The organism is Pseudomonadota bacterium (genome assembly GCA_034189865.1).
Taxonomy (GTDB): domain Bacteria; phylum Pseudomonadota; class Gammaproteobacteria; order UBA5335; family UBA5335; genus JAXHTV01.
In genome coordinates, this window is the sequence record JAXHTV010000004.1 from 115343 (window position 1) to 172781 (window position 57439).

The window sequence follows — 57439 nt, forward strand, 5'->3', positions numbered from 1 at the left end:
GCGGCATCCAAGGCATAAGCCCGACCGAAGAAATCCCCGAAGAACAGCAGCCGCTCTCCTTGCGGGCGCGCCTCCCCCAGCGTCAGAGCAGTTCGCACCTCCGCTCCAATACGCGATTTCCATCGTACGCAGCCGGCGTGGCGATTTAAGGCATACACCCACCCACGCTGACTCCCGACGTAGATGGTGTCGGCCGTTACCGCCGGTTGGGAACGGGCCTTGTTGGTCCAGAGGGGAAAACGAAATGCCCACTGCAAGACCAATTCCGGGAGATCGGCAACGGTGAGCGCCGCGCTATCGGCCCTCAAGGCGCGGGCATTGGTCAGATCCAACCCCCAGCCATTGCTCACCACCGGCGATCCGGGATCGAACCGCGCTTGCGGCCCCTCGCATGCCGGTGCAGCTTGCAGATCCCAGTAGGCCACGACGGCCACCAACAAGGGCGCGACCGTCACCGCGGCCAGCAAAATTTTGTAACGGGTTTTCATCCTCGAATATCCGTGCGGTCGCCTTGGGCGCGCCTCTCTCAGTGCCGAACCCGAAGCCCTGCCGGGACGGCAACTTTCGGCGGGAAACTTCCATTGCGTGATTTTTTAACGGATCGCCTGTACGTCATTCGCCTCTTGCCATTGGCCGCTCTCATAGGCGTTCCGGAATTGGCGAACCAGGTCGAAATCCTGCACATCCCAGGGATGAAAATCGCGTCGATAAAACTGGAGATAGTGCCGCCAGGGCATGATGAATTTGCCGTGTCGGCCATACAGAAAGGGAAGCCCGTTGCGCCAAGTGCGCCACTTGAACAGAACGCCGTCCCGAAACAGCAAGGGGCTCATACGCACGGGCACCAGAATCAGAAACATGAAAATCGACGACAACACGATCGCCAGGATCCGCCGCCAATAGCTACCGTCCACGGCTTGGTAAACGTCAAAGGCCACGGCCTTGTGCTCGATTTCTTCGGCGGCGTGCCAATCGAAAAGCGGAATGAAATCCGGGTGTGCGGGATCGCGGAACAGCTCGTGCTCGATCAGCGCTTGATGGGCCAACATGGCTGTGAAGTGCTCCAAGGCCACGGTCATGGCCAAGGCAAACTTGGGCGTGTAGCGGTTGGTGAACTTCAGAAAGGCATCAATAATCTTGTTCTCACGCTCCAAGCTTTTGTAACCCTGCCGGGTCAGGATATCAAGGTGATCCTGGTGAGCATTGGCGTGAGTACCCTCCTGCCCGGCGAAGGCGGTAATCTGCTCTAACAATGCCGGGTCTTTCACCTGATCGCGAAAATGCATCACGCTGCGGACGAAAAACTGCTCGCCCGGTGGGAATGTCGTGAAGAACGCATTGAAAAAATGCGTACGAAACGGATCGTCAGCGAACCAATGCCGCGGCGTCTCATCGGTGATGTTAAAACGCACCGGGCGAGGCTCGATACTGTGCTCCGGCGGTGGCACCGCATGTGTGGTAATCGTCGTCGAGTTCATGATGCTCCTCCTCCTGAACGCCCGATATCACGATCGGAATCATGTGTTAATTTCTATGGCGACCGCCCTCCCGTTCGTCGAGCGGAACCTTCTACTTCCATGATTCACGTAAAGATAGTGACTGTTTAGGCCAACTTCCAATGAAAATGACAGCCGTGTGACGGTCGATCAAACCCGGTCTGACCAACTCGGCAGGAGGGGGCGATGCGGGAAAGCAACAAAGAGAGGTAAGTCGACAGGACAGCAAAGGGGAGCGAAGTGTTTGCCGCAAGGACACGGCCGGATGAGGTCTTGGATGTCGGATTCTGTTGTTACCCACCGCGATGGAGCCCGCGAGTCGCGGGCTCCATCACTTATTGGCGGGCGCGGCGGAGATGGTCAGTGCCCCAGCATCCACGGTCGATTACCGGCACCGGTGGAGGCGCGCAGCTGATGACCGCCATGGTTGCATCCTGGGCCGTGGTGGTGTTTCCCATCGCCGGCCGAGGCGTTTTTTTGCACTTGTTTGGGCTCATGACGCGCCCGTTCGTTGCGCTCGTGGGCGTTCCGAATCGATGGCGATAAAGCGGCCAAACGAGGGGCGGAAAACACTCTCGGCGAGTCGGTCCCGCAATGCGGGCACGCCGATCCCTCGGACGACTGGGAGAGCCGGCGCAATGTTTCAAAACGACCACAGTGCTCGCACTCAAACTCGTAGATCGGCATATTCGCTCCGTTTGGCCATTGCGGCCCTTTTTTGCAACCCACAAAGAAAACACGGACACCGGGAAAATCGGCGCCGAGGCAACCATGAAACTTTAAGACGTGGCCGCGAGATTCACCCCGCTGACGATCGGGGTCGGTCCCGCTGCGGTGGGGTTGACATCGAATTCGAAGATCTCCGTCGGCACCCACAAGGTTGCGCAGCAATTGGGAATATCCACAATCCCGCTGATGTGGCCCTCTACCGGCGCGGTCCCCAAGATCGCATAGACCTGCTCCCCGGTGTAGCCGAACTTCTTCAAATATTCGATAGCATTCAAGCAAGCCTGGCGGTAAGAAACATGGGCATCCAGATAATGTTGTTTGCCCGACTCGTCCACCGAAATTCCTTCGAATATCAAATAGTCCGAGTACTGCGGGGAGAGGGCGCTGGGTTTAAAAATCGGGTTCTTGACGCCGTATTTGGCCATACCGCCTTTGATGAGTTGGACCCGCAGATCAATCCATCCCGCCATTTCGATGGCACCACAGAAAGTGATCTCGCCGTCACCTTGGGAAAAGTGAATGTCACCCATCGACAAGCCGGCCTCTTTGACGTAGACGGGGAAATACACTTTGGAGCCGCGGGTGAGGTTCTTGATATCGCAGTTGCCGCCGTGCTCCCGCGGCGGCACGGTACGGGCCGCTTCGCCAGCAGCCTTCCTGGCCGCATCCGGTGCCATCCGACCCATCAATGCCGTATCGGCGTAGGGCAGTGTCGCCAGCTCCGGAACCCGATCGGGGTCTGTCGCAACCAACGCGGCCTCCCGTTTGTTCCACTCGGCCAGCAACTCCGCCGATGGCAAACAACCAATGAGCCCCGGATGCATGATACCGGCGAAACTCACATCCGGTATGTGTCGCGAACGGGCGTAAATGCCGGGAAACTCCCAGCACGCCTTGCGTGCCTCGGGAAAATGCTCGGTGAGGAAACCGCCGCCGTTCTCCTTGGCGAATATGCCCGTGAAGCCCCACTCGGAACCGGGCAGTGTGCCGATATCCAGAATATCCACCACCAGCAAATCGCCCGGCTCCGCACCCTCCACGCCGATGGGGCCGCTCAGATAATGCACTTTGGTCAAGTCCACATCGCGCACATCGTTGGCCGAGTCATCATCGGCGATCTGCCCACCCGTCCAATCGACGCACTCGACGCGAAATTCATCCCCGGGCTTGACCCTCGCAATCATGGGAATATCGGGGTGCCACCGATTGTGGATTACCCCCCCCTGCTCCGCCGGCGGGAGGTTCACATCGATCTCGATGAGTTTTTTAACCATGGAATTTTCTCCTTCCGTTGATGGGCATGCGTGGTTTTAATACGCTCGGATCCCCGCCTCCCCAGCGCGGATTAAACCGATAAGTGACGACTGAGCTGTTCCGCATCGATATCGGCCCGGTTTGCTTCGTGAATCAAGTTGCCTTTCTCGATGACCGCCACCCGATCGGCGACCGCCAATGTGAAACTCAGCACTTGTTCGGAGACGACAATGGCGATATCGCGCTGGCGCTTGATTTCGTTCAGCTGCTGGGCGAGATCTTTGATAATGGAGGGTTGGATTCCCTCGGTGGGTTCATCCAGCAACAACACCGACGGGTTGCTGGCCAAGGCCCGGGCGATCGCCAACTGCTGCTGCTGACCGCCTGAGAGATTTCCGCCCCGCCTTTTGCGCATCTCGAACAGCACGGGAAAAAGCGCATACAACTCGTCGAACGTGGCGGCGGCTGAATCGCCTTTCGGTATACCGGTTCGGATGTTCTCCTCGACGCTCAGCCGCGGGAAAATCATCCGCCCCTGCGGCACATAAGCCAGACCCCGACGAACCCGTTTGTGGCTGGGCTCACTGCTCAGCTCCTGGTCGTCGAGCGTGATGGCGCCAGACCGGCTCGGCAGAATCCCAATCAAGGCCTTGAACAACGTGGTCTTGCCCATGCCGTTGCGTCCGACGATGGCCAATGTCTCTTTGACACGGGCGGCGAAACTCACGCCGCAAATCACTTCGCTCTGGCCGTAACTCACGTGAAGCTGGCTGACCTGCAGCATGATTGCGCTCCTTAATGTCCCAAGTAGGCTTCCACAACCTGGGGATCTGACTTAACCGCCGCCATGCTGCCCTCCTTCAGAATCTTGCCCTGGTGCAGCACGGTGACTTTGTGGGCGATGGCCTCGACAAAATCCATGTCGTGTTCGATGACGATCACCGAGCGGTTTTGACTGACGCGTTTCAGCAGTTCGGCGGTCTGTTGCCGTTCGCTCACACTCATACCGGCCACCGGCTCGTCCAACATCAAAAGTTCGGGGTCTTGGATCAGCAACATGCCGATCTCGAGCCACTGTTTTTGTCCGTGGCTCAGCTGACCGGCCGGCGTGTCCATCAGGTGAGCGAGCCCCAAGTCCTCCGCCGTCTCATGAATTCGCTGTTTAACGAGCGGCGTTCGCTTGAAGAACAGACTGCCGAACACCGACCGTCCTTCGGGATAGGAGACTTCCAGGTTCTGGTAAACCGTTAGATCGTCGTAGATCGACGGGGTTTGGAACTTGCGCGCCACGCCGATACGAACGATTTCATGCTCTTTCATTCGCAACAGTTCACGCCCCGCAAAGTCCACGCGCCCTTCGGATGCCTTGGTCCTGCCGCAGATGAGATCCAACAGTGTGGTTTTGCCCGCCCCGTTGGGGCCGATAATGACGCGGACCTCGCCCCGGTCGACATACAGATTCACATGATCCACGGCCCGAAAACCATCGAACGAAACCGTCAGATCCTCAATGGAAAGCAAGAAATCTTGTTGACTCATACTTCCCCCTTATGGGCCGAATCGGCTACTCCGAGATCACCCGCAAAGGACGGCCGCGCCCAGGCGCGCCAACGCGCTACCCAGTGGGTGGGCCGGGACGAGGTCACCAAGCCCGCCAAGCCTCTGGGGAAAATCAAAACCACGGCGACAAACAAAATGCCCATGAGGTAAAGCCACAAATCGGGATAGGACTCGGAGAGATAGGTCTTGCCGAAGTTCACCGCCAAAGTGCCGTAGACCGCGCCGATGAGCGAAGTTCGACCACCCACCGCAGTAAAGATGACCATCTCGATAGAGGGAACGATGCCGACGAAAGACGGTGACATGAACCCCACTTGCAGCGTGAACATGGCACCACCGATGGCGGAGAACAGTGCCGCCAGGCAGAACACGAAAATTTTGAGGTTCGCCACATCGTAGCCAGAGAACCGAACCCGATCCTCCTGGTCTCGCATGGCGACCAACAGCAGGCCCAGCTTGCTGCGCAGCACGGCGTGTCCCAGCAACAGACACGCGAGCAGCAACCCGCCATTGACGAAATACAGCACGTAGCGAGCCGCATCCGTGCGGATGTCCCATCCGTGGAGGGTTCTCAGATCCGTGATCCCGTTAATGCCGCCGGTCAATCCCTGCTGGCCGATGATCAACACGCTGAGAATCATGGCGATGGCCTGCGTGATGATGGCGAAATAAACGCCGCCGACCCGGCGCTTAAACATGGCGAACCCCAGAAAAAAGGCGAATAGGGTCGGCACCACCGCCATGGCCACCAGGGTGAAACTGAAACTGTAGAAAGGCTCCCAGAGCAACGGCAGTTCGGTGAGCTGGTTCCAGTCCATGAAATCGGGAATACCGGGTGTGGACTGAATGGCGGTGTTTTCCGGGGCCGAGGCTTCCAGTTTGAGGAACATCGCCATGCAGTAGCCGCCGAGGCCGAAAAATACCCCTTGCCCCAAGCTGAGGATCCCGCCGTACCCCCAGCACAACACCAGCCCGACGGCAACAAAGGCGAATGTCAGGTATTTGCCGATCAGGTTCAATCGAAAGATGTCGAACGTCAGTGGGAAAACCACCAGGATCAAGATCCCGACGATCACCAGACCCACCGTAAAGCGGTTTTTTTCGTCCAAAGTCGCCTTCCAGTTGAGCATGTAGAGCACCTCCTAGCGGCGAACCTTGCTGACGAAAAGCCCTTCGGGACGAATCATCAGCACACCGACCACAAATACCAGCGTAAGAACCTTGGCCATGGAGCCGGTCATAAAGAACTCCAGAATCGACTGGGCCTGCCCGATGCTAAAAGCAGACACCACCGTGCCGACGATGCTGGCCGCCCCGCCGAACACCACCACCAGGAAAGTGTCGACGATATAGAGCGAACCACTGGTGGGACCGGTCGAGGCGATCGTGGTGAACGCTGCCCCGGCAATACCGGCGAACCCACAGCCGAACGCGAAAGTCATCCGGTCCACGCCGGCGGTATCGATGCCGACGGCACCGGCAATGGCCCGATTCTGGGTCGTGGCTCGGACCTGGAGGCCCCAACGCGAACGGAACAGCAATAAACCCACGCCGGCCGTGACCGCCAACGCCAGACCCAACACGAACAGGCCGCTAATGGGTATGTCGATCATCTCCGCCGGCTGAACCGAACCCATCAGCCAGTCCGGCAAGGCCGGACTGACTTCCCGGGCGCCGAATGACTGACGGAAAATTTGCTGCAAAATCAGGCTCACACCCCACGTCGCCAGCAAAGTATCAAGTGGACGCGCGTAGAGGTGTCTGATGATGAAATACTCCAGCACCCACCCCACGGCGGCTGCCACCAAGAACGCCGCAACCAAGGCGAACAAAAAGTACTCATCCAGAAAGTCATAACGTTCAGCGATGGTCGAAAGCAGGTAGGTGGTGTAAGCACCGATAGCCATGAACTCGCCATGCGCCATGTTGATGACGCCCATCTGACCGAAGATAATCGCCAGACCCAGCGCCATGAGCAGCAACACGCTAAACAGGCTCAATCCGGCGAAACCTTGCATGATCAGGATCGCGAACATCTCCGAAGTATTGAGATCGCTCATCTTCTGACTCCCAATCGGTTGGCTGGCATCTTTGGGGGGCGGGACCGATCCGCCGGCGGAAAACCGGACCGACGGATCGGTGGCGGTGACTACTGATAACCCTCGGGGAACGGATCCGGCTCGATCAGCCCGGACTCATAGACGACATCCACTTGGCCGTCTTTACGCCAACGTCCGACCCGCAACTTGCTCCACAAGTGGTGGTTGGGATGAACCTTGACGTAACCTTCCGGTGCGGTATCCAACTCGATGTCAGGAGAAGCCGCGACAACCTTGTCCACATCAAAACTCCCGGCGCGTTCGACCGCCGCCTTCCATAACCAGGGCCCCAGATAAGCCGCCTGGGTGACATCACCAATGACGCTGTCCTCGCCATACTTATCCTTGAACGCCGCGACGAAAGCTTCGTTATTGGGGTTATCCAAAGTTTGGAAGTACTTCATTGCCGAGTAGAAGCCCTCGACGTTTTCACCGCCGATTCCCTTGACCTCGTCTTCAGTGGTGGAGATGGTGAGCAACGTCCACTTGTCGCCGGTGATGCCGGCGGCCTTGAGTTGTTTAAACCAGGACACATTGCTGCCGCCGACGACGATGCTGTAAATCACGTCTGGCTTGCGCAGCTTGATTTTGTTGATGAGCGAGCGAAAGTTGGTGTGACCCAGCGGGTAGTACTCCTCGCCAACCACCTTGCCCTTCAGGACGTTCTCGATATGTTTACGGGCGATTTTGTTGGAGGTGCGCGGCCAGATGTAATCCGACCCGATGAGAAAGAAGGTCTTGGCGTCTTTTTCTTCGGCCACCCAATCCAGACCGGCGATGATTTGCTGCGTGGCCTCCTGACCGGTGTAAATCACATTCTTGGATTGCTCCAGGCCCTCATAGAAGGTCGGGTAATAGAGCAGGCCGTTTTCTTTCTCGAACACCGGCAGGACTGCTTTGCGCGACGCCGATGTCCAACACCCGAAGACCGTCGCGACCCGATCGTTGACCAGCAGCTTGCGGGATTTTTCAGCGAAGGTCGGCCAGTCGCTGGCGCCGTCTTCTTTGATCACCTTAATCTGCCGCCCCAGTACGCCACCCATGGCGTTGATCTGTTCGATGGCCAAAAGCTCGGCCTGAATCGAGCCGATCTCGCTGATGGCCATGGTGCCGGTGGCGGAATGCAGATCACCGACCGTGACCGTGGTATCGGTGACCGCCAATCCGGTGGTGTTGACTTCACTGGTGGGATACTCGGTTGCGTGTCCGGGCGCCGCCAGCCACGTCGCCGCGAGAATCGCCAGCGCTGAACTGCGCCAGCGCCGGAAGCAAGTCAGTCGGGTCTTGGTCGTCGTCATATTCTGCTCCTCAAGATGTGGATGCGCGTCTGTGTCATCCGCCGAGGTGGATCAGCGGGACCCAATGACCACGGTCATACCGGGGCGAGAGGTCCGAGCCGGATGGGTCTGACCGATGGAAAACCATTTCCATCGCGATGCCGCATCAGGAAATCACCGCTTGAGGGAGGGAGACAATACGTCAATTGACGTATACCCAGCCGGCTGGACAGATCGCACTGGGACAATCAGCGAAGGGATTCGCTTGGCGCATCGCGGGTGCGATATCGCACCATCGGGGCGCATTCAGGCTGAGCCGGCAAACCAACATGGCCAGAAGAGCCATGAATTTCCCGCTATCAGCCGAAATGGAACATAAATTGCTAAAAACCTGACGATCACTGCGCCATGCAACCCCCATCGCACAAAGCGCGCACCCTACGGACCCGTGCCCGAACGAGGGTCGTCTCACGCAGGCCCACGCAAGGACCGCCGCATGCCGCTCCAAATCGTCAAAACCCGGCGGGACTACAACGCCTGGGTCGCCAACGAGATGCTGGAAGACTACGCACTGCGTTACGCGCCGCGGTCTTTTCGCAAATGGTCGGAGTTTCGTGTCGCCAACACCGCCCTGGGCTCGATCTCGTTTCTCGCGTTGGAAGCCATCGGCGGCACGCTCACGCTCGCTTACGGTTTTACCAACGCGTTTTGGGCCATTCTCGCCGTCAGTATCATCATCTTCCTCACCGGCCTGCCCATCAGCTACTACGCTGCCCGCTACAACATCGACGTCGATTTACTCACGCGCGGCGCCGGCTTCGGCTATATCGGCTCGACCATCACCTCGCTGATTTACGCCTCGTTCACCTTCATCTTCTTTGCGCTGGAAGCCGCCATCATGTCGCTGGCGCTGAGTTTGTACTTTGACATCCCCATCGCACTGTCTTATGTCATCAGCGCGCTCGTGGTCATCCCGCTGGTTCTGTTCGGAATCACCTGGATCAGCCGCTTTCAACTGATCACCCAGCCTATCTGGCTCATTCTTTTGTTTCTGCCGTACTTCGCGGTGATGCACCAAAATCCCGGCTTGCTCAGCGATTTGCTGACCTTCCGCGGTCAATCGGAAAATGGCACTGAGTTTGATCCGCTACTATTCGGCGCAGCCAGCGCCGTTGCCTTTGCCCTCATCGCCCAGATTGGTGAGCAGGCGGACTTTCTGCGATTCCTCCCGGATCTGACAGCGAAAAACCGCTACCGGTGGTGGAGTGCGATGCTGCTGGCCGGGCCGGGTTGGATCGTGTTGGGTTTCGCCAAACTGCTCGGCGGCGCATTTTTGGCGTTTGTGGCCATTCAGCACCAAGTGATGCCGGAAAAAGCCGTCGAGCCGACGCAAATGTATCTGGTGGTCTTTCAGTATGTGTTTCCTGACCCCGCCGACGCGTTATTGATCGCCACAATCTTCGTGCTGATCTCGCAACTGAAAATCAATGTCACCAATGCCTACGCCGGGTCGCTGGCCTGGTCCAATTTCTTCTCCCGGCTGACCCACAACCACCCCGGCCGGGTGGTGTGGCTGGTGTTGAACGTGCTCATCGCCCTGCTGCTGATGATGTTGGGCGTATTCGAAACCCTGGAGAATGTCCTCGGCCTCTACGCCAATGTCGCCATCGCCTGGGTCGGGGCGCTGGTCGCGGATTTGGTCATCAACAAACCGTTAGGACTGAGCCCCGCGCGGATCGAGTTTCGGCGGGCCTATCTGCATGACATCAACCCGGTCGGTGTCGGGGCCATGGGCATCGCCTCAATCCTATCTCTGTGCGCCTATTTGGGGTTCTTTGGAACGGTGGCGGCGGCCTTCGCCCCCTATATTGCCTTGACGGCGGCTTTTGTCTCGGCACCGGCGATCGCCTGGATCACCGGCGGGCGCTACTACATCGCGGAGCGGACCGAGCCCGATCGACCCTATGATCAAGCGGCGCAGGCTTGCACCGTATGCGGCAAGCATTACGAACACGAAGATACCGCCTTCTGTCCGGCCTATCGCGGACCGATCTGCTCCCTTTGCTGCACACTCGACGCCCGCTGCGAAGATGCGTGCAAGCAAACGCCCCGGTTCAGCGAATTGCTCGGACGGCTTTTACCCAGAGCAACTCGCGGCTATTTGTCACCCAAGACCAGCCGAAATTTCGTCGAGTATATGCTCGTTCTCGGCAGCATCAGTGCGCTGATGGCCATCACCTTTTTGTTCATTTACCTGCAAGAGGAAATCAATCTCGGCGTCATGGGCACTTTCCAGACGCAAGCACTCCGAGAGGGTTTCATCAAACTCTATTGCACGTTGGTCGTGGCCACCGCCATGGGCACGTGGTGGATCGTTTTAAGTAACGAGAGCCGTCGCACCGCACAACAGGAATCCAATGCCCAAACACACCGGCTACTTCGGGAAATCGAGGAACACCAGAAAACCGACATCAAACTGCAGCAGGCCAAGGAGCAGGCCGATGCCGCCAATTTCGCCAAGAGCCGGTTCCTCGGCAGTATGAGTCATGAGCTGCGCAATCCACTCAACAGCCTGCTCGGCTACGCTCAGCTGTTGCACCGGGCCGACGACATTCCGCTGCATCGTCGCCCGGCCCTGGGGATCATGAAAGACAGCGGCGAACACCTGCTGGCCTTGATCAATGACATTCTGGATATCGCACGGATCGAGGCGAGAAAACTCGAGCTGTCACGAGACACCATCGATTTCCCAAGTTTCGTCGCCAAACTCACCGATATGTTCCGGATCGAGGCAGCGAACAGCGGGTTACATTTCCAAGTGGACATCAAAAACGCGATTCCGCAATGGGTCCGGGGCGATGAGCGGCGCACGCGGCAAATTCTGATCAACCTCTTAAGCAACGCCATCAAGTTCACAGACCAGGGCGAGGTTATCTTCCGGGTCAGTTATGCCAACGAAATCGCGCGCTTTGATGTCATCGATACGGGTACCGGAATCGACCCGGCCGAGCTCAACCGTATCTTCGAGCCGTTCCACCGTGTCACTGGCGAGTTTCAACGCCCGCGAATCGCCAGCAGCACCGATGCCGGGTTGGGACTGACCATTACCAAAACCCTGGTGGACCTCATGGGTGGCGAATTGACCGTCACCAGTACACCCCATAAGGGGAGCACCTTTCGGGTGCGGTTATTTCTGCCGGAGCTCAGTGCCGAGCGGGCGCACCCCAACGAACAGACCATCATCGGGTACGTTGGACCCCGGCGAAAAATTCTGCTGGTCGACGATCAACCCGAACAGCGGAAAATGCTGGAAATCCTGCTGGCGCCCCTTGGTTTTGAAATTGAACATGCGACCGGTGGATACGCCTGTCTGGCAGCAGCCAAGCTATGGCAACCCGATCTCATCCTGCTGGATCTGACGATGCCGGATTTAAGTGGCAGGGAAGCCGCCCGCATGCTTCGGGAAGCACAAGGCTATACCGGAAAGATTGTGGTGGTATCGGCCAACGCGTTCGAGTCCGAACCCGCGCAAAACCAACTGGCCGGATACGACGATTACTTGATAAAACCCATTCACTTGCCACACCTGCTAGACACCTTGGAACGCCATTTATCTATCCGTTGGCGCTACCACCGGCCAGATCAAACGTTGGAACCGCGAGCTAAACGTAACGAGAAACGCCATGCCCCCTGAATCGATGCCTGAACCAAGACGGATACCCGGAGAAAGCGATCTGACGGCGCAACGAATCGCGCCAACGACCCTCGCACGCCCGATCCGTGAGTCCTGCGACCGTTCACACCGCAAAGCCCCGACACCTCACGATCCGTCCGTCGTGATGGTGGTCGACGACACCCCGGCAAGCGTGTCGTTTTTGTTCGAGGTCTTGGATCAAGCCGGTTACCAGGTGATGCTGGCAACCGGTGGCGCCGATGCACTCAATCAACTGAACGAGCGCACGCCCGATCTCATCCTGCTCGATGCGGTTATGCCGGGAATGGATGGGTTCGATGTCTGCCGCCGCCTGCACGAGGCGAAACGGACGCGGGAAATTCCCGTGATCTTCATGACGGGTCTGGGAGACAGTCAAGATGTGGTCCGCGGTTTTAGCGAAGGCGCGGTGGATTACGTCGTCAAACCGGTGAACCCTGATGAGCTGTTGATTCGTATTCAAAGTCACTTGATGCAAGCCCGAAGAATCCAACGGGTGCAGGACGTCCTCGCCGCGGACCACGAAGCGACCATCGCCGTGGATAACGAAGGTCAGGTGGTGTGGATGATGGGACAAGCCCGCCACCGACTGAAGCACTACCACGGGGAATGGAAGGACAACGAGGAGGTGCCCTCATTGCCTGCGCCCTTGCTGGCATGGGTCATCGATCGCCTTGCCGACGAGACCGGTGAAGCGTCCCCGTATGCCATTGCGCGGGAAGGCCAAACCTTGCGGGTACGACTACAAGCCAACACCCACATCGGCGGTGCCGTGCTTTACCTGAGCGAACAGCGTGATCCGCCATGCGCCGAAGGACTGGCTCGCCGGTGGGGGTTAACCGAGCGTGAATCCGAAGTTTTGTTGTGGGTGGCCCGCGGTAAGACCAACCCGGAGATCGGCCTGATTCTCGGCATTAGCCCGCGCACGGTGAACAAGCATCTGGATCACATATTCAGCAAGTTGGGGGTGGAAACCCGAACTGCGGCGGCGCTGACAGTGTTGAATCCGCACACGGAATAATCCGGTGAAGTGCCCCAAACCGACTTCCGCTCGCAATCCAATACCTGGAAGAATGTCCCGCTCTCAGGTTCCGCAGAAAGTCGTGGTGACCGCTTCGTCCGGCGCCGGGGGATCGGCGTAGTGGGCGAGGTTGGGATGATCCTCATAGGGATTGGTCAAAACCGTCATCAACTCGTCCATCGGTTTGAAATCCCGCGCCTCGGTGGCCGCATCGATCGCCTGTTGAATGCGGTGATTGCGGGGAATGTACGCGGGATTGGCGGCCCTCATGGCGGCTTGCCGCGAAGCTTCGCTCTGCCCCTCCCGGCTCAGCCTGGCACGCCACTGCTTTGCCCAGGTGTCGAACGCCGTGGGATCTTTAAATAGCGAGCGAACCGGCTCGTCTCTCGCAGACGCTTTATCTCCCAGGGCGCTGAGACGACGAAAAGTCAGCGTGAAATCAGCCCCCGAGTTTGCCATGGCTTGTAACAGTGCCTTGGCCAGATCCAGATCGCCATCTTCAGCGCTGGCCAGTCCCAATTTACGGCGCAAACCGGCCCGATAAGCCGAGTCAAACCGCTGGGCGTATCCGTCCAAGGCCGTTTGCGCCGCGGCCATGGCGTGATCTTCGCGCTCCCCCAGAAGGCGCAACAGTGCGCCGGCCAACTGGGCCAGATTCCAATGACCGATCCGTGCCTGCTGGTCATAGGCATAGCGGCCGCGGGTATCGATGGAACTGAACACCGTCCTGGGATGAAACGCATCCATAAAGGCGCATGGACCGTAGTCGATGGTCTCGCCGGCAACGGACAAATTGTCGGTATTCATCACCCCGTGAATAAAACCCACCATCATCCACGAGGCCACCAGGTCCGCAGTGCGCTCACAAACAGACGCCAGCAAAGTAAGGTAAGGGTTGTCAGCCTCGGCGGCTTCTGGGTAATTCCGGTCGATCACATAGTCGGCCAGACGCTTCACGGCATCCGGATGCCCGTTGTGATGAAAATACTCGAAGGTGCCGACCCGAACGTGACTCCGGGCCAGTCGGGTCAAAACGGCCCCGGGCTGTGGCGTTTCGCGGAAGACCTCGTCGCCCGTCAGTGCCATGGCCAAGGCCCGGGTGGTGGGAATCCCCAAGGCCGCCATGGCCTCAGCGACGATGTACTCGCGCATCACCGGGCCGAGAACGGCGCGACCGTCGCCACCGCGCGAGAACGGCGTAGGACCCGCGCCTTTGAGATGGAGGTCTCGGCGGATACCGTCGCTTCCGACCCATTCGCCCAAAAGAATCGCCCGTCCGTCGCCCAACTGCGGCACCCAATGACCAAACTGATGCCCGGCATAAGCCATGGCCAAGGGTTCGGCGCCTTCCGGGACATAGTTTCCGGCAAATGCGTCGGCCCACGGCGACGAACTCATAACATCCGCGTCCAACCCCAGTTGGGCAGCCAAAGAGCGATTGAACCGCACCAGTTCGGGCCGGGAAACCGGCGTGGGTTGCACCCGCGCGTAGAAGTGCTCCGGCAATCGCGCGTAGCTGTTATCGAAAGGGACAGGTGCTCGCATTACAATTTACCGGTGGCGAAAATAAATACCATGATAAGCCCGAAACCCGCCGGTGGCGATTCCGCATCCGGTCGCGCCGGATCACCCGCTTTCAGAATCGGCGCGAACCACTTCGGTTCCCAACGGCCAATGAAACCGAAGGACAGCGGGCGTTGGGCACCCGAACCCGGCGTGACGCTGGCCCTCTGTCGGAAGATGGGTAAGACACCGAACACCGTATCAGAACAGACCACTCAAGGGACGGTCATCGCATGCACTATCAAGGCAGTTGTCACTGCGGCGCCGTACGCTTCGAGGTCGAAGCACCGGCGGATCTAGAAGTGGAAGAATGTAACTGCTCCATTTGCACCAAAGGTGGTTTTCTGCACCTGATCGTGCCCAGAAGTCGATTCCAGCTGCTGTGTGGCCAACAGAACCTGACCACCTACACCTTTAATACCGGCGTGGCAAAACACACCTTCTGCGCCACGTGCGGCATCAAGCCGTTCTATATACCCCGCTCCAACCCCGATGGCGTGGATGTGAACGTTCGTTGTTTGGATCCGGTGCCCGAGCGTTTACGAATCAACCCTTTCGACGGTCAAAACTGGGAGCAAAATGCCCACAAACTGGCCCACAAAAGCCGCGACCCGTAACTAACCGAGCGGCGCGTCGGCCGCTAGGCAACCGCTTGAAAGCGGCGTTTTACCGTGCGTGAAAGCCCTCGCGCGGGTGAGACCCCGCGCATGAACAAGAGCAGGACAAGCGAATACGTGGGAACACCACCCGATCCCGAGCGTGGCACCTTGATCCACTCATGGGGCCGCCGAATCCGATACCCACACCTCGCAGCCCAGGGTCCGGCCGGCTGGTAGCAGGCCGATGCGCATGATCCGCGTGAACAAGTCCGGGTTGTTGTAGCGGAAATCCTGCACGGCCTCTAAGGTCAGCGCCTTGGGTCGACGCGCAAGCGGCGGGTTGGGCAATAAAATGTTGGACGCGGTCCCGACATATAAGCGTTCGCCGTCGGCCAACAGGGTTCGGATACCGTATGCGGACGGCAAACCGAAGCCATTGTCCACCACGATACGCCAATCGGTGCCATCTTCACTGGCGTAGAGCTTGGCCAGTCCGGCGGTCGACCCGCCCAGGGGATCACCACCCAACTGGAAGGTTCCGATATACATCGTGCCCCCCACCACCGCGGAAGCCCAACCGTAGGCGTTTCGGGGATCACCCAACCCATCGCTGGTGATCAATTCCCAATCGGTGGCCACATCCGGATTGGCGCTGCGCAGCAAGGAAAATCCGTTGATATAGTTCACAGTGGTCAAATAGAGCTGGCCGGAAAAGGGCTGCAATCGCATCACGCCCACATTACCGGCGGGTAAGGATTGGGTGGGCGTCACATCAGTAAAATTCAATCCATCGCCCGCATACAAGGCGTAGGTACCGCCAAAGTCCCACGTCCCGACGTATAGCTCACCCCCGAATTCGGTCAGCTCCGACACCGAACCGTCCGGAAAACGGTTCCTAAAGGACCACGGGTCGCCGCCGCCTTCAGTGTAGGTCCAAAGCTCCGCTCCGTTGCTATTCTCTGTGCCGACGTAGAGCGTTCCGTTGTAAACACTCATGGCCCGAATGGAGGTGTTGGCCGCGTCCTCCAGAGGGCCGCCGGACAGAACCGTCCAATCGAAGCCGTTCTCGCTCACGATCAATTCGGCCCCGCTTTGGTAGTTTGCCGAACCGGCGAAAATTTTGCCGTTGTGAACGATCATTTTCCGCAAACCCAGACTTCCGCTCCGGGATTTATAGACCTTGGACCAACGACCGGTCGCGGCGTCCAAGCGCCAGATTTCGCCGCCGGTGCCGCGAACAAAACCGAAAATCTGGAGAATCCCGGAGGGCGCGCCGCCACCGTACGGCGGCAACAGACGTGCGGCAAGCTGATCGACGTTTGCGGTCCCAACGAACAAGTCATCCCCCAGCTTGGCCAGAGACCAAGCGTAGCGGTTTCGCGTATCCCCGAATCCTGGCCCGACATCACCGGTCAGATTCACGAACCGACTCACCGGGGCCGCCCAGGCCTCCGCCGCCAGGCAGAGGCATATCAGCCCAACTTGCGCCGCCGTGCACATCCAATGCCCCAAACTCATAGCTCACTCCCTTAGACGAATTGCGGATTGGCCAATAGGCGACTCTCACTCAGGTCATTGGAACGAACCAAGCACACTGCGCTAGCGACGGATTTGTTGCTTATGGTCACTGACCCGTGTCTAAGGGATAGTCGAGGGCTGAGAATATCGCAACCATAAAGCGGGGCGAGTCACCACCAACGATGACGACCGGTCATAGGTCGGCGAACATGTGTCCGGAATTGCCCCGGAAACAAACCCATCCGCGGTGCCAAAAAATAACATCGCAAGAAGCGTCGCCTCGACATCCAAACGATTGTTCCCAAAGAAACGTTTTGAAGGTATTATTTCTATAGAAATACAGGAGGGCGTGATGGCCCAATCAATACCTCGGGCGTCAGCAGATAAACAGCGGGAGATTTTGACCCATGCGGTGATCGCTGCCGCCGAATCCTTGGGGTTAAACGGTGCGACCCTGGCGCAGGCTCTGGGCATCAGTCCCGCTTCTGTTTCCCGAATGCGAAATGGTCATCACCAGCTGGGGCCGGATAAGAAAGAATGGGAATTGGCCGTGTTACTGATTCGCCTGTATCGCGGGCTCGATGCCATCTGCGGGGGCGATGCGAAGGTGGTCCGTGCCTGGATGGCCAATTGGAATAACGACCTGCAGGGGATACCCAAAGAACTGATCACGCGGGTCATCGGCTTAACTCATGCGGTCGACTATGTGGACAGCTACCGAGCTCGCGTATGAGGCACGCCCCCTTGGGGGCACGCCGTGGCGCATTGTGGAGGACCAGTACCACGCCTCCACATTGAAACTGGCGAAAACGGCCGAAGACCAAGCGATCCTCGAACAAATCCTGGAAGACAGCAAACCGGCCTATCCCCTCGACACGGAGCATCTTCATTACCTGCTGAAAACCCCGTTTCGATACCGTCCGGCCTATCCCTACGGTTCGCGCTTTCGTCGAGCGGCCCAAGCCCAGGGGGTTTTCTATGCCTCCCGCGACAAACGCACGGCACTGGCCGAAACAGCGTATTACCGACTTCGCTTTTTCGCGGCATCGCATCACACACCCTGGCCGAGCTGCGAACATCGACTGACCGCCTTTTCGGTTCGTTTTCGGACCGACCGGGGATTGGATTTAACCACCGGGGCGCTGGCACGCGACCGGGCATTGTGGACACACCCCAGCGATTACACCGCCACTCAAGCCTTAGCGGATTGCGCCCGCGATGCGGGTATCGAGACGATTCGCTATCTATCCGTTCGAGACCCGAAACAGCAGCTGAACGTCGCGTTGATGACTCCCAGCGTATTCATTCTCCCGCAACCGGTCCGCCAAGAAAGTTGGCTGATGTACATCGGCTCGACGGAAGTAACCTGCTATCAACCGGGAACGCCGCCGCGACAAGGGATTCGTTTTGCGGTTGAGGATCTGGATCGATCGGACGCACAAAAAAGCCCGACCTGACGGCCGGGCTCGAGGGTTTGTTAGTCAGGTAAAGCCTTATGCGCCGAAATGGGCTTTGGCCTCCCGACGGCGGGCGTGAAGGACCGGCTCGGTATAACCGCTGGGTTGTTCCCGGCCCTTGAAGACCAAATCGCACGCCGCTTGGAAGGCGACACTTTGCTCGAAATTGAGCGCCATTTCCCGATAGTGTGGGTCTCCGGCATTTTGCCGGTCCACCACCGCTGCCATCCGCTTCATGGTTTCCATAACCTGCTCCTCGGAGCAAACGCCATGGTACAACCAGTTGGCCACATGCTGACTGGAAATCCGCAGCGTCGCCCGGTCTTCCATCAGCCCCACATCGTGGATATCCGGCACTTTGGAGCAACCCACGCCTTGGTCGACCCAGCGAACGACGTAACCCAGGATACCTTGGCAGTTGTTATCCAACTCTTGCTGGATATCTTCCGCCGTGGGCCGGGCATCGCCCAATAAGGGAATGGTCAGGATGTCATCTAAGCTGGCGCGCTCGCGTTGTGCCAACTTGGCCTGCACCTGTGCGACGTTGACTTCGTGATAGTGCATGGCGTGCAGCGTCGCGGCGGTGGGCGAAGGCACCCAGGCACAGCTGGCACCGGCCAACGGATGGGCGGCTTTAGTATCCAGCATATCTTTCATTCGATCGGGCTTGGGCCACATGCCCTTGCCGATCTGGGCTTTGCCTTTGAGGCCGCATTCAAGACCGATATCCACATTCCAGTCTTCGTAGGCCTTGATCCACGGCTGGCCCTTCATGGCCTCCTTCCGGATCATGGGACCGGCTTCCATGCTGGTATGGATTTCATCGCCCGTGCGATCCAAAAAGCCCGTATTAATGAAGATGACCCGTTCTTTGGCCTGGCGGATACATTCTTTCAAATTGACGGTGGTACGCCGTTCTTCATCCATGATGCCGATTTTAAGGGTGTTGCGAGCCAGCCCCAGGGCATCTTCGATCCGGCTGAACAACTCAACAGCGAAGGCCACTTCTTCCGGGCCGTGCATTTTCGGTTTCACGATGTACACACTGCCGGCTTGGCTGTTGCGGAAACGGCCGTCGGCTTTGAGGTCGTGAATGGCAATCAGAGACGTCACCATGCCATCCAAGATGCCTTCCGGCACTTCGTTGCCATCTTTATCGAGCACCGCGCCATTGGTCATCAGATGACCGACATTGCGGACCAACAGCAAACTGCGACCCGATAACTTCAAGCTGTCGCCGCCGGGGGCAGTGTATTCACGATCATCGTTTAAGGCGCGGGTTAGAGATTTACCGCCTTTGTCGAAGGTTTCCGTCAGGTCACCCTTCATCAGACCCAGCCAGTTGCGATAGACCAGGACTTTGTCGTCGGCATCCACGGCAGCAACCGAGTCTTCGCAATCCTGAATGGTGGTGATCGCCGATTCCAGCACCACATCCTTGACCCCGGCCGGATGATCTTTACCGATGGGATGATTCGGGTCGATTTGAATCTCGGCATGCAATCCGTTGTTACGCAGGAGAATGGTCGTGGGTTGATCGCCCGCCCCCTGGTAACCGACGAACTTTTCCGGTTCCGCCAGCGCGGTCTCACCGTCGGGTGTGAGCACCACGAGTTGACCGTCCCGCACGCGATACGCCGTGGCTTCACCGTGCTGGCCCGACGCCAGGGGTGCAGCACGATCCAGGAACTCGCCGGCAAAGGCAATGACTTTGGCGCCACGCACGGGGTTGTAGCCTTTCCCCTTCTCCGCACCATCCGATTCCGGAATCACGTCGGTACCATACAAGGCGTCGTACAAGCTACCCCAACGGGCGTTGGCGGCGTTGAGCGCGTAGCGAGCATTCATGACCGGAACAACCAACTGCGGACCCGCCAACGTGGCGATCTCCGGATCGACGTTGGCCGTGCTGATCGCGAAATCTTCGCCTTCCTCAACGAGGTAGTTGATGTCTTTTAGAAACTGTGTGTAAGCCGCGGCGTCGTGGCTCTGACCCCGGTGCTCTCGATGCCAATTGTCGATCTGCGCTTGCAACGCATCGCGTTTCTTGAGCAAAGCCTTATTGGTCGGCCCGAGATCGTTAATGATCGCCTCAAAAGCGGACCAAAACTGGTCGGGTTCGATGCCGGTTCCAGGCGCGGCCTCGTTTGCCACCAAATCATACAAAACCTTGGCAATCTGAAGACCACCGTGTTGAACGCGTTCTGTCATAGCAAATAGAATCCAATTGCTGGTGGGCAACACCCGGGGCAGCCATACGGTCAAGCTGCAAAGGGCGAGCCGCGCGGTGAATCGAAGGCGCTCAATACTACACAATTCTGCCGGGGGATTCATGTGCCGCCAGGGACCGAACCCACGCGATTCATCAAGGACTGTGCGAATACCCTCATGCTCGGACTGACCTGGACATTTACCCGAATTTTCGCAACCGGATTGTTGCTGCTCAGCCCCTTACTGGCGTGTTTGGTCGCGAGCATCATCGCCGTGGGCCTGCTGATCGCCCGCCGCGAACGTTGGCCTTGGGACGACGCACTCTATTTCGCCTTCGTCACCGCCACCACGGTGGGCTACGGCGACTTTCGTCCAACGGCGCGGTCATCAAAGTTGCTGGCTATCGTCATCGCGTTCGTCGGATTGTTGCTCACCGGCATGATCGTGGCGGTGGGTTTATACGCTGCCCAGGTGACCCTAACTGAACACTATGGGGTGGCCGGCGTTGACGCATAACCTTCTTTCTGGTCGCTGTGGCCGACATGCAAGGTGAATTCGGCCTGCCAGGCGACCCGAATCTCATGACCCGATCGACTTGGCGTTTCGACTCCTAAACGCGGCGGACGAGGTGACTCGCCTGATCATCGGCGATGCCCCCAGAATGGCCATTCAAATGACGACCGGCTAGGCGAAACCCGCCACAGGATGGTAGTTTATGCTCCCACAGTCGGCCCAAGCGAATGAGCGAATGCCGCGTTCCCGAGATGGCACCGTTTGAATAGCCAATCACCAAACGGGTATGGCGCGAGATGGTGTAACAGCCCGGGGTAGTGCGCGCCCCAACGACTCTGATTCAACGGCGATATGAATGACGACCCGCCCACAATGACGACCTGGAAGATCAACCCATGACGCCCACGGCCAAGCCGTCGAACACTCATCAATCGCCTCTGGAACTGAAAGGCAGTGTCTTCACGTTGACGGTGCTTCGACTATTCGATTTAGATTTGCCGCGCGTGGGTGAAGCGCTGGCCACCAAGCTGGCTCAAGTGCCGGGATTCTTCGATCAGGCACCCGTGGTAATCGACTTGATGTCGTTGCCGGATAGGTACAACCCGGCGCCGCTCCCTGACTTGCTCGACCTGCTCCGGCAACACAGTCTGGTGCCTGTGGCGATCCGTTCTGAAGAGCCTGACACACTGGCCGAAGCACGGAGTCTGGGGGTTGGCGTTCTTCCTCAGGGACGCAGCGCCGGCGCCACGCCTAGCTCCACCTCAGAACCGGCCAAAACAACCCGTCCGCCCGGCCCGAACCGGATCATCGATACGCCCGTTCGATCCGGCCAACAGATTTACAGTCAGGGCGACTTAACCATCATGGCCTCAGTGAGTGCCGGCGCGGAAGTGATGGCCGAAGGCAGTATCCATATTTACGGCGCCCTGCGAGGCCGTGCCCTGGCCGGCGTTCAGGGTGACGAGCGCGCCCGAATCTTCTGCCAGCAACTGGCCGCGGAGCTGGTGTCCGTCGCGGGGATTTACACCATCGCGGAAGATATACCGGCACAGTTCCATGGCCGCGCGACCCAAATTGCTCTCGAAAAAGAAAACTTGCGTATCATGGCCCTCGGCACCTAATCATCCAGGATTCATTGTTACCCGCTGTTCACAGAATTGAGAGGATCTGATTTTGGCGAGAATCATCGTAGTGACATCCGGCAAAGGTGGCGTGGGAAAGACCACGACCGCCGCGTCTTTCGGTGCAGGGCTCGCGCTAAGAGGGCATAAAACCGCATTGATCGACTTTGACGTGGGTCTGCGCAACCTGGATTTGATCATGGGCTGCGAACGCCGGGTGGTTTATGACTTCGTCAATGTCATTCATGGTGAAGCGAAGTTGGCGCAGGCGCTGATAAAGGACAAGCGCGTACCCGAGCTCTCCATCCTGGCGGCCTCCCAAACACGGGACAAAGACGCACTGACCCTGGAAGGCGTGGAGGCCGTTCTCAATGAACTGGCAGAAGACTACGAATACATCGTGTGCGACTCGCCTGCCGGCATCGAGAAAGGTGCGCTGCATGCCATGTACTTCGCCGACGACGCATTGGTGGTCACCAACCCGGAGGTTTCGTCGGTACGCGACTCTGATCGAATTCTCGGCCTGCTGTCTAGCAAAACGAAACGTGCCATAGACGGGCCCGAACCGATCAAGGAGCACTTGGTGCTCACCCGCTATTCTCCCAAGCGGGTAACCCAGGGTGAGATGCTCAGTGTTGAAGACGTTTTGGAAATACTCGCCATCCCCCTACTCGGGGTCATTCCGGAATCACGTTCGGTACTGCAATCATCCAACGCCGGCGCGCCCATCATCCTGGAAAATACCAGCCGGGCCGGACAAGCCTACGATGATGTGGTCGCCCGGTACCTGGGCGAAGAACGCCCCATGCGATTCGTGGAAGAGGAACGTGGTTTATTTCGGCGATTGTTGAGGGGCTAGTCATGGGCATTTTGAATTTCTTTCGTTCGAGCAAAAAAGCATCCGCTCACGTCGCCAAGGAACGGTTACAAATCGTCGTTGCCCACCAACGCAAGACCCGCGAGCAGGAAGCGTATTTCAAAGATCTACAACGAGATTTGCTGGAAGTGGTCAGACGCTACGTGCAAGTCGATGACGATGCCGTACAAGTTCAGGTGGATCATCAAGGGGATTGCGACATTCTTGAACTGAACATCGTCCTGCCCGAAAGCTGAGCGGCGAGCCTTCACTGGCCCGTGCGGTCAGCTGCGATTTTGTTCAGCCCGTCAGCGGAGTCCGCTCAATTCGGAGCCGACCGCGCATCCCGGTCGTCAACACCGACCTCATCATCCCACCGCCCGCACTTCTGGCGGGCGGCAGCTCCCCCCCCCACATCCCGCCTTTAGCCATCCGCGGCCAGGCCGATAGAAACGTCAAGGTGGGCTCACCGTCACTAGCCATCATGTAGCCCGCCGGTGAGACGAAGCCATGATGCGCGTGTTCTTTCGGAGAGTTGGTCTGCTAGGAGCGATTTGCCTCCAGCTTTGGATCCCGCAAGCCGTTGCGGCGCCACCCGGGCCTTGGTACGTCGTCCTCGGGCCCGTCGTACTTGACATCCAAGAGGAAAGTGATGAATTGGTGTTCGAGGCGCCGGTCACCGCCCCGGTTGTCGGAACGGTCCTTCCGGGTGGTGATTTACCGGGGTCCGGCGTTTCGCTATCCGACGAAAAAGTGCTCGCGCTGACCATCGGTTACCAGTTCACGCCCTGGTTTAGCCTGGAGACGTTTATCGGTGGCCCCGTCCCCACGTTCGAGATCGAATCGACCGGGACGTTGCGAAACGCACCCTTGGCCGAAATTTCTCTGCCGCTTTTCCGCGATATCAAAGTCGGACCGATTCCCGGAAAAATTGGCGAGGCCAAAGCGATTCCGTTCGTTGTCCAAACCCTCTTGCGACCGGTTACATTCGAACGATGGCGACCGTTCGTAAGTATCGGGTTGATGTATCTGGTGACGTTCGACGAACAAGCCACGGTGGACAGTCTCGGGATCGCGGCGGACGACCCCACCTATGGGACCCAGTTAGAAGTCTCTGACGAATGGGGACTGTTGGCCGGCGTCGGCGTAGACTACCAGCTCACACCGCATTGGTTCGTTCACGGTCATGTCAGCTATGGCCACATGGAAGTCGAAGCGCGTCTAACCAATCTCTACGCACGAATCCGCCCCATCGGAATCATGCCGGCCAGTGATGCATCGGTCGACGTTCCGACAGGCTTGGTGGCATGGAATCTGGGCATCGGTTACCGCTTCTAGTCAATCCCACGGCACAAACTGACGCGAAACAACCATTGCAATTGCTCGCGAGACGTCGCTCCGGCGACAACGGGTCGACACGTCACAGGAAGCTTCCTGTGACGTGTCGTTCTAATGCCGAATCAGCTTACCCCTGAGGCCGACGCGTCCTCGACGTGGTTTTGGCGTTGCCTGGCACGCCAAGCCAACGCGCCCAGCCCCAAGCCGAATAGAATGATTGCCGGGCCCCAGGGCAAAAACACACCCCAAAAATCGAATAGTCCCACAGCAAACGGAAACACGGAAACGTACACCTCGCCGGAGCGCACATCCCGCGCCGTCACCAAGCCGATAAACATTCCCGGACCCGAAAATTCGTGCTCCACAACAATGGTTCCGCGACGATAGACCTGCGGCTTGGTGCCATACAAAGTGGCATTCTCGATATCTCGCTGCGAGCCTAAATTTTCTTTCGTGGCGGTATAACCGAGATCGTAAACGTCCCGCAGAATGCGGAATGTGACCTCCATGTTGCGTAACTCGGGGCTCAGCAGATCAACGACGAAGGTCGCCCTGCCAACCACCGGAACGTCTTCGCAAAATTCCCTGGCCGCATGCGTCTCCGGCTGATAACCCGTGAAATGCGCTTCGTAGATCTGGCCGATTCGCATCACGCAGCGGTCATCTTCCATTGACACACCGCCGTGCGCCCAGACCGGCTCACCACTGGTCATGACCGTCACCGCCAGAAAGAGCCCGACGGCACGCCCATAGATTCGTCCCATGAAAGCGATCCTCCAACTCGGGTCACGGCCGGTTAAGCCGGCCGTGACCGCCAAGGGTTTCTAAGAGACTGTCTCGGAATCTTGTGCTTCCAGATCGGCGCGACCGCCCTCCCCACGCGAGGGTAGAAATTGCGGAATTAACGTGCCTCCTACCTCCGTGAAGTAGCGATTCCCCAGGTCATCGTAGAAGAAAAGCATGCCGGCAAACTGTAAATCCGCCTCATACACGATGGCTGACAAACGCAGCTCTTCCCAGAGGGCGTCTTCGACCACGATGGTCATTACCCGGGTTTCGCCAGGCTGAAGAGGAGGGTCGTTGGAGATAACGCCATCAGGCGCGACGGAATCATAGAAATCCACTCGTTCGACTTTCAACACGTCCGGATTGACGAATCGTGCTCCACCGGCGAGGAACTCGCCAACGCGAATGGGGCGATCCGCACCGTTGGTCACCTCGAGTTTGAGCGCCAGGCTGCGACGCGGCAGGTTGAACTCAGCCCGTTGAACAGACGCCTTGACCGCCAGGGCCTCCGGCGGTGGCGGCAGGACGGGGGCTTCGATTTTGCCGGTTTGCAGTGGAATAGTGACCGGATACTTGGAATTGGCATAGATCGTCCAACCCAAAGCGGCACCCAGCACAAACAGGACGGCGAAAATACTCACCGCCACATCAGTCAGGGTGATGAGCTTACTTTCCCCTTCATCTTCGCCTTTTTCTTCAAGGGTCACATACCGGCGCATCAGAACAGGCGGCTTGCGGAACCAATACCACAACCACAGAACCCCTACGACCATCCAAAAGATGTGCAACGTCCATTGAGTGTCGAGCCCGTAGTTCTCGACATCGATCACTTCACCAGTAAGCAAAGTCGCCTCATGGACGAAGTCGCCCTTGCTACCGGTCACCTCCACCCAATGAGCAGGACCGACGATCGGACCCGCCTCCCACACGTTAATGAGTGGATGAACATGCCAACGGCCTGGCACGCGGGCCTTGAGGGTAACCTCATATTCGTAGTACTCACCAAACTTAAAAGCCGTGCTTCGAATCTGGTGCATGCCGTTGATCACCACGTCCTCACGAATGAAGGTAGGACCGGGAACACCGATGTTCAGAAAAGCCCACCCTTCCACGGACGGCAACCAACTCGGCCAATGGTTAGACACCACGAATTTACCTTTGACCGTCACCGTCTCGTTGACCGCCACATTGCGTGGATAGATCTCGGTATCGAACCAATGCACCGATTGCATGCGAATCCCTGCCATTTGGGCAATCTCGCCGTGTGCGTAGATCGTGCCCCAAGGCAGCATCATCAAAAGCGCCAAGCAAACAGCGGCCACTCCCTGACCACCGATCCGACGCGCTCCCTGGCGTTTGCTTATCACTGATTTCGTCCTCTCAATTCTTTGTGTTCACGACACGCGGCGGAAACCGACCCGCGCCGTACGGTCTGGGTCTGGCTAAATGACTTTTTGCAACCACAAAGGTCGTGCCGCTTTGGAACCTACCCAGACAAAAACGTAATAAATGAGAATACAGACGAATCCCGCCATCGCGACCGTCACGGGTGCAACCGAATCACCAAAAGTACGCAGCGTTCCCGCCTCGATAATCCGCACGTATTCAGGCATGGCGGTACGAACATATGTGAAGCCCATGTAGTCGGCCAAGGTGATGACCATGCCATGCAATTCGATAGGGACCTGCATGGGCGCAATGCCAGGCCAGTTCAGGGTATAGAACAACACACCCCACAGAAATCCACCGACCAAACCGGTCACGGCAAAGCTCCGCGTAATCATCAGCACCGCGTCTATGGCGACGGCGGCACCGATCCATGTAGCTGGCATAACGAAGTTGAAGGGAAAGGCCGTGAACACATAAAAATTGACGTACCGGCTAAGCATCGTGGAAATAAAGAAGCCCACAGCCACCGTCGTAAACGCCACCGGAAGTTTGAAATTTTTCCAAAAGAAATAGGTGAGGACACAAGGCAACGTCATGATGAGCATGGGTGTCACTAACGGCCACCATCGGCGATCGCGCCAATCTTGCCAGTAATCCCAATCGCCTGCGGTAAGCGCAATCACGAAGACGAATACGCCACCCAGAATGATCATAAAGAAGGGATAGACAATATAGTCGATATTTTTCCAGGCCTCCCATTGCTCTCGCGCATTGGAAACAGCCGTATCTTGAATGACCGCCCCGGCAGGGGCGTCGGTGGGTCCCAAACGAATTCCCATAATCTCCTCCGTGTGATCTTGATCAACGCTCGTCGATCGACCGCCGTAAGCGGCCGGGCATCTCGTTATCTGGTCCGTTTCGACGGACATGCCCGGCAACGAGGCCGGGCATGTCCGTAACGGATCTTGCTATCAGTATTTGTTCTGGTTTGCGGCTTTACGCTCTAACCAAACGGTCCATTTCTTCGACGCTCATTTTCTGGGTGATCTCACGCATCCGCTGCAGGCACTGCACAACGAAACCGCCCAAGAACACCAGATTGAAAGCCGCAAGCACGAAGAACCAGTGAACGGGCGAAGCAAACAACTCTTCAGCATAGAAGAAGGTATGTCCCCACTCATTAAAGGCCACCACCGGCAGCGCCATCATGAACCCCAGAATAGACAGCGACAGCGGGATAGAAACCCGATTGGCAAATTGCGGAAGTCGAGTATGGACCCAAATCCAGGCCAGAATCAGCCCGGCAAACCCAGCCGGAAGTCCCAGATAGAATAGGAAAATATGGGTCGGCGTGAAGTCGGTATCCCGAATCACCACTTGGTGCCACGCAGCGTCAGCCTCAGTCAAAAGACCCAAGGTGGCCACCACGATGACACCCGCAGCCGCCAGAATGCCGAACATGGCGTAATAGCGGAAAAGCTCCTTCCGAACCGGAAGTGCCTGGACATCGCGGTCTCTAGAAAACCACAGCCAAGCCGCGCCGATCGCACCAATCAGCGGGATCAGCGTGATCTGGGCATAGAAAATTGACATCCAATAGGTCTGGAACTCAGGCGAGAATGAATCCAAGCCCACCGTCCAGCTATAAGTATGCTGGTACCACTTCACGAGTGTGAGGATGGCCATAACCACCCCAAACACAGCCGCACCCCACAACCAGGGGACCTTGGGCGCCGCTTCGACTTCTGCCGAGTCGACTTCACGGGCCGTGTCTTTGATATCTATCGTAGCGCTCATAACGTCTACCTCCCGATATTGTTTATTGAGCTTCCGGTCGCGAACACTAGAACGATTCACTTCAAGTCAAACCGGACAACTCACAGTGATGCGCTGTGAGTTGAGAACGCGAATTGACCACATGTTCAATCCCTGGCCGCAAAAATTCCGCTTTGACGCATCTCGATCTGCGGCACCGATCATTGCCAAGGCTGAGTCATCCGCTCCAGCATACTAACCGGTCGTTCAATAGTAGGCTCCAACTCACCCTCAGTGCAAGCCCACATCCACTAGTAAAGTATCGGCCAGGAAAAAGAAAAATCAATAGTTTATTGGAAAGTGTGGCGCCGGCTCGATCAACACCTCAAACCGTTTCGGTATAACAAATCCATTATTCTTGTCGGTCTCGTGTACGCTCATGCTGAGTCTCGTCGTACTTGAATTTGAACCCAACCAAGCCCAAGGCAATGAACACCACACCAATCAGGAACGCACTTCGAATTTGGGGATCCACATAGCGACTAAGGATAAACGTCATATGACGACCGCCATGGGGATAGTAAGCGGCGAAATAGGCAGCGATAACGCACAATCCCGCTCCCAGTACGACAAACTGTGACCGGTCATCCATGAGCTCCCGCTTGAGCCAGCGGAAACTTCGCAACATAACTCTCTTCATGATCGCCAACCCGAGCCAACGGATGGTTTATGAGCATTCGGCGTCGCTTACAACGGGTGATTCCAGGATAAACACCCCCCATCGAGCGCCGAAACGCCAAGGCCAGAAGCGATCTCTCCTCGATACGGAAGACACGGTTCAAGCATATTCATGCTAAACACAGTCACCTGAACGCCGCAATGACTTTGTCTTTATGCGGACACGTTGGAACGACAGGCCCAACGGGCTTGAAAATCAATATCCATCAATCCGCCTGCTATACTTCGGGCGCCGCCACGGATATTGAGAGGGCGCTTGGCCCACGGAGACTAGGCATGAACCAGCAGGCAATCCTGGACTACTACAAACACAGCCACATCGACTATTTGATGATCTGGGGCACTTTTCGTAACTTCGCCCTCCACTACGGCTACCACGACCAACAACACAAGACCCACCATGCCGCCGTATTGAACATGAACCGGGAAGTCGCACGTCGCGCCGGTGTTCAAACCGGGGACAAAGTGTTGGACGCAGGATGCGGCATCGGCGGCACCAGCATTTGGATGGCCCAGAATTGCGGTACGCAGATGACCGCCATCAACATCTCCGACTATCAGGTCGACCGGGGCGAACGACTGGTAAAGAAACTCGGCCTGGAAAATCAGGTCCGCTTTGTACGACGCAGTTTCACCGACACGGGATTACCTGACGAGAGCTTCGATGCCATCTTCGGCATGGAAAGTATCAGCTACGCGGAAGATAAACGGGATTTTCTGCGCGAAGCCTACCGTTTACTGAAACCCGGCGGACGCCTAGTAGTAACCGATGGCTTCCAGAACGACATCGACCCGACCCCCGAATACGAAACCGAGTATCAGCAATGGCTGGACGGTTGGGCCGTACCCAATCTGTGGGGACTGCAACAATTTCAGGATGACATGACCGAGATCGGCTTCCGGGACATTGAAATGGAAGACGCCTACGATAAAGTGCTGCCGTCTTCCCGGCGTATGTATCTGGCCGCCAAAGCCTGCTACGCGGGAGCAAAATTGCTGCAATGGATGCGAATACGCAACCAAGTCCAAACCGGCAACGTGAAAGCGGCCAAACTACAATACGTTTGTCTGACCCAACGTAAATGGATTTACGGCATTATTCGGGGCGTCAAATAATCAAACGAAAACGTCGCAGCCACCGCCGGATTCGAGTACACGCGTTACGGTATCGCCGGTACCCATATGGACCTCGGACGGGTTGCCGAAGCCCTTTACGACAGCCGGGGCCGAGATGCCATCACACCTTATGAAGCGGACATTGCCTTTGGATTCCGCTGGGCGTGGAATGACCTTCGCAGTACCGAAATTTTGGCGTTTGCCATCCAGGACCTGGACAGCCCTGCGCGCGTCGCCGTATTGGAATCCAGCACGCGATTGGGAGAACGATTCAAACTGGCTGTGGAAGCAACGGTCTTTTCCAATCAACCGGCAAGCGCGTCATTCATCGATCTGAGCAATGATGATTTGCTCGGCGAATTTCGCAACGACGACTATCTCCTATTGGAACTGACCTACTACTTCTGATCGGTCGACTCCGAGCATCCGATTGGTCCAAGACCCGTTTCATCTCCCGTCGCCGTTCGCCGTTCGCCGTTCGCCGCCATGAACGTATCACCGCGATCCCTTGGGCGAGGCGGTTTTTTCCGCTGCTTGTTTCCGGCACACTGACGCTTCACCGATAGCGCAACCGAGATCACCCCCGCTTTTGAAACTACTGGTCGTCAAAATGTCGTCTCTGGGAGACGCGGTCCATTGCCTGGCCGGTATCACAGACGCCTGCCGCACCCTCCCAAACCTTACGGTGGACTGGGTCATCGAAGCACCCTTTGCCGAGATACCGCTGTGGCACTCGGGTATCCGAAAGACCATCCCGATCAACCTCCGTCGGTGGCGAAAATCTCCGTGGGCCGGCCATCATCTTCGAGCGATGCGGGATTTTTGGCGGGAATTACGGCTAGAACAATATGACCAAATCCTCGATGCCCAAGGCTTGATCAAAAGCGCGGCAGTCGCCCGCGCGGCCCGCGGCCCGGTCACCGGGCTGGCCCGCGACTCGGCACGGGAACCCTTGGCCAGCCGCGCCTACCAACGGCAAATCCATGTGCCATGGGATTTGCACGCCGTTTCCCGGATACGTCAGCTATTTGCCGAGGGATTAGGCTATACGCCGCCCACCACCCCACCGGACTACGGCATCACGCTCGCACCATCGCCCCCGGCCACTCGTCAACTGTTGCTATTGCATGGCACCACTTGGCCCACCAAGCATTGGCCCGAGGCGTGTTGGGCGGGGTTGATCGAGCTCGCCCTGCAATCGGGTTTTTCGATCCGCTTGCCTTGGGGAAACGATGACGAGCGAACACGTGCACAAGCCCTGGCAGCCCGAAGCGGGGATGTCACCGTGCTGCCTCGCATGAGCTTGTCCGAGCTTCGCGCCGAGATGCTACGCTCCGCCGCAGTCGTCACCGTCGACAGTGGATTGGGGCATCTAGCCGCGGCGCTGGAGGTGCCCGTGGTGGGACTCTACGGGCCGACCAGTGCACTAAAGACCGGCCTGCTCGGGGGACAGACAACGTTTAATTTGCAATCGGAAGAAACCTGCTCGCCTTGCCTGCGAAGCGAATGCCGCCATCAGCCAGCGGAGAGCAAACGCCCCTGGTCAACGCCCTGCATGACCCGACTCACCCCGCAGCAAGTCTGGGATCGTGTGGCCAATCAACTCAACGACGCCCCGATCGCGAGCGGCGTCGACTGAACTCAAGCCGCGTCGCCACCCTCCGGACGCAGCTCTTTTAAATACTCACCGAAGGCGCGACACACATCGGTGGTCGTCAAGATACCGGCCAAGCGTCCGTGTTTCACCACCAACGCGCAGTCCGTATGGTGGTCCGCCAAGGCCAAAAGCACGTCCTCGGTAGGATAGCTCATGTCCACAACGTAAGGGTGGGATACCATAATGTCCCGAACCGTGAGCTGACCGCCGCCTGGGGCTCCGTGTAATGCCCGACTGACATCTTGTTCATCCACCACGCCCACCAACTCATGATGCGACTTTACGGGGAGATGACGAATGGTGTGCTCCGCCATCATCTTTTCAGCGGACCTGATGGGCGCATCGGCATCGACCGAATAAGGAAATGGCGTCATCAAGGCGCTCAAGGTTGGAATCCGACGCACGCTATTACTCCCTCTCTGATCTATTCGCACGATTGATCAACGTTTTGCCAGCGAAGGGATTTGTTCCTCGCTGAGACCGGGCGCGAGGGCGGTCATCTCGCCTTCTATCTAAACCGATGCCGTGCTGGTCAATCGAGACGTCCCCAACATGACAGGAAGCTCTCGCCGTGGCAAGGTCATCCACGCGATGATCAGCCCCGCAAGTACCGCGATGGTGGCCATAGCAAATATGGCCGAACCACCGCCCCAATGCCACACATAACCGCTCAGAAAACTCCCCAGCGCACCGCCGGCACCGAAGCCCAAGCTACTGTACAAGCCCTGACCACGCCCCTGCAGCGGACCGGGGAAAAAGCGATGCACATAGTGCATGGCAACCACATGACAAATGCCAAAGCTGGCCAGATGAAGGGTTTGAACGAGAAATACCAATAGCAACACATCGGCGAACAGTGCAGTGACGAACCAGCGCACCGCCGTCGCCGCGAGCGCCACCAAGAAGAGATGCCGGGCCGAATAGGACTGAAACAATCTTGGGAATACCAAGAACAGTAAGATTTCGGCTACCACGCCCACCACCCAGAATAGGCCGATCAGACCTCGCCCATAGCCTAAATCTTCCAGATAAAGGGTAAAAAACGTGTAGTAAGGACCGTGACTGAAATGCAGTAAAAACGCCGCCGCCAAAAAGCCGAGTACGGACGGATGGGCGAGTACAGCCCGCAGTGGCTGATGCGGTGCATCGGCGGCCTGCAGCGGGTGATCAGGCGTCAGCAGGGTACTGAACCAAATACCGGCGAAAACCGGCAACAGCAACATCGGTAACCATAGCGGCGAGAATCGGTCAAATGCCCAACCGAAACTGCCGGCCACCAAAATAAAACCGACCGAACCCCAAAGACGTACCAAACTGTAGTAACGGGTGTGCGGCCCGAGATGATTCAGGGTCAGCGCCTCATAGGGCGGCAGCGCAGCATTCCAAAAAAAACTGAAGGCGACCACACCCCCCGCTACCGCCCAGAAACCGTCAGCGAACAACAGGGTGGAAAAACACAGGACCGTCAGAAACCCGGCCCAACGAATCAACGACAGCGGGCCGCCGTTACGGTCCGCCAACCAACCCCAAACATTGGGAGCGACCAACTTGGTGACAGCAAACAACGCCATGAGCTGGCCAATCTGCGTGGCGCTGAACCCCATCGAGTCCAGGTACAACGCAAGAAACGGCAGCAATCCACCCAGCGTTGCGAAGTGAAAGAAGTAAAAAGACGATAATCGGGCGTAGGGGACCTGGGCCGTCATTGGCCCTCGGGCCCAGCCGGGATGAGCGGAGTCATGGGCGGCAGCTCACCGCATTGCCCCCGATGACGCAAAATATGATCCACCAGCACCAATGCCACCATCGCCTCAGCGATAGGAGTCGCTCTGAGGCCGACACAGGGATCATGCCGCCCTTTGGTTCGAATCTCCGCCGCCTCGCCGTGGACATCGACGGTACGACCCGGTAAATGAATGCTGGAGGTCGGCTTCAGGGCAATGCTGGCAGTGACATCCTGACCAGTGGAAATTCCGCCCAGAATGCCCCCGGCATGATTGCTTAAAAAACCCTCGGGGGACATTTCATCGCGAAACTCGGTGCCTTTGGCCGCGACACAGTCAAAACCATCGCCGATCTCGACCCCCTTGACCGCATTGATGCTCATCAGCGCATGCGCCAACTCGGCATCGAGCCGGTCGAATATCGGCTCTCCCAAACCCGCCGGCACGCCGCTGGCTACCACATTCACCCGAGCGCCGATGGAATCGCCTTCTTTACGCAGCGCCTGCATATAGGCTTCCAACTCCGGCACGCGCGCCGGGTCGGCGCAGAAAAACGGATTCCGGTCGGTTTCGTCCCAATCCACCAGATCCAGCGCTATCGGCCCCAACTGCGCGAGATAAGCCCGCACCGTTACCTTGAAACGTTGGGACAAATACTGCTTGGCAATGCCCCCGGCAGCCACACGAATGGCCGTTTCACGGGCGGAGGAACGTCCACCGCCCCGATAGTCGCGAATGCCGTACTTGTGGTGGTAGGTGTAATCGGCATGCCCGGGACGAAACTTGCCCGCGATCTCGGAGTAGTCCTTGGAGCGCTGATCGACATTCTCAATCAATAAGCCAATGGGCGTACCGGTGGTTTTCCCCTCGAACACACCCGAGAGTATCCGCACCTGATCGGGCTCGCGCCGCTGCGTAGTGTAGCGAGACGTCCCGGGGCGACGCCGGTCCAGATCGTGCTGCAACATAGACTCGTCCAAAGCCAGCCCCGGTGGACAGCCATCGACAATCCCACCCAACGCCGGGCCGTGGCTCTCGCCGAATGAGGTCAGCGTAAATAGTTTTCCGAGAGTGTTACCGGACATATTCCGTTTTTCGCTTCAGATTGTTGTGATCCAGCTTCAAATGCTGGTCTCCGACGGCAGATGGCGCACATCATCCGCAGTGAGCAAAAAGACACCATCGCCTCCACGCTCGAAATCCAGCCAAATGAAGGGTAACTCGGGGAATGCGGCGCGCAGTTCCACTTCCGTATTGCCCACCTCAACCACCAGAATGCCATCATCGCTCAGATAATCCGCTGCGCCACTCAGTATCCGACGCACGATATCTAAACCATCGCGACCGGCCGCCAGCGCATGCCGCGGTTCATGGCCGTATTCCAGGGGTAAACCCGCCATCTCGGCGGCGCCCACGTAGGGCGGGTTGCTGATAATCAAATCGTACCGGCGGCCCGCCGGGATCGCCGAAAAAACGTCCGATTCAATGAGCGTCACCCGATCGGTCAGGCCGTGGTCAACAACGTTACGTCGGGCGACCTCAAGCGCGCCAGTATCCACATCCACCGCGTCCACTTCCGCACCGGGAATCGAAAACGCACAAGCGATCCCGATACAACCACTGCCCGTACCGATATCCAGGACCCGCCGTATCCGATCCGCCGGCAGCCACGGCTCAAACCCTTGTTCGATCAGCTCACCCAAGGGGGAACGCGGAATCAAGACGCGCTCATCGACATAGAACGACAAGCCGCAAAACCAAGCCTCCCCCAGAAGATAGGCGGCCGGCCGACGCTCCTCAATCCGTCGAATCATCAACGTCAGGACTTGCTGCCGCTCGTCTTCCGTCAGCCGACATTTCAAATAGTCGGTCGGGCAATCGTGCGGCAAATGCAAGGCATGAAGCGCCAGCGCCGCAGCTTCGTCGAAGGCATTATCACTTCCGTGGCCGAAATGCAGGCCCATTGCTCCGAAACGACTTGCGCCCCAACGGATACAATCTGTTATCGTGTGTAGTTCAGCCGCTACCGCGACAACATCCATCATAACCAGTCGCCTCGAACTAAATCTTTACCGATACGCCAAATGGGTGCATATGATAGCCGGGCCGGAGGAGCCCCACCAAGACCGTGAAAAATATCGCGTCACGTAAACGCCAGTTCGGTTATGCCATCATGCCGGTTGTGGTCGGTCTCGCGCTGCTGACGTTCGGCCAAACTGGATCTTGCGAATATGAACACTCCAGCCGAGCAAATGAAGTAACCACCCCGTTGCCAGCCGGTGGCGAGATATCATCGCACCCTGGCGAGTTGGGTGCGAAATCATACCCGGCGCAGGGGCAATCGACTTCCAATGAGATTTCGAACGGCCCGTCCCAACCCGAGCCAACCACCGACAACGAACATATGAATGCCGCAAACGACCACGACGAAGTCACCACAATCGATCGTCTGCTGACCTGGGCACAATACCCGCTGCCTCAGCACGGTTTGTCGCGATTGGTGCACTGGTTCACTCGATTGGAACTGGGCCCTCTGACGCGACTGATGATCCGTGCGTACGTTTGGCGATACGGCATCGATCTGGATGAAGTCGCAGAGACGGATCTGAAAAACTATCCTCACTTTAACGCGTTTTTCACCCGCGCTCTGCGCCCCGAAGCACGACCCATCGCCGGCGGAGAACAAACCTTGGTCAGCCCCGTGGACGGCACAGTGAGCCAAGCGGGCGCAATAGATGGCAACCAAATCATCCAGGCCAAAGGTCATCACTACAGCGTCGAGGCCCTACTGGGGAGTGATACCGACCTCGCCCGAAGATTTCATGGCGGGCAGTTTGCCACGATATATCTATCGCCACGCGACTATCATCGCATTCACATGCCCATTGCAGGCCAGCTACAGGAAATGATTCACGTGCCCGGGCGACTATTCAGCGTCAACCCGGCCACGACGCGCACCCTGCCCAACTTGTTCGCGCGCAACGAACGGGTCATCTCGATATTTAACGGGGATGATCTCGACATCGCTATGGTATTGGTGGGCGCCACCATGGTGGGAAGCATCGAAACGGCGTGGGCAGGCGAAGTCACGCCACCGACGCGGAACCGAATCCGGCGATGGCACTACGGCGAGAAAGAACCGTCGATCACCCTCGCAAAAGGCGTGGAAATGGGGCGATTCAATATGGGTTCGACCGTGATCCTGCTGTTCAGGCCCGGCCAAGTCAAGCTGGATCTGGCCAAACTGGCGCCGGGCGAACGTGTCGTGATGGGCGAATCGATCGGACGCACAGACCACCGCGCATCGCAACCCCGCTGATCCACCCCGGTCAGAAAGCGTCACAAACTGACGTGCTACGCCAAAATCGGACGCGCTCGGTCCATCGATTTTCGGTACGGCCCGCGTGGTCGCCCGAAAATCCCCAGCGAACAAGTCAGCATTTTCTTACACCTCACGATCGCCGGGCCGAGAACGCGCGCGTTGGCTCGCTAATTGCTTCAGGTCTTACGGGCTCAGCCATGAACCTATCACCACCGGGTCGGGGGGCCCGATGACCGTGTTGGATTGTGGCAAAACGAGTAGAAACGACTAGAAAAATTAGGAGACGTCCGTGAAAAAACTGACCAAGTATTTGGGTTTCGGTATGGCTGCCACTTTCATGTTACCCATAGCGGCCAACGCTGAATTACAGTCCATGAGTTACGAGGACATGGCCGACGTTTACGGCCAAGGCTTCGTACTCTACGTGGGCGATAATGCGCTGTTTGACACATCCGACTACCTTTCCGATCTCAACCTGACCGTGGGACCGGTGAACGTGTCCAATATCTACCGCATGATCGACGAACGGTTCGGGGAACGGTTGGATGGCGCCAAAGGAAACATTGCTGACTCGGTGAATACGAAAGTGTTCGGCATGGTGAACGAAGCCATTCCCGGGCTGATCGACCAAGTCGTTCCAGCCGAACTGCAAAACCTTCTGGACTTTTTTGGCTACGATATCGGCAGCATGATTCCCGAGCTGTCCTTGGCTTACGAGCTGTAACCACACGCCACAGCACAACCCGTGTTCAACATAACCCGATACCCCGTCCGGTTTTTCCGGTCGGGGTATCGCTCATCTTGAAATCAGCCCCCGCATTACTTTAAACGCGACACCCCGCCTAACCCTTCAGTTCGGCGAGCATACGACGCAAAGCACAGCGCCAGTGTACTGGCACGAGATCCAACGCCGCCCAGGTTTCTCGTTTATCTAACACACTGTAAGCCGGACGTGCGGCCGGCGTGGGATACTCCGCGGTAGAAATTGGCGCAATGGCCGTGGCCTGATCCAACAGTCCGAGAGCACGGCCCTCTTCCTCAATCGCCACCGCAAAGTCATACCAACTGGCCACACCCGCATCGGTCCAATGGAATACCCGACCGGCGGTTTCGGAACGCCGGACGGCAGCCCACACCGCCTGCGCCAAGCCACGCGCCCATGTCGGCGTGCCCACCTGATCGGCGACCACCCGCAACTCATCACGCTCCCCCATCAACCGCAACATGGTGTGGACAAAATTTTCCCCGCCAGCGGCGTACAACCAAGCCGTTCGAAATACGGTCACTTGGTTGCCGGCGATCTCGCGCGCGGCGCGCTCACCATCGGCTTTGGACTGCCCGTAAACACCCAGCGGCGACAGCGGCGCATCCGGCGGGTATGGCGTTGACTGGCGTCCGTCGAAAACGTAGTCGGTGGAAATATGAATCAACCGAAGACCGCTCATAGCCACAACGCGCGCCAAGTTCGCGACGGCGTCCACATTGATTGCCCGCGCACGGGTGGGCTCCTGCTCGGCGCGATCGACGGCCGTATACGCCGCTGCGTTGACAATGACATCCGGCTGATTCTGCTCAATGAAACGGGCAGTGGCGCCGGCATCGGAAATATCCAGCTGATGCGAGCCGGGCACGAAATACACGACATCGTTCGGCGCCGTGAACTGTAATTCGCGCCCCAGCTGGCCACGACCCCCGGTGATCATTACACGCATAAGCGGCTCCTGCCCTGGCCTGCTCAGCCCCCCGACGATAGGGCGCTCGTCACTGGAATTCCGCTTCCGAAAAGGCAACACCAGCGGCGTCTTTGGGTGACAATAAAGGCGCCTGGCCCGGCGCTAAGGGCCAATCAATTGCCAACTCGGGATCATCCCAACGAATCGTTCGCTCGTATTGCGGGGCGTAATAGTCGGTACACTTGTAGAGAAATTCGGCGTAGTCACTGAGCACCAAAAAGCCATGCGCGAAACCCGGTGGAACCCACATCATTCGGCGGTTCTCAGCGGTAATGGTGGCACCTACCCACCGGCCGAATGTCGGTGAATCGCGACGCACATCCACCGCCACGTCAAACACTTCTCCACGAATAACCCGGACCAACTTACCCTGCGACTGCTTGATCTGATAGTGAAGGCCTCGCAAGGTCCCGCGTCGAGAACCGCTGTGGTTGTCCTGGACAAAACGGGCCTTGATCCCCGCCTCGCCGAAACCGCGTTCATTCCAGGCCTCAAAGAAAAATCCCCGATCGTCTTCGAAGACCTTCGGTTCGATTTGCACCACATCGGGAATAGTCAATCGGATCAGTTGCATGGCCGTTGCTCCGGATCGAGCAAGCGAAGCAAATAATCGCCATAACCACTTTTCCGAAGAGTCGCCGCAAGCGATGAGAGCTGATCATCATCAATCCAACCCTTGCGCCAGGCGATTTCCTCAGGACAGGCAATTTTCAGCCCCTGGCGCTCCTCAACCACCCGGATGAACTGCGCCGCATCCAACAGCGCATCATGGGTTCCGGTATCGAGCCAGGCCGTACCCCGGCCGAGCAGTTCCACCCGAAGATCGCCCCGATCAAGGTAAGCGGTATTGACGTCGGTGATCTCCAACTCGCCGCGCAAAGAGGGTTTCAAACGCCGCGCGATATCGACCACATCGTTGTCGTAAAAGTAAAGACCTGTCACGGCGTAATGGGAGCGTGGCCTGGCAGGTTTTTCCTGGATATCCACCGCCCGTCCGCTGGCGTCGAATCCCACCACGCCGTAACGCTGAGGGTCGCGTACGTAATAGCCGAAAACCGTTCCACCCTGAGTTGTCGCATTGGCGCGTTGCAACACCTCGGCCAAACCATGGCCGTAGAAGAGATTGTCGCCCAGGATCAGACAAACCGGCGATTGCCCGATAAAATCCGCACCGATGGTAAAGGCTTGAGCCAGCCCCTCCGGCGTGGGCTGCACGGCGTAGGTCAAATTGAGCCCCCAATGGCTGCCGTCGCCGAGCAATTGCTGAAATGCGGCCTGATCGCGCGGGGTCGTAATGATCAATATCTCACGAATCCCGGCTAACATCAGCGTGCAGATCGGATAGTAGATCATGGGTTTGTCGTAGACGGGCATCAACTGTTTGCTCACAGTCAACGTCAGGGGGTGCAAACGCGTACCCGAGCCGCCAGCAAGCACGATTCCCTTCCGGGCAGCGGCATCGATGAGAGAATGGTTCGCCATGATTTTCTGGTTCTACATCCTGGGGAAAGGCCCCCTATTCTAAACGACCCACCCCGGAAATACAGACGCACACCTAAACGCTTGCCAACGCGCCAGGCGTGCCCATCGATGGGCACGCAGTGGACAGCCCGCGCCATCGGTCACAAAAATGTAATATGATTTGCCGCGTAAGGAATGATGCGGCGGATCGGTCGCACACGGATGGATCGTCACACGGATACCGACCACGGCGGGCGCCACTATGGAACTCGGAATCAAACGCTTGGGCCATGACCTTCGCTTCCGGCGAGACCGCTACCGACAGTTCCTCGGCATCGCCTATATCGCGTTGCTGACATTTGTCGGCTGGCCCACCAATTATCGTCTCTTCCTCCTCGGTACGGCCTTGGTGATTGGCGGCGAGCTGTTCCGCCTTTGGGCCTCGGGCTTTATCAAGAAGGACAAAGAACTGGCCAGCGGTGGCCCTTATGCCATGGTCCGCCACCCTCTTTATGTCGGCAATATCACATTACTGACCGGCTTCTGCTTGGCATCGGGTCTGTGGTGGGCCTTGCCCGGTATGATCGCTTATTTAATGCTGTTCTACCCGCCAGCGATCCGCCGTGAAGATGCCAAGCTCCGCCGGCTGTTCGGTTCACAATGGGACAGTTGGGCCCGCAACACACGCGCATTGATTCCCCGTGCCGCGCCGTTGGAATCGTTGCGAAACGGGCGCTGGTCTTTGGTGCAAAGCCTCAAAGAAAACGGTGAGCCGGTCTATGCCGCGCTGATGCTGGCAGCACTCTATTGGCTGTACGGCAGCCCCAGCTTGGCCGGATTCAGTCCATTCTAAAACCGATGTCCAGCGACCACATCGACCCCAATCAGCTCCGCGGCTGGCTGGCTTCCGGCCGACGGGGCCAGGCACACGTATTGGGTCAGGGATATCAAGCCAAGGCCTTTGTCTACGAGCTCCAAGACGACACAAAGCTGGTGATTAAAACCGCCAAAGGCTGGGGCCTGAAACGCTGGCTCCGACGATGGATGCTGCAACGCGAATATGCGGCTTATAGACGCCTGAACGGATTGAACGGGATCCCTCATTGCTTTGGCTTGATCGATGGCCGATATTTGGTGCTCGAGTACATTGAAGGGTCGACCTTCCGCGAGCGGCAAGACGCTTTACGCCGAGACAGCGTGTATTTCGATCGGCTGCGCCAGGACATCGCCGCAATGCACCATCGCGGCGTCGCCCACACAGACCTGAAATGCAAAGACAACCTCATGGTTAGAACCAGCGGACAACCGTGCATGATCGACTTCGGTGTGGCTGTCGTGCGTAAACCCGGCTTTGCACCGATCAATCATTTCTTCTACCGCATCGCCAAGCGGTTTGACCAGAACGCTTGGCTCAAGCTCAAATACGGTCACTACCGACACATTCCCCATGGGGAAGCGGCGCAGCTATATCGCACACCCATCGAACGCGGTGCCCATTGGCTCAAAGCGCGCTATCGTGAATACTTCAAGCATCGCACCAAGTCACCGGGAGCCTGGTGAACCATTACCAAAAGCGCTACTGTTGTCCCTCCTCATTGATTCAACGGAACCAGTTTGCATGGGTTATCGGCTATTTATCGTATTGATCATCGTGCTGTTTTTGCTGCCGTCCAACGCCTGGGCGGCTACACGTTACGTAAGCGACCAGCTGGAAATCACGTTGCGCAGCGGCGCCAGCAACCAGCACCGAATACTCAAAATGCTCGACAGCGGCATGGCGCTGCAGGTTTTGGAACAAAACGACACGGGCTGGAGCAAAGTCCGGACCCCGCGGGGCGATGAGGGTTGGGTTCTCAGCCGCTATTTGATGAATGGTCCCTCCGCCCGAAGTCGGCTGGAAAGGGCCGAGCGTGAGGTGCAACAACTCCAAACCACCAACGAAACGCTTACCACCGAGCTGAACGCGCTCAAACAAGAACTCTCATCGACGCGGGAGCATCTCAAACAAACCACGGGCCGTAGCGAAGAGCTGGCCGAAAAACTGGACACCGCATCCGAGGGGTTGAAAATGGCGCAGACCAATCAGACCCTGCGCCAAGACATCGCCCGGCTTCGGATGAACATCCAAACCCTTGAGCAACAAACCGAGCGCTTAGCGGACCGGAGCCGCCGAGATTGGTTTCTCGCCGGTGCGGCGGTGTTGATTGCCGGGCTGTTTCTGGGGCTGGTGTTACCGCGATTGAACTTCCGCCGGAAAAAGCGTTGGGATACGTGGTAAAGCCGCCGAAGCCCGACGCTGCAACTCAGGCTTTCCGGTAGAGTTCTCCGCCGCTGCGTCTAAACTCGTCGGCTTTCTCCGCCATGCCTTGCTCCACCGCCTGTTCGACGTTGTCGATACCCTGCCGGGCGGCGTACTCCCGGACGTCTTGCGTGATTTTCATAGAACAGAAATTGGGGCCACACATGGAGCAAAAGTGGGCCACCTTGTGGGCATCTTTGGGCAAGGTTTCATCGTGGAACTCGCGCGCCTTCTCCGGATCCAGGCCCAGATTGAACTGATCCTGCCAGCGAAACTCGAAACGCGCTTTGGACAAAGCGTTGTCCCGCAGTTGTGCCGACGGATGTCCCTTGGCCAAATCGGCGGCATGAGCGGCGATCTTGTAGGTAATAATGCCTTCCCGAACGTCATTCTTATCCGGCAAGCCCAAGTGTTCTTTGGGGGTCACATAGCACAACATGGCGGTGCCGTACCAACCGATCATGGCGGCACCGATGGCCGATGTGATGTGGTCGTAGCCCGGCGCGATATCCGTTGTCAGCGGGCCAAGCGTATAAAATGGTGCCTCATGGCATTCGGCCAGCTCTTTTTCCATATTTTCTTTGATTCGCTGCATGGGCACGTGCCCAGGCCCCTCGATCATGACCTGACAGTCGTGCCCCCACGCCACTTGGGTCAACTCCCCGAGCGTACGCAACTCTGCGAATTGGGCTTCGTCGTTGGCATCCGCAATGGATCCCGGCCGCAAGCCATCACCCAGTGAGAAGGCTACGTCATAGGCCCGCATGATCTCGCAGATCTCTTCGAAACGGGTGTAGAGGAAATTCTCCTGGTGGTGCGCCAAACACCATTTAGCGAGAATCGAGCCACCACGGGAGACGATACCCGTCACCCGGTTTGCCGTCATCGGAATGAACGGCAGCCGCACACCGGCGTGAATCGTGAAATAGTCAACGCCTTGCTCGGCTTGTTCGATCAACGTGTCGCGGAAGATTTCCCAGGTCAGCTCTTCGGCTTTACCGTCGACCTTCTCCAGCGCCTGGTAGATCGGCACGGTACCAACGGGAACCGGCGAATTGCGAATAATCCATTCACGCGTCTCGTGAATATGTTTGCCGGTGGACAGATCCATGATGGTGTCGGCACCCCAGCGGGTGGCCCAAACCATTTTCTCGACTTCTTCGCCGATGCTGGATGTGACGGCGGAATTTCCGATATTGGCGTTGATTTTCACCAGGAAATTCCGGCCGATGGCCATCGGCTCCAGTTCGGGATGATTGATATTACATGGAATAATCGCCCGACCACGGGCCAGTTCATCGCGGACGAACTCCGGCGTTATCCGCTCCGGCAGTTGCGCCCCGAAGGACTGCCCCCGGTGACGCCGCTCAAGCAAGCTGTCGCGAACCTCCTCCAGGCGCTGATTTTCCCGGAGTGCGACAAACTCCATCTCCGGCGTAATCACGCCGCGGCGGGCGTAGGACATCTGGGTAACCGCGGCGGCGGCGCGTGCACGCCGCGGCTTGCGGATATGCTCGAAGCGCAGGGCCGCCAACGCCGGATCGTCCGCCCGGGCCCGCCCATATCTCGACGACAGCCCATCGAGCTCTACGGTATCGTCGCGCCGTTCGATCCACGCCTGCCGCAGCGGCGGCAATCCGCGCCGCAAATCGATTTCAGCATCCGGATCGGTATAGGGCCCGGAGGTATCGTAGAGGGCAAGCGCGGGATTCGATTCGGCACCGAAGCTGGCCGACGTATTGGCCTGGGACACCATGCGCATCGGAACCCGAACGCCCGCCTGGTTGCCCGCCACGTAAATCTTTTTCGAATTGGGAAACGGCTGGGTCACGGTCTCGCTGAGCTCGGCCGTTTTACGGGCCAGATCATCCGGAATTGCGTTCATGGGGTTGCCTCGGGAATTCGGGTAGGACGCCAGGTCGTCATTAAACCGCGTCAATGACAGCTTAGCGGTGTGATCGACCGGACCAGGACCGCAGCATGCTGCCTAAAAATCATCGGAGTCGGTGTAGGGGTCCAAATTAATCCATCCCCTAACGCAATGCAACGCAACCCGCTATGTGCCCGCGAGCGTCGAGCGATTGCCCCTAATCCGGGATGGCGCCATTCCAACGGAGGACTGCCCAATCTTCTAAAGCCAAAACACACACTTGGCACCGAGGCGATTGGGAAACGGACATGGTAGACTGTGCAGCGCCCGAATTTTGGTCAGGTTCCGCAAGGTGAATACGATGTCAATGACACCCACGGCTCTCGCCCGATTCAATATGATTGAGCAGCAAATACGTACCTGGGACGTGCTGGACGAGCGCGTGCTCACCGTGATGTCCGACATCCCGCGCGAAGCCTTCACACCTGAGCCCTATCGAGGCGTCGCCTACGCCGACAGCCAAATCCCCATCGGCCACGGCCATGTTATGGAGGAACCGAAGCTTGTGGGCCGAATCCTGCAAGAAGTCGACGTTCATCGGCATGACCGAGTTCTGGACGTGGGAACCGGGACGGGCTATCTGGCTGCGTGCTTGTCCCGCCTGGGACGGGAAATCGACACCGTGGATATCCACGCCGACTTCAGCAACCGGGCTAAAGCCGCGCTGCAAGAGATGGACATCACCAACGTCCGTTTCAGCGTCGCCGACGCCGGACATGGACTACCGGAAACCGAACAGCGTTACGACGTCATTATTGTCACCGGCTCGCTGCCTCAACTCCACCAGGGCTTTCACCGCAGCCTCACCATCGGCGGACGACTTTTCCTCACCCACGGGACCAGCCCGGTGATGGAAGCGCTGTTGGTCACGCGTGTGGGTGTCGGACAATGGCGAACGGAAAGTTTGTTTGAAACCTACCTGCCGCCTCTTGAGAATACTGAGACACCTCCGGAATTCAGCTTTTAACCATTCGGAATCCAGGGCGATGAAAGAAACCACGGTACAGGCGCTGAAGGCGCGGATCGACTCAGGGGATACGGATTTTGTTCTGTTGGATGTGCGCGAGGCCTGGGAGTGCCAAATCGCGGCGCTGCCCAACGCCACACACATCCCCATGGGACAGATCCCCTCGCGCATCAATGAGTTACCCAAAGATCGGGAAATCGTCGTCTACTGTCACCACGGGGGACGCAGCGCCCAGGTCACTCACCATCTCATAAGAAACGGATTTGACCGCGCCATGAATCTGGCGGGCGGTATCGATGCCTGGTCACGGGAAATCGACAACCAAATCGCCCGCTACTGAGTGCGGCGCATAAGGGAACGACGCGGCGGCGCTCAGATTTTCGTCGACTGGGCGTCTTCGCTTTTGGTTGGAACTCGACCCGCCGTGGCGACCGCCAACGAACTTGACTCTGTCACCACCGATCTCAAATAGGGCTGTAACCAGCCGTACATGCGCTCCAGCGCGCCCTGATTGCGTTGCACCATGCCTTGCGCAGCCGACCCCACGCTCTCGCGCCGCGCCTTGTTTCGGGTCACCTCCGCCACTTCGGCCGCCAACGATTCCGAACCCTCGACAGTGATCACGCCACCGGCTTCTCGCAACGACCGATAGATTTCGGAGAAATTAAAAGTATGGGGCCCGGTTACCGTCGGCACCCCCAGCGCGGCCGGTTCCAAGAGATTGTGCCCCCCAATAGGTACCAGACTGCCACCCACAAACGCGACGTCCGCCGCGGCATAAAAACGCATCAGTTCACCCATGGTGTCGCCCAAATAGACGGCGGTTTTGTAATCGGGGACTTGGCCTTGTTTGCGACGGGCCATGCTAAATCCCCGCTGCCGTATCAATGCCGCCACGGCGTCGAATCGCTGGGGATGCCGCGGCACCAAAATCAGCAGCGCGTCCGGGATGCGGCGACGGACCTCGGAGAACGCATCCAGAACCAACTCGTCTTCCCCTTCGTGGGTGCTCGCGGCGACCCAAACGGGGCGCTGGGGACCCCAACTCCGCCGAAGGGCTTCGCCCTGCTCGCGCGCATCGGTGCCGACTGGAATGTCGAATTTGAGATTGCCCGTCACAGCGATTCGGTCTGCGGGTAACCCGAGTTCGCGCAGCCGCTCGGCGTCCTGTTCAGTTTGCGCACCGGCAAAGTTGATGTAGTTCAGCACCCGGCCCACCGTGCGGCGCCACTGGCGGTAGCCTTTTAGGGAACGGGGCGAGATGCGGGCATTGGCGATCACCAGCGGGACACCGCGTTTGGCGCATGTGTAGAAAAGGTTGTACCAAAGCTCGGTTTCCATAATCACCGCCAACTCCGGCTGAAAATGCCGCAGGAACCGGCGAACCGCGCCGGGAAAATCCAGCGGCAGATAGGCATGCCGGACCCGGTCGCCGAATACCGCGCGGGCCCGTTCATAGCCCGTCGTGGTCACCGTGGTGAGGATGATCCGACAATCGGGGCAGTCCTCGAGCAAGCGGCGGACCAACGGCGTGGCGGCGCTAACCTCCCCCACCGAGACGGCATGGACCCAGATACACGGTTGGATTTGTGGGCTGCCGAACCCGAAGCCGAACCTTTGATACCACCGATCCCGATAGTCCGGCGCGCGAATAATCCGCAAGGCCACAAATAGCAGGATGAAGGGTGAAAGAATGTAAAGCAGTGCAGTGTAAGTAGACCGGCGCATCGGTGGACATCCTGTCCTATGACTTGCGAACCCGCTCAATGAGCGACGAAGTGGAATAGCCGTCTTCAAAAGGCAGGATTTTCACCTGCCCGCCATTCTCCATCACTGTGGTGGCGCCGGCGATCTCCTCGACCGAGTAGTCGCCCCCTTTGACCAACACCTGAGGCAAAACGCGTGAGATCAATCGTGCGGGGGTATCTTCACTGAAGGGCACAACCCAGTCCACACAGGACAAAGCAGCCAGCAACGTCATGCGATCGTCGACACTGTTCAAGGGGCGCTCGGAGCCTTTTAAGCGGCGCACTGAGTCATCGTCATTGACCGCGATGATGAGCCGATCCGCCAACTGACGCGCCTGCTTGAGGTAAGTCACATGACCGCGATGCAAAATGTCAAAGCAGCCGTTGGTCATGGCCACGGTCTCGCCACGCGCCCGCGCCGCCGCCACCAGGGCCAACAGACGTTCCTCGTCCACCACGCCCCGCTCCTCGACCTGGCACGGACGAGCGGACTGTTGTAGCTCCGCCACTGTGACGGTCGCCGCGCCGAGCTTTCCCACCACCAAACCGGCTGCCAGATTGGCCAAGCCCGCGGCGTCCGCCCATTCCAGGCCGGCGGCACGCCCCGCGGCAAGCAAACTGATGACCGTATCTCCGGCACCGGTGACATCGTAAACTTCGCGAGCCCTGGCCGGCAGATGAATCGGCTGAGTTTTGGCATCGAACAGGCTCATGCCGTCTTCGCTCCGGGTCACCAGCAGCCGCTCGAGTTCCAGCGTCCGACACATCTGCGCCGCGGCACGGATCAGATGCGCCTCATCGCGTACCGAACCGGCCACCGCCGTGAACTCGCCCAGATTGGGCGTGAGGGCGCTGGCACCCCGGTAACGATCGAAATCAGTGCCTTTGGGGTCCACGAACACCGGAATCTGCCTCGCCCGAGCAGCCTGGATCATGGCCTGCACCGCTTGCAAAGTGCCCTTGCCATAGTCGGAAAAGATGACCACATCGCAATCGGCCAACGCCTGCTCGAAAGCTTGGTCCAGGCGACCCGTTGCAAGCTCCCCGTCGGGCCGTTCGAAGTCCAGCCGAATGAGCTGCTGATGGCGGGAGAGAACCCGAAGCTTGGTGATGGTCGGCATCCCCGACATCCGCTGGAAGTCACAGCGGACGCCAGCCGATGTCAGCACTTCGGTCAACCGTTCTGCCGCCTCGTCTTGGCCGGTGACGCCGAGCAGACGGGTCTGAACCCCGAGCGCCGCCAGATTGAGCGCCACGTTACCCGCGCCGCCGGCACGCTCGTGGCATTCATCCACACGCACCACGGGCACGGGCGCCTCCGGGGAGATACGACCTGTTGAACCCTGCCAGTAGCGGTCAAGCATGACATCGCCCACTACCAGCGCCCGAACTTTGGCAAAATCGGGAATCTTTATCGTCATTGCGTGCTACCGAACAAAAACGAGCAAAGCATATCACAGCGATATGGCGGCTCCGGCGGAAGAAACGTTTCCCCAAGCGGATGCGCGCGATACACTTGCGGCCGCATTTGAAAAACACCCCGACACGAGAGGATCTTTGGGTGGGAAGACGCCGCCAAGCGCTGGAAAGCCGTTCCCAATTCGACCCCCGCTTCTGGCCGCTGTGGGCGCTGTTCGGTGTCCTGTGGTTGAGCAGCCAATTACCTTACCGATGGCAATTGAATATCGGCCGGTTTCTGGGGCGCGCGGCCTACTATCTGGCTAAATCCCGCCGCCACGTGGCCCGGCGCAACCTGGAATTGTGCCTGCCCGAACTTAGCGCAAGCGAGCGGGAGCAGTTGCTAAAGCGCAACCTGGAATCCCTCGGCATGGGTCTGATCGAAACCACCATGAGCTGGTGGGCACCGGACCAACGCGTCGCCGGTCGGCTCGAGATCGAGGGTCTGGAACACTTGCGTGCCGCGCAAGCCGACGGTCGGGGCGTGATCTTGCTCAGCGCCCATTTTTCCTCCATCGACATCTGCGGGCGCCTACTCGGGCCGCAGGTCGACATGGACGTACTGTTCCGTCGCCACGAGAACCCGGTCATTGAGCGTTTCATGCGCGGCCATCGGGAGCGGATGTTCGAAAACGCCATCCCGCGCGACGACATCCGCACCATGATCCGGCACATCAAACAAGGGCGCGCGGTGTGGTACGCGCCGGATCAAAACCATCGGGGTAAAAACAGCGCCATGGTGCCGTTCTTCGGCGTTCCCGCCTCCACCAACACCGCGACGCCCCGCCTGGCCAAAATGACCCATGCCCGGGTTTTGCCGTTTTTGTTCCGCCGCGATGACAAAATCGGACGTTACTACGTGCGATTTTATCCGCCGGTGGAAGACTTTCCCACCGACGATCCGCTGGCGGACACCACCCGCGTCAACCAGATTATCGAGGAATTGATTCGTCAGTGCCCGGAGCAATATTTCTGGGTACACCAGCGTTTCAAGAAGCGCCCACCGGAATACCCGGACGCCTACGCTTAAATCCCGGCCGAAGGCCAAGCGCGGCGTTTTTCTCCCCCGGCAAGATAGGCTCGCAAAAGTCGACGCCAATCCACGGACGAGAAAACCACCTCGTCACGTTGGCGTTGCAATTTATCCAGTGAACGCTTGAGCCGCTTCAGATTGGCTCGCTTCCATCGCTTGCCCCGGCGGCGGCGGCCCCGGTCGAAGTCGATAAGAAAAACCGCCTCGCCCGCCCCCAACAGGATGTTGTGGGCGTTCAAATCGGCATGATAAACGCCGGCGTCATGAAACCGGCGTATGCAGCGACCCACCGCAGCCCAACGTTCGGGGCCCACCCGACCGGCCACCACTTCGTCCCACAGGGAAAACGCAGGCAATCGCTCGGTGATCAGATCGGCGGTGTAAGACCAGCGGCGACGCACCACCCGTGCTGCGATAGGCCGGGGAACCGGAAAACCCTGGCGATAGAGATCGTGAATCAGATGCCACTCTCGCCACGGACGGCTCAGCGCCAACCCGGCCCACACGTAACGGTCGCGCCCAATGCGCCCGACCAGTCCACCGCGGCGATAGTGGCGTAAAACCCACTCACGCTCGCCACGGTCGATAACCACCACCTGGCCGCGGCCGGCCGGATGCGCCTGCCATCGCCCAGCTGCCGGACCGAACAGGTCCGAACGAGCGTGATCCACCGACTCAGCATCAAACACCACCGCGCCGTCGGGCGTTTGCGCATAGCGTGGCCGCACGGGTGAGGGACCCGCCCGCTCAATGGATTCGGCAATGGACAACGAAAGCAATCCCCCAACTGATCAGCCGTTCTAGCGGCGGTCGCGATCCCCAATTGATGGCAGCTCGAAAATCACTTCACCGTAATGGTGATCTTTTCGGAAACCACCGGCGGATCGTGCGGAATATGGTTGTGGTCGCCCAGTAACAGCTGCAGCGTATGCTCACCGGGCGCGAGCTCCACCGACACTTCCGTTTGGCCGCCACCAAAATGGCGATGGTGTTCGTCTGCCGGGACCGGGGCATCCAAGGGCGGCAAACTTTCCGCATCGATCAACAAATGATGATGACCGGTCGCGGCGCGCTCCACACCCGCCGGCGCCACGCCCATGCCACGGAGCCCGAAACGGACCACAACCGGGCTGCTGACCGTCTGGCCGTTAGTGGGCGAAATAAAATAAATCGCCGCACCCTCCGGTGCCGGCGCGGCGTGCAACATCGTACCTACAAGAAAAACCATGAGCCCGAAAAGCCATCCGAGCGGTCGTTTTTTATTCACAGCTTTGATTCCTTACGGTCGTGACGGTTGGACATTGCCTACAAGCTACCGCAGCCACTGTCACGCCACAAGCGCAGGCGTTGACCGCGCCGCCGCGCGTGCCGACAATGGACGCTCTTCGTCCCACCACGGTTTTTGGAGGTTCCATGCGCATCGGTTGGATCGGCCTAATGGCCTTCGTTTGGGCGGGCGTGATTCACGCCGAGATCGTCACCCAAACCATCAAATATCCCATCGCCGGCAAATCGTACGTCGGCTACCTGGCCTACGATGACAGCATCAAGGAACCCCGGCCGGGTATTGTGGTGTTCCACGAGTGGTGGGGGCTGAATGATTTCGCCCGCAGCAAGGCGGAGGCATTGGCGGAGCTGGGTTACGTGGCGTTTGCCGCCGACATGTACGGCAAAGGCATGGCCACCCACGATCCGGAACAAGCCGGTCAGTGGTACACAGAAGTGAGCGAAAACCGCGCCTTTAGAAAACGCGCTCAAGCAGCAGTTAACGTGCTTAAGAAACAAGCCGGCGTGGACCCAAAACGCATCGGCGCCATCGGCTTTTGCTTCGGCGGCACCACCGTGCTGGAGCTCGCCTACAGCGGTGCGGATGTGCAAGGCGTGGTCTCGTTTCACGGCGGGCTGACCGCGCCGGGCGAAGCGGATCGGGATCAAATCCAATCGGCCATTTTGGTGTTGCACGGGGCGCAAGATCCCTTCGTCAAACCCGAGCAGCTCGAAGCGTTTGAATCCGGCCTGAAAGCGAGCAGCGCCGACTGGCAGTTGGTCATCTACGGCAACACCTTACACAGCTTCACCAATCCGAAAGCCGACTCCGTCGACATGGAGGGATTGGCCTATAACCCGCTGAGCGATCGGCGGTCCTGGGCGGCCATGCAACAGTTTTTCGACGAAGTCTTGCGCTAGATTACGTCCCGGGCGCCGGTTCTCGTCTCAGCCGAGCGGCTGGCAAGACCAGTCGGCGCCCGGGGGCAACGTGCCAGGAAAGGTCCCTTCCCAGGCCGCGTTTGGCCACGGGTCGGCTGCGTAATAACCCAAATGGGCGATGCAGCGGCAATCGCTGGACCCGAACCGCCGAACCGGCGCTTCGATGCCCGGCAGGGCAAATAAAGACTTGGCCCAGAGGCATTCCAGCTTCTCCGGCGTATAGGCCACCCACACGCGTAGCGGCTGCACCACCGGCCGCAGATAGTCCAAATGCCAGTGAGACCGCCCCCCACGCAGATGCCGAGCCACCCGCGCCGCGACGCCGCCGGGCCCGCGGGCGCTACCCAGGTACAGATACAACCCGGCCTTGATCGCCAGCTCACCCAAACCGCCGGCCGTGACCACCGCGTCCGAATCGGCCCGCAGCAACAACGCGTAACTCCCGGGCTCCGACCTCAAAACTGCCATGGCACGTCAAACCAGACCGTGAAAAAACGTTGAATTTGGTGCCCCGGACAGGAATCGAACCTGTGACCTTCCGCTTAGGAGGCGGACGCTCTATCCTACTGAGCTACCGGGGCCGTGAGCGACTGGAACACGATGCAGCTGATAAGCTTACCCGGCCACTGCCAGAAATTAAAATGCCGGCGAACCGCCGGCATTTTAATGGAACTTGGTGGAGCCGAGGAGGATCGAACTCCCGACCTTCGCATTGCGAACGCGACGCTCTCCCAGCTGAGCTACGGCCCCACAGAGGGTTGTCATAACGACAAGCGGCGACTTCACGGCCGCCGCGGCGCTAGTTTAACATCACCTCAAACCGGCTGCCAGATGCGCCTATGTCCCTTCGCCTGTCCATCATCATCCCGACGCTGAACGAAGCGGGGCAGATTTCTGCCACCTTACAAGCGCTCCAATTCGCTCGCGACCAGGGCCACGAAGTGATCGTCGTCGACGGCGGCAGTGACGATGAAACACCGGGCCGGTGCGCGGGCTTGGCGGACCACATCGTGACCGCCGAACGGGGCCGCGCCCGGCAAATGAATGCCGGCGCCAAACTCGCCCAAGGCCAAATCCTGTGGTTTCTCCACGCCGATACCCGAATGGCGCGCAGCGCCGTGACGGAGCTGTTGCAAGCGGTCGCAGAGGGCGCGCTGTGGGGTCGGTTCGATGTGCGGCTGGACTCTCGGCTCGCGATGCTCCGCTTGGTGGGTTTTATGATGAACCGGCGCTCCCGCCTCACGGGGATGGCCACCGGGGATCAAGGGATTTTTGTCCAGCGCGCGCGGTTTGAGGCCATGGGCGGATTTGCGGATATCCCGCTCATGGAAGATATCGAAATCAGCCAGCGCCTGCGACGCTTGGCGCCACCGGCTTGCCTGACTGGGCCGCTCGTCACATCCGCGCGCCGCTGGGAGCAGCACGGTGTGTGGCGCACGATAGGACTCATGTGGTCATTGCGCTTCGCGTATTGGCGGGGGGTGGACCCGCATACCCTGGCCGGGCGCTATCGATGAGCGAGCGCTCATATCGGCACCCGGACGCGATCATCCTGGTGTTCGCCCGCGCTCCGGTGGTGGGGCAGGTCAAAACCCGCCTCGCGCGGCGGATCGGTCCCGCTGCGGCAACCCGGTGGCACCGGCAAATGACTTTGAAGACGCTGACCACACTGCACGCCGCGCGCCTGGCACCGGTTTGGCTGGTGGGCGTACCGGACATCCGGCATCCGTTCTTTTTTTCCTGTCGCCGGCGGTTTAGCCTTCGACTGCGGCGCCAATCGCGGGGTGATCTCGGCCGGCGCATGAATCATGCCCTCTGCCAGGCGTTAAGGGTCGCCAATCGTGCGGTTTTAATCGGTACCGACTGCCCGGCACTGGGCTACGCCGATCTGGATGCGGCACTGCAACATTTGGCCAGGGGCGCGGAGATTGTGCTGGGACCGAGCACCGATGGCGGTTATGTGCTGGTGGGGGCGAATCGGCCCGCGCCCGGGCTCTTTCATGGCATCGACTGGGGTACCGAGCGGGTGATGGCCCAGACTTATCGCCGGCTATCCACTCTCAACCGGTCCTGGCGCTGCCTGCCGCCCAAACCGGACGTGGATCACTACGCCGACCTGCAAACGGCCCGGCGGGCGGGTTGGCTTTAAGGCGCCGCGCCGTAACCGGTGAGCTCCACGTAGCCGTGTCCGCTCACGCGGCCGTCTGCGTCGGTTCCGGTCACTTGCACCAGGCCTTCCCAATAGCGGATTGCCAGATTCAGCTCTTGGTCGGCGATGGCCGGCTCCAGTCGCAGTTGCAGCGATTCCGATGGCAACTCCAGGGTCCAGCCCGAGGGGTAACGAATCCCCGAGTGGGGGCTGCGCCAATGGTCGCGGACCGTCACCACCACCGCGTCGTGCTCCAGAATGTGATAGCTGCCGTCCGCATCCACGAGCACGCCGTAGTCGAACGGGTTGGGCGCGCCATCCCGGCGTCGTATCTGACAGAACATCAACTCCCGTCCATCGTCCAGTTGGACCGAGAACCAGTCCCAGCCCACCCGGTCTTCTCCTAAGGTAGATGTCCCCCACTCCCGATCCATCCACGACGCGCCACTTACCGGAATGATCTCCTCGCCCAGCGTGATGTGCCCCTGAGTCGGCATGCGGGTCAGGGAGTAGTAATAAGATGCATCGCCGGGCGTTTGGCCTTTGACGCTCAAGCCCTCGCGGCCCTGCAATACCGGCGGTTTGTCCGACGCCAACACCAGCTCAATGGCCACATCCCCCTGCCGCGCGGTGAGCCGGGCCGGAAATGCCGGCCCCTGCGGCGCCAGGCTTTTGAGCTCCCAGTCGTCCAGCCAAACGCGCAACGGCTGTGCCTGGGCCCCGGCCATTGCCAAAGCGGCGCGATTAAACCGCTCAAAGGCATGAAACTCGCCGGCCGCGACATCGGTGAGAGCCAAATGAGCCATGTAGATCTGCCGGGTGGCCCAGTCGGAGGCGCGTTGTGGCATGTCGGGCGCGACGGCGACGCGGAAAAATGTCAGTTCGTATCCGAAATCTCGGCCATCGTCGGCTTTCAGATTGCCGGTGAAATACCACCACTCGCTGGCAAAATCCTCGTGCGGGCCGTGATCTTCGGGGAAATCCCAGGATCTGGGGGTCACGGCGCGCTCAAAGCCCGAAATCCCCTCCTCCACAAACGCTTGGGACAAATCAATCGCACCGGCCGGCGAATCCCCCCTGCCGGAATCACGGTTGGAGGTGAGATACACGACAGACAAACCCAACACCACAGCGGTGACAAGAACGACAAGGGCCCGCACGCCTCAGTCCTCCCGCAGTGCCAGGGCCGCGGGCGTGGTGGCCATGCGCCAGGCTGGATACAAACCCGCGACCACGGCGGCAATGATGGCCGTAAACAGGGTTTGGGAGAGCACGCTGAACGACCAGACGAAATCGATGCTCCAGCCGAAGGCGCGCTGGTTGATCGCGCCGGTGAGCACTGCCGCCAGAACGAGCCCCACCGGAACTGCCGTCAGTCCGGCCACTGCACCCATCAGCGCCGTCTGCCCCGTTACCATGCGCCCCACTTGACCCGGCGTCATGCCGAGTGCCCGAATCACCGCCGTTTCCTTGGCTCGCTCCAGCTGCAACGCCATCAGCGCGCTGGTCACGCCCACGATGCTCACCACCAGCGTGAGCAACTGCAACACGCCGGTAACGGCAAAGGTGCGCTCGAACACCTCCAGCGAGTATTCCAAAATACCGCGGGTTTGCATGACCGAAAGGGGATTGGCCGGGCTGGCCAACTGTTGCGCCGCGCTGACGACGGCCTGCTGGTCTGCGCCCTCCACGAGATATAGCCCAATGCCGTTGAAGCCCTTGCGCGACGGCCAAAGGCGGATGAAGGTCTCGCTGCCCACCAAGAGATTGCCGCGATCGGAGCCGTAGTCCTGATACACGCCGACAATTTCGACCTCGATCCAACCGTGCTCCGAGGCCAAGGTGATTCTGTCGCCCACCGACAGCCGGTTGTGAAATGCCAACGGTTCGCTGGCCAGTGCTGCGGGCACGGCCCGTTCCGGGTCGGTGATGGCAGGAAATGCCGTCTTCGGCCGGCCGGCTTGCAACAGCAATGCATCGCGAACCTCAGGCACCACATCGAAGCCGGTGACGCGGATGGGTCCGGAGCGCGTCTCGATCTCCGACGCGCGGATCGCCACGACCTGGCGGACACCCGGGATGTCGCGCAGCCGGTCGGCCACCGATTCAATCACGACCGCGCCGCGCGGCGAGGCGACGCCGGGTGAGACGTATATCTCGGCGCTCAAGGTGCGCTCGAGCCAGGTTGAAACGCTGTCACGGAAGCTGGCGATCATGGTTCCCACGCCGACATTGGTCGACAAGGCAATGGTGAGCGCGGCGATGGCCAGACCGGTTCGGCTCAGCGAGCCGGACACGCCGCGCGCGGCAAGCCGGGCCTCCAAGGAGCCATTGACAGGCAACAGACGATCCACCCCGGTCATCAACCACAAGGTGATGGATGGCATGAATAAGCTGGCTGCCAATACCAGTGCCACCAAAGCCCCATAGGCCGGAAGAAGCGATTGGCTCGGCCACAGCAACAGTGGCGCCATGAGCACCAACAGCACCACGCCGGCCCGCGCCAAGGCCGGCGCTAACCGATGTACCCGCCCCTCCAGCACCGAGCGGTTCAAGACCATCCGCGGCGGCGTTCGCGCGGCTTCCACGGCCGGGACGATCGCCGCCAGCACGCTGCCCACCAAACCCAGCGCCGCGCCTTTGGCCACACTCACCGGGTCGAGATACAGCTGCGTGATCTGCAGCGCGTAGTACATATCGTTGATGGTCCGGGCGACCAAGGCGAGGAGAAACCGAGCCAGCGCCGTACCCAACAACAACCCCAGCGCGGTCCCGACGATCCCCAACAGCACTGCCTCGACGGTGACACCGATAAAAATTTGCTCTCGGGTCACCCCCAAGGTGCGCAGCGTGCCGAGCAGTGGCCGCCGCTGGACGATGGCGAAACTCATGGTGTTGTAGATCAGATACAAACCCACCACCAAGGCCAGCAAACTCATCGCCGCCAGATTGAAGTCAAAAGCGCGGGTCATGCCCTCCATGGCGCGGGTGCGGGTGCCGGCCGTCTCGATCCGCAGCCCCGGCGATAAACGCGCCGCCAACTCTGCCAGGGCCTGCTCGCCCGCCTCGCCTTTGGGCACCTGTAGGTCGATCCGGGTGATGCGCCGGTCCATGCGGAGCAGCTCCTGCGCTCCGGCGATGTCCATCAGCATCAAACCCGAGACCATTTGCTCATCGGCCGGGGCCTCGAACACACCAGCCACGGTCACTGTGTCGCGGCCCATGGGCAACAGCAGATCGACGGTATCGCCCTTGGAAAGGCCCAATTCGGCCGCGCCGGGGGCAGACAGCAGAATCTGACCGGCCAGGGTCATCCAGCGCGTCGTGCCACGGAGCGAAAACTGGCCGGCGCCCCCCGCGCTTCCGAAACCGCGAAATGGCGCCTCGGCCACACCGTCCACGCCCAGCAAACGGAAACTCAGCCCCGGCCGATCAGCCGGTGTAACGGTGGCCTCGATCACCGGGGCGGAGGGGTAAGACCAGCCAGCAAGGCGAAGATCGGAATAGATGGTTTGGTCTATCCCGCCAGGACCGCCAACGATGTGGTGGGTGGCTTGGCCGACGACCCCCCGCATGGAGAGGTTTAGCGCGTGACGTGCGCTGCTGCTGGCCATGTCGACGGCAATGACCACCGCCACGCCC

56 protein-coding genes and 2 tRNA genes (2 of these 58 cut by a window edge) are annotated in these 57439 nt (G+C 58.9%); 25 read left to right on the top strand and 33 right to left on the bottom strand.

Features of this window, described 5'->3' with window-relative positions; all coding sequences use genetic code 11:
• On the bottom strand, positions 1–488 hold the 5' portion of the coding sequence (locus SVU69_03440; protein MDY6942046.1) for a PQQ-binding-like beta-propeller repeat protein. Its footprint begins 1174 nt before the window's first position; 488 of the gene's 1662 nt are visible here — the first part of the coding sequence; its start codon is at positions 486–488; the stop codon falls past the left edge of the window.
• A gap of 105 nt (positions 489–593) precedes the next feature.
• The gene (locus SVU69_03445) at positions 594–1478 is read right to left on the bottom strand and encodes a metal-dependent hydrolase (GenBank protein ID MDY6942047.1); all 885 of its coding nucleotides are present in this window, start codon (positions 1476–1478) and stop codon (positions 594–596) included.
• Between the two features lie 381 nt (positions 1479–1859).
• Between SVU69_03445 and SVU69_03450 the strand changes: the two genes are divergently transcribed.
• Complete coding sequence (locus tag SVU69_03450; GenBank protein ID MDY6942048.1) at positions 1860–2042, top strand: hypothetical protein; 183 nt, start codon at positions 1860–1862, stop codon at positions 2040–2042.
• Positions 2043–2275: 233 nt separating this feature from the next.
• Here the strand turns inward: SVU69_03450 and fmdA are convergent, their stop codons facing one another.
• The 6 genes from fmdA to urtA all read right to left on the bottom strand — a co-directional run bounded on the left by fmdA (position 2276) and on the right by urtA (position 8436).
• Positions 2276–3499 (bottom strand): formamidase, encoded by a 1224-nt coding sequence (gene fmdA / locus SVU69_03455; GenBank protein MDY6942049.1) that lies wholly within the window; start codon positions 3497–3499, stop codon positions 2276–2278.
• A 71-nt stretch (positions 3500–3570) separates the two neighbouring features.
• Positions 3571–4263 (bottom strand): urea ABC transporter ATP-binding subunit UrtE, encoded by a 693-nt coding sequence (gene urtE / locus SVU69_03460; protein ID MDY6942050.1) that lies wholly within the window; start codon positions 4261–4263, stop codon positions 3571–3573.
• A gap of 11 nt (positions 4264–4274) precedes the next feature.
• A complete protein-coding gene (urtD, locus tag SVU69_03465) occupies positions 4275–5018 on the bottom strand; it encodes an urea ABC transporter ATP-binding protein UrtD (GenBank protein MDY6942051.1) in 744 nt (247 codons plus the stop codon).
• Positions 5015–6169 (bottom strand): urea ABC transporter permease subunit UrtC, encoded by a 1155-nt coding sequence (gene urtC, locus SVU69_03470; protein ID MDY6942052.1) that lies wholly within the window; start codon positions 6167–6169, stop codon positions 5015–5017. Before urtC ends, urtD begins: the two co-directional genes overlap by 4 nt.
• Before the next feature lie 12 nt (positions 6170–6181).
• Positions 6182–7099 (bottom strand): urea ABC transporter permease subunit UrtB, encoded by a 918-nt coding sequence (gene urtB / locus SVU69_03475; GenBank protein MDY6942053.1) that lies wholly within the window; start codon positions 7097–7099, stop codon positions 6182–6184.
• Between the two features lie 89 nt (positions 7100–7188).
• Positions 7189–8436, bottom strand: coding sequence for an urea ABC transporter substrate-binding protein (gene urtA / locus SVU69_03480; protein ID MDY6942054.1), 1248 nt, complete (start codon positions 8434–8436; stop codon positions 7189–7191).
• Between the two features lie 475 nt (positions 8437–8911).
• Here urtA and SVU69_03485 point away from each other — a divergent pair, with 475 nt between their 5' ends.
• Together SVU69_03485 and SVU69_03490 are read left to right on the top strand one after the other, a co-directional pair.
• A complete protein-coding gene (locus tag SVU69_03485; protein ID MDY6942055.1) occupies positions 8912–12109 on the top strand; it encodes an ATP-binding protein in 3198 nt (1065 codons plus the stop codon).
• Positions 12099–13148, top strand: coding sequence for a response regulator transcription factor (locus SVU69_03490; protein ID MDY6942056.1), 1050 nt, complete (start codon positions 12099–12101; stop codon positions 13146–13148). The genes SVU69_03485 and SVU69_03490 overlap by 11 nt, the downstream gene beginning before the upstream one ends.
• A gap of 63 nt (positions 13149–13211) precedes the next feature.
• Here SVU69_03490 and SVU69_03495 read toward each other — a convergent pair whose 3' ends face one another.
• Entirely contained in the window at positions 13212–14693 is a 1482-nt protein-coding gene (locus tag SVU69_03495; GenBank protein ID MDY6942057.1) for a YdiU family protein, read from the bottom strand.
• 251 nt (positions 14694–14944) lie between these two features.
• Here SVU69_03495 and SVU69_03500 point away from each other — a divergent pair, with 251 nt between their 5' ends.
• Positions 14945–15328 (top strand): GFA family protein, encoded by a 384-nt coding sequence (locus tag SVU69_03500; GenBank protein ID MDY6942058.1) that lies wholly within the window; start codon positions 14945–14947, stop codon positions 15326–15328.
• 159 nt (positions 15329–15487) lie between these two features.
• On the opposite strand, the gene SVU69_03505 is transcribed toward SVU69_03500, so the two are convergent.
• A complete protein-coding gene (locus tag SVU69_03505) occupies positions 15488–16828 on the bottom strand; it encodes a hypothetical protein (GenBank protein MDY6942059.1) in 1341 nt (446 codons plus the stop codon).
• 352 nt (positions 16829–17180) lie between these two features.
• On the opposite strand from SVU69_03505, the gene SVU69_03510 reads away from it, so the two are divergent.
• Together SVU69_03510 and SVU69_03515 are read left to right on the top strand one after the other, a co-directional pair.
• A complete protein-coding gene (locus SVU69_03510; GenBank protein MDY6942060.1) occupies positions 17181–17561 on the top strand; it encodes an antitoxin Xre-like helix-turn-helix domain-containing protein in 381 nt (126 codons plus the stop codon).
• Positions 17533–18285, top strand: a complete 753-nt coding sequence (locus SVU69_03515; protein ID MDY6942061.1) for an RES family NAD+ phosphorylase — start codon at positions 17533–17535, stop codon at positions 18283–18285. The genes SVU69_03510 and SVU69_03515 overlap by 29 nt, the downstream gene beginning before the upstream one ends.
• Positions 18286–18321: 36 nt before the next feature.
• Here SVU69_03515 and SVU69_03520 read toward each other — a convergent pair whose 3' ends face one another.
• On the bottom strand, positions 18322–20496 hold the full coding sequence (locus SVU69_03520; GenBank protein ID MDY6942062.1) for a malate synthase G: 2175 nt from the start codon (positions 20494–20496) through the stop codon (positions 18322–18324).
• A gap of 123 nt (positions 20497–20619) precedes the next feature.
• Between SVU69_03520 and SVU69_03525 the strand changes: the two genes are divergently transcribed.
• The 5 genes from SVU69_03525 to SVU69_03545 all read left to right on the top strand — a co-directional run bounded on the left by SVU69_03525 (position 20620) and on the right by SVU69_03545 (position 24324).
• On the top strand, positions 20620–21012 hold the full coding sequence (locus SVU69_03525; GenBank protein ID MDY6942063.1) for a potassium channel family protein: 393 nt from the start codon (positions 20620–20622) through the stop codon (positions 21010–21012).
• Between the two features lie 392 nt (positions 21013–21404).
• A complete protein-coding gene (minC, locus tag SVU69_03530) occupies positions 21405–22130 on the top strand; it encodes a septum site-determining protein MinC (protein ID MDY6942064.1) in 726 nt (241 codons plus the stop codon).
• Positions 22131–22182: 52 nt separating this feature from the next.
• Positions 22183–22989, top strand: a complete 807-nt coding sequence (minD, locus tag SVU69_03535) for a septum site-determining protein MinD (protein ID MDY6942065.1) — start codon at positions 22183–22185, stop codon at positions 22987–22989.
• Between the two features lie 2 nt (positions 22990–22991).
• Positions 22992–23243: a cell division topological specificity factor MinE gene (minE, locus tag SVU69_03540; protein ID MDY6942066.1), complete on the top strand. Its 252-nt coding sequence runs from the start codon at positions 22992–22994 to the stop codon at positions 23241–23243.
• A 253-nt stretch (positions 23244–23496) separates the two neighbouring features.
• A complete protein-coding gene (locus SVU69_03545) occupies positions 23497–24324 on the top strand; it encodes an OmpW family outer membrane protein (GenBank protein ID MDY6942067.1) in 828 nt (275 codons plus the stop codon).
• 122 nt (positions 24325–24446) lie between these two features.
• Here SVU69_03545 and SVU69_03550 read toward each other — a convergent pair whose 3' ends face one another.
• The 5 genes from SVU69_03550 to SVU69_03570 form a co-directional block, all read right to left on the bottom strand.
• Positions 24447–25088, bottom strand: coding sequence for a hypothetical protein (locus SVU69_03550; GenBank protein MDY6942068.1), 642 nt, complete (start codon positions 25086–25088; stop codon positions 24447–24449).
• A gap of 60 nt (positions 25089–25148) precedes the next feature.
• On the bottom strand, positions 25149–26477 hold the full coding sequence (gene amoB, locus SVU69_03555) for a bacterial ammonia monooxygenase, subunit AmoB (protein ID MDY6942069.1): 1329 nt from the start codon (positions 26475–26477) through the stop codon (positions 25149–25151).
• A 75-nt stretch (positions 26478–26552) separates the two neighbouring features.
• A complete protein-coding gene (locus tag SVU69_03560; GenBank protein MDY6942070.1) occupies positions 26553–27338 on the bottom strand; it encodes a methane monooxygenase/ammonia monooxygenase subunit A in 786 nt (261 codons plus the stop codon).
• A gap of 157 nt (positions 27339–27495) precedes the next feature.
• The gene (locus SVU69_03565) at positions 27496–28296 is read right to left on the bottom strand and encodes a methane monooxygenase/ammonia monooxygenase subunit C (protein MDY6942071.1); all 801 of its coding nucleotides are present in this window, start codon (positions 28294–28296) and stop codon (positions 27496–27498) included.
• Between the two features lie 370 nt (positions 28297–28666).
• Positions 28667–28942 carry a hypothetical protein gene (locus tag SVU69_03570; GenBank protein MDY6942072.1) on the bottom strand — a complete coding sequence of 92 codons (276 nt, stop codon included), beginning with the start codon at positions 28940–28942 and terminating at the stop codon, positions 28667–28669.
• Between the two features lie 326 nt (positions 28943–29268).
• On the opposite strand from SVU69_03570, the gene SVU69_03575 reads away from it, so the two are divergent.
• From SVU69_03575 to waaC, 3 genes are all read left to right on the top strand, one after another.
• Entirely contained in the window at positions 29269–30108 is an 840-nt protein-coding gene (locus SVU69_03575) for a methyltransferase domain-containing protein (GenBank protein MDY6942073.1), read from the top strand.
• A 66-nt stretch (positions 30109–30174) separates the two neighbouring features.
• Positions 30175–30516, top strand: coding sequence for a hypothetical protein (locus SVU69_03580; protein MDY6942074.1), 342 nt, complete (start codon positions 30175–30177; stop codon positions 30514–30516).
• 181 nt (positions 30517–30697) lie between these two features.
• On the top strand, positions 30698–31747 hold the full coding sequence (waaC, locus tag SVU69_03585; protein MDY6942075.1) for a lipopolysaccharide heptosyltransferase I: 1050 nt from the start codon (positions 30698–30700) through the stop codon (positions 31745–31747).
• Between the two features lie 2 nt (positions 31748–31749).
• Here waaC and SVU69_03590 read toward each other — a convergent pair whose 3' ends face one another.
• The 4 genes from SVU69_03590 to prmB form a co-directional block, all read right to left on the bottom strand.
• On the bottom strand, positions 31750–32169 hold the full coding sequence (locus SVU69_03590; GenBank protein MDY6942076.1) for a CBS domain-containing protein: 420 nt from the start codon (positions 32167–32169) through the stop codon (positions 31750–31752).
• 108 nt (positions 32170–32277) lie between these two features.
• The gene (locus SVU69_03595) at positions 32278–33471 is read right to left on the bottom strand and encodes an MFS transporter (GenBank protein ID MDY6942077.1); all 1194 of its coding nucleotides are present in this window, start codon (positions 33469–33471) and stop codon (positions 32278–32280) included.
• The gene (gene aroC, locus SVU69_03600) at positions 33468–34574 is read right to left on the bottom strand and encodes a chorismate synthase (protein ID MDY6942078.1); all 1107 of its coding nucleotides are present in this window, start codon (positions 34572–34574) and stop codon (positions 33468–33470) included. Before aroC ends, SVU69_03595 begins: the two co-directional genes overlap by 4 nt.
• 36 nt (positions 34575–34610) lie before the next feature.
• Positions 34611–35534: a 50S ribosomal protein L3 N(5)-glutamine methyltransferase gene (gene prmB, locus SVU69_03605; protein ID MDY6942079.1), complete on the bottom strand. Its 924-nt coding sequence runs from the start codon at positions 35532–35534 to the stop codon at positions 34611–34613.
• Between the two features lie 359 nt (positions 35535–35893).
• On the opposite strand from prmB, the gene asd reads away from it, so the two are divergent.
• Together asd and SVU69_03615 are read left to right on the top strand one after the other, a co-directional pair.
• Positions 35894–36808, top strand: coding sequence for an archaetidylserine decarboxylase (gene asd, locus SVU69_03610; GenBank protein MDY6942080.1), 915 nt, complete (start codon positions 35894–35896; stop codon positions 36806–36808).
• 292 nt (positions 36809–37100) lie between these two features.
• A complete protein-coding gene (locus SVU69_03615) occupies positions 37101–37535 on the top strand; it encodes a hypothetical protein (protein MDY6942081.1) in 435 nt (144 codons plus the stop codon).
• A gap of 118 nt (positions 37536–37653) precedes the next feature.
• On the opposite strand, the gene rfbD is transcribed toward SVU69_03615, so the two are convergent.
• From rfbD to rfbA, 3 genes are read right to left on the bottom strand one after another with little or no spacing between them, the layout of a single operon-like run.
• Positions 37654–38523, bottom strand: coding sequence for a dTDP-4-dehydrorhamnose reductase (gene rfbD / locus SVU69_03620; GenBank protein MDY6942082.1), 870 nt, complete (start codon positions 38521–38523; stop codon positions 37654–37656).
• A gap of 49 nt (positions 38524–38572) precedes the next feature.
• Positions 38573–39118: a dTDP-4-dehydrorhamnose 3,5-epimerase gene (gene rfbC / locus SVU69_03625; GenBank protein MDY6942083.1), complete on the bottom strand. Its 546-nt coding sequence runs from the start codon at positions 39116–39118 to the stop codon at positions 38573–38575.
• Entirely contained in the window at positions 39109–40026 is a 918-nt protein-coding gene (rfbA, locus tag SVU69_03630; protein ID MDY6942084.1) for a glucose-1-phosphate thymidylyltransferase RfbA, read from the bottom strand. Before rfbA ends, rfbC begins: the two co-directional genes overlap by 10 nt.
• Before the next feature lie 241 nt (positions 40027–40267).
• Between rfbA and SVU69_03635 the strand changes: the two genes are divergently transcribed.
• The 3 genes from SVU69_03635 to SVU69_03645 are packed head-to-tail and all read left to right on the top strand — an operon-like array spanning position 40268 to position 42283.
• Entirely contained in the window at positions 40268–40858 is a 591-nt protein-coding gene (locus tag SVU69_03635; GenBank protein ID MDY6942085.1) for an isoprenylcysteine carboxylmethyltransferase family protein, read from the top strand.
• 5 nt (positions 40859–40863) lie between these two features.
• Entirely contained in the window at positions 40864–41565 is a 702-nt protein-coding gene (locus SVU69_03640; protein MDY6942086.1) for a hypothetical protein, read from the top strand.
• A 58-nt stretch (positions 41566–41623) separates the two neighbouring features.
• Complete coding sequence (locus SVU69_03645) at positions 41624–42283, top strand: TIGR04211 family SH3 domain-containing protein (protein ID MDY6942087.1); 660 nt, start codon at positions 41624–41626, stop codon at positions 42281–42283.
• A 25-nt stretch (positions 42284–42308) separates the two neighbouring features.
• Here SVU69_03645 and thiC read toward each other — a convergent pair whose 3' ends face one another.
• The gene (thiC, locus tag SVU69_03650; protein ID MDY6942088.1) at positions 42309–44189 is read right to left on the bottom strand and encodes a phosphomethylpyrimidine synthase ThiC; all 1881 of its coding nucleotides are present in this window, start codon (positions 44187–44189) and stop codon (positions 42309–42311) included.
• A 346-nt stretch (positions 44190–44535) separates the two neighbouring features.
• Between thiC and SVU69_03655 the strand changes: the two genes are divergently transcribed.
• The gene (locus SVU69_03655; GenBank protein ID MDY6942089.1) at positions 44536–45201 is read left to right on the top strand and encodes a protein-L-isoaspartate O-methyltransferase; all 666 of its coding nucleotides are present in this window, start codon (positions 44536–44538) and stop codon (positions 45199–45201) included.
• A gap of 19 nt (positions 45202–45220) precedes the next feature.
• On the top strand, positions 45221–45541 hold the full coding sequence (locus SVU69_03660) for a rhodanese-like domain-containing protein (GenBank protein MDY6942090.1): 321 nt from the start codon (positions 45221–45223) through the stop codon (positions 45539–45541).
• A 32-nt stretch (positions 45542–45573) separates the two neighbouring features.
• Here SVU69_03660 and waaA read toward each other — a convergent pair whose 3' ends face one another.
• Both waaA and hldE read right to left on the bottom strand, forming a co-directional pair.
• Complete coding sequence (gene waaA, locus SVU69_03665; protein MDY6942091.1) at positions 45574–46929, bottom strand: lipid IV(A) 3-deoxy-D-manno-octulosonic acid transferase; 1356 nt, start codon at positions 46927–46929, stop codon at positions 45574–45576.
• 16 nt (positions 46930–46945) lie between these two features.
• Positions 46946–48370, bottom strand: a complete 1425-nt coding sequence (hldE, locus tag SVU69_03670; GenBank protein ID MDY6942092.1) for a bifunctional D-glycero-beta-D-manno-heptose-7-phosphate kinase/D-glycero-beta-D-manno-heptose 1-phosphate adenylyltransferase HldE — start codon at positions 48368–48370, stop codon at positions 46946–46948.
• Between the two features lie 140 nt (positions 48371–48510).
• On the opposite strand from hldE, the gene lpxL reads away from it, so the two are divergent.
• A complete protein-coding gene (lpxL, locus tag SVU69_03675) occupies positions 48511–49437 on the top strand; it encodes an LpxL/LpxP family Kdo(2)-lipid IV(A) lauroyl/palmitoleoyl acyltransferase (GenBank protein ID MDY6942093.1) in 927 nt (308 codons plus the stop codon).
• Here lpxL and SVU69_03680 read toward each other — a convergent pair.
• Positions 49434–50210 carry a 3-deoxy-D-manno-octulosonic acid kinase gene (locus tag SVU69_03680; GenBank protein ID MDY6942094.1) on the bottom strand — a complete coding sequence of 259 codons (777 nt, stop codon included), beginning with the start codon at positions 50208–50210 and terminating at the stop codon, positions 49434–49436. The genes lpxL and SVU69_03680 overlap by 4 nt on opposite strands.
• Positions 50211–50281: 71 nt before the next feature.
• A complete protein-coding gene (locus SVU69_03685) occupies positions 50282–50668 on the bottom strand; it encodes a DUF4399 domain-containing protein (GenBank protein MDY6942095.1) in 387 nt (128 codons plus the stop codon).
• Positions 50669–50853: 185 nt separating this feature from the next.
• On the opposite strand from SVU69_03685, the gene SVU69_03690 reads away from it, so the two are divergent.
• Positions 50854–51627: a dienelactone hydrolase family protein gene (locus SVU69_03690; GenBank protein MDY6942096.1), complete on the top strand. Its 774-nt coding sequence runs from the start codon at positions 50854–50856 to the stop codon at positions 51625–51627.
• Between the two features lie 27 nt (positions 51628–51654).
• Here the strand turns inward: SVU69_03690 and SVU69_03695 are convergent, their stop codons facing one another.
• The 3 genes from SVU69_03695 to SVU69_03705 all read right to left on the bottom strand — a co-directional run bounded on the left by SVU69_03695 (position 51655) and on the right by SVU69_03705 (position 52398).
• Complete coding sequence (locus SVU69_03695; protein MDY6942097.1) at positions 51655–52116, bottom strand: GIY-YIG nuclease family protein; 462 nt, start codon at positions 52114–52116, stop codon at positions 51655–51657.
• Positions 52117–52152: 36 nt separating this feature from the next.
• Positions 52153–52229, bottom strand: a tRNA-Arg gene (locus SVU69_03700).
• Positions 52230–52322: 93 nt separating this feature from the next.
• Positions 52323–52398: transfer RNA gene (locus SVU69_03705), tRNA-Ala, on the bottom strand.
• Between the two features lie 89 nt (positions 52399–52487).
• Between SVU69_03705 and SVU69_03710 the strand changes: the two genes are divergently transcribed.
• Together SVU69_03710 and SVU69_03715 are read left to right on the top strand one after the other, a co-directional pair.
• A complete protein-coding gene (locus SVU69_03710; GenBank protein MDY6942098.1) occupies positions 52488–53165 on the top strand; it encodes a TIGR04283 family arsenosugar biosynthesis glycosyltransferase in 678 nt (225 codons plus the stop codon).
• Positions 53162–53797: a TIGR04282 family arsenosugar biosynthesis glycosyltransferase gene (locus SVU69_03715; GenBank protein ID MDY6942099.1), complete on the top strand. Its 636-nt coding sequence runs from the start codon at positions 53162–53164 to the stop codon at positions 53795–53797. Before SVU69_03710 ends, SVU69_03715 begins: the two co-directional genes overlap by 4 nt.
• On the opposite strand, the gene SVU69_03720 is transcribed toward SVU69_03715, so the two are convergent.
• Positions 53794–54957, bottom strand: a complete 1164-nt coding sequence (locus SVU69_03720; GenBank protein ID MDY6942100.1) for a lipocalin-like domain-containing protein — start codon at positions 54955–54957, stop codon at positions 53794–53796. The genes SVU69_03715 and SVU69_03720 overlap by 4 nt on opposite strands.
• A gap of 3 nt (positions 54958–54960) precedes the next feature.
• A protein-coding gene (locus tag SVU69_03725) for an FtsX-like permease family protein (GenBank protein MDY6942101.1) crosses the window boundary here: on the bottom strand, positions 54961–57439 show its 3' portion. It continues 86 nt past the right edge of the window; only the last 2479 of its 2565 coding nucleotides appear in the window; its start codon lies beyond the right edge, outside the window — the gene reads right to left on this strand; its stop codon occupies positions 54961–54963.

Bases quoted from the DNA above. Each gene is read 5' to 3' on its own strand.
- SVU69_03495 (MDY6942057.1), bottom strand. From the start codon at position 14,693: ATGCGAGCACCTGTCCCTTTCGATAACAGCTACGCGCGATTGCCGGAG.
- SVU69_03560 (MDY6942070.1), bottom strand. From the start codon at position 27,338: ATGGGAATTCGTTTGGGACCCACCGACGCCCCTGCCGGGGCGGTCATT.
- fmdA (MDY6942049.1), bottom strand. From the start codon at position 3,499: ATGGTTAAAAAACTCATCGAGATCGATGTGAACCTCCCGCCGGCGGAG.
- SVU69_03595 (MDY6942077.1), bottom strand. From the start codon at position 33,471: ATGACGGCCCAGGTCCCCTACGCCCGATTATCGTCTTTTTACTTCTTT.
- SVU69_03505 (MDY6942059.1), bottom strand. From the start codon at position 16,828: ATGAGTTTGGGGCATTGGATGTGCACGGCGGCGCAAGTTGGGCTGATA.
- SVU69_03565 (MDY6942071.1), bottom strand. From the start codon at position 28,296: ATGAGCGCTACGATAGATATCAAAGACACGGCCCGTGAAGTCGACTCG.
- SVU69_03710 (MDY6942098.1), top strand. From the start codon at position 52,488: ATGTCCCTTCGCCTGTCCATCATCATCCCGACGCTGAACGAAGCGGGG.
- rfbC (MDY6942083.1), bottom strand. From the start codon at position 39,118: ATGCAACTGATCCGATTGACTATTCCCGATGTGGTGCAAATCGAACCG.
- asd (MDY6942080.1), top strand. From the start codon at position 35,894: ATGAATGCCGCAAACGACCACGACGAAGTCACCACAATCGATCGTCTG.
- SVU69_03655 (MDY6942089.1), top strand. From the start codon at position 44,536: ATGTCAATGACACCCACGGCTCTCGCCCGATTCAATATGATTGAGCAG.
- hldE (MDY6942092.1), bottom strand. From the start codon at position 48,370: ATGACGATAAAGATTCCCGATTTTGCCAAAGTTCGGGCGCTGGTAGTG.
- SVU69_03510 (MDY6942060.1), top strand. From the start codon at position 17,181: ATGGCCCAATCAATACCTCGGGCGTCAGCAGATAAACAGCGGGAGATT.
- SVU69_03485 (MDY6942055.1), top strand. From the start codon at position 8,912: ATGCCGCTCCAAATCGTCAAAACCCGGCGGGACTACAACGCCTGGGTC.
- SVU69_03520 (MDY6942062.1), bottom strand. From the start codon at position 20,496: ATGACAGAACGCGTTCAACACGGTGGTCTTCAGATTGCCAAGGTTTTG.
- SVU69_03580 (MDY6942074.1), top strand. From the start codon at position 30,175: ATGGACCTCGGACGGGTTGCCGAAGCCCTTTACGACAGCCGGGGCCGA.
- minE (MDY6942066.1), top strand. From the start codon at position 22,992: ATGGGCATTTTGAATTTCTTTCGTTCGAGCAAAAAAGCATCCGCTCAC.
- SVU69_03550 (MDY6942068.1), bottom strand. From the start codon at position 25,088: ATGGGACGAATCTATGGGCGTGCCGTCGGGCTCTTTCTGGCGGTGACG.
- urtB (MDY6942053.1), bottom strand. From the start codon at position 7,099: ATGAGCGATCTCAATACTTCGGAGATGTTCGCGATCCTGATCATGCAA.
- SVU69_03445 (MDY6942047.1), bottom strand. From the start codon at position 1,478: ATGAACTCGACGACGATTACCACACATGCGGTGCCACCGCCGGAGCAC.
- SVU69_03695 (MDY6942097.1), bottom strand. From the start codon at position 52,116: ATGGCAGTTTTGAGGTCGGAGCCCGGGAGTTACGCGTTGTTGCTGCGG.
- SVU69_03635 (MDY6942085.1), top strand. From the start codon at position 40,268: ATGGAACTCGGAATCAAACGCTTGGGCCATGACCTTCGCTTCCGGCGA.
- urtE (MDY6942050.1), bottom strand. From the start codon at position 4,263: ATGCTGCAGGTCAGCCAGCTTCACGTGAGTTACGGCCAGAGCGAAGTG.
- SVU69_03645 (MDY6942087.1), top strand. From the start codon at position 41,624: ATGGGTTATCGGCTATTTATCGTATTGATCATCGTGCTGTTTTTGCTG.
- SVU69_03690 (MDY6942096.1), top strand. From the start codon at position 50,854: ATGCGCATCGGTTGGATCGGCCTAATGGCCTTCGTTTGGGCGGGCGTG.
- SVU69_03685 (MDY6942095.1), bottom strand. From the start codon at position 50,668: ATGGTTTTTCTTGTAGGTACGATGTTGCACGCCGCGCCGGCACCGGAG.
- prmB (MDY6942079.1), bottom strand. From the start codon at position 35,534: ATGATGGATGTTGTCGCGGTAGCGGCTGAACTACACACGATAACAGAT.
- SVU69_03715 (MDY6942099.1), top strand. From the start codon at position 53,162: ATGAGCGAGCGCTCATATCGGCACCCGGACGCGATCATCCTGGTGTTC.
- urtC (MDY6942052.1), bottom strand. From the start codon at position 6,169: ATGCTCAACTGGAAGGCGACTTTGGACGAAAAAAACCGCTTTACGGTG.
- SVU69_03575 (MDY6942073.1), top strand. From the start codon at position 29,269: ATGAACCAGCAGGCAATCCTGGACTACTACAAACACAGCCACATCGAC.
- SVU69_03515 (MDY6942061.1), top strand. From the start codon at position 17,533: ATGTGGACAGCTACCGAGCTCGCGTATGAGGCACGCCCCCTTGGGGGC.
- urtA (MDY6942054.1), bottom strand. From the start codon at position 8,436: ATGACGACGACCAAGACCCGACTGACTTGCTTCCGGCGCTGGCGCAGT.
- SVU69_03490 (MDY6942056.1), top strand. From the start codon at position 12,099: ATGCCCCCTGAATCGATGCCTGAACCAAGACGGATACCCGGAGAAAGC.
- SVU69_03570 (MDY6942072.1), bottom strand. From the start codon at position 28,942: ATGTTGCGAAGTTTCCGCTGGCTCAAGCGGGAGCTCATGGATGACCGG.
- aroC (MDY6942078.1), bottom strand. From the start codon at position 34,574: ATGTCCGGTAACACTCTCGGAAAACTATTTACGCTGACCTCATTCGGC.
- rfbD (MDY6942082.1), bottom strand. From the start codon at position 38,523: ATGCGTGTAATGATCACCGGGGGTCGTGGCCAGCTGGGGCGCGAATTA.
- waaA (MDY6942091.1), bottom strand. From the start codon at position 46,929: ATGCGCCGGTCTACTTACACTGCACTGCTTTACATTCTTTCACCCTTC.
- SVU69_03640 (MDY6942086.1), top strand. From the start codon at position 40,864: ATGTCCAGCGACCACATCGACCCCAATCAGCTCCGCGGCTGGCTGGCT.
- rfbA (MDY6942084.1), bottom strand. From the start codon at position 40,026: ATGGCGAACCATTCTCTCATCGATGCCGCTGCCCGGAAGGGAATCGTG.
- thiC (MDY6942088.1), bottom strand. From the start codon at position 44,189: ATGAACGCAATTCCGGATGATCTGGCCCGTAAAACGGCCGAGCTCAGC.
- SVU69_03660 (MDY6942090.1), top strand. From the start codon at position 45,221: ATGAAAGAAACCACGGTACAGGCGCTGAAGGCGCGGATCGACTCAGGG.
- SVU69_03545 (MDY6942067.1), top strand. From the start codon at position 23,497: ATGATGCGCGTGTTCTTTCGGAGAGTTGGTCTGCTAGGAGCGATTTGC.
- minC (MDY6942064.1), top strand. From the start codon at position 21,405: ATGACGCCCACGGCCAAGCCGTCGAACACTCATCAATCGCCTCTGGAA.
- SVU69_03500 (MDY6942058.1), top strand. From the start codon at position 14,945: ATGCACTATCAAGGCAGTTGTCACTGCGGCGCCGTACGCTTCGAGGTC.
- urtD (MDY6942051.1), bottom strand. From the start codon at position 5,018: ATGAGTCAACAAGATTTCTTGCTTTCCATTGAGGATCTGACGGTTTCG.